This window comes from Treponema sp. Marseille-Q4132, from assembly GCF_014334835.1.
Taxonomy (GTDB): Bacteria; Spirochaetota; Spirochaetia; order Treponematales; family Treponemataceae; genus Treponema_D; species Treponema_D paredis.
Genome location: NZ_CP060591.1, coordinates 692,056 through 749,726 on the forward strand (window position 1 = coordinate 692,056; position 57,671 = coordinate 749,726).

Annotated in this window: 49 protein-coding genes and 2 tRNA genes (2 of these 51 only partly in view); 9 read left to right on the forward strand and 42 right to left on the reverse strand. The window is 49.5% G+C overall.

Annotated elements, in window-relative coordinates; all coding sequences use genetic code 11:
• Nucleotides 1-458, reverse strand: the 5' portion of a protein-coding gene (locus tag H9I35_RS03235) for an amino acid ABC transporter substrate-binding protein (RefSeq protein ID WP_187420193.1). The gene continues 367 nt to the left of window position 1, outside the view; the window shows 458 of its 825 coding nt (coding positions 1-458); it begins with the start codon at nucleotides 456-458; its stop codon lies beyond the left edge, outside the window.
• 103 nt (nucleotides 459-561) lie between these two features.
• Nucleotides 562-1,980 carry an argininosuccinate lyase gene (gene argH / locus H9I35_RS03240; protein WP_187420194.1) on the reverse strand — a complete coding sequence of 473 codons (1,419 nt, stop codon included), beginning with the start codon at nucleotides 1,978-1,980 and terminating at the stop codon, nucleotides 562-564.
• Nucleotides 1,981-2,079: 99 nt separating this feature from the next.
• On the opposite strand from argH, the gene H9I35_RS03245 reads away from it, so the two are divergent.
• From H9I35_RS03245 to H9I35_RS03255, 3 genes are all read left to right on the forward strand, one after another.
• Nucleotides 2,080-2,994, forward strand: a complete 915-nt coding sequence (locus H9I35_RS03245) for a P83/100 family protein (protein ID WP_187420195.1) — start codon at nucleotides 2,080-2,082, stop codon at nucleotides 2,992-2,994.
• 627 nt (nucleotides 2,995-3,621) lie between these two features.
• On the forward strand, nucleotides 3,622-4,467 hold the full coding sequence (locus tag H9I35_RS03250; protein ID WP_187420196.1) for a pyridoxamine kinase: 846 nt from the start codon (nucleotides 3,622-3,624) through the stop codon (nucleotides 4,465-4,467).
• A gap of 3 nt (nucleotides 4,468-4,470) precedes the next feature.
• Nucleotides 4,471-5,241 (forward strand): histidine phosphatase family protein, encoded by a 771-nt coding sequence (locus H9I35_RS03255; RefSeq protein WP_187420197.1) that lies wholly within the window; start codon nucleotides 4,471-4,473, stop codon nucleotides 5,239-5,241.
• 47 nt (nucleotides 5,242-5,288) lie between these two features.
• On the opposite strand, the gene H9I35_RS03260 is transcribed toward H9I35_RS03255, so the two are convergent.
• The 21 genes from H9I35_RS03260 to lysS all read right to left on the reverse strand — a co-directional run bounded on the left by H9I35_RS03260 (nucleotide 5,289) and on the right by lysS (nucleotide 30,082).
• A complete protein-coding gene (locus tag H9I35_RS03260) occupies nucleotides 5,289-5,891 on the reverse strand; it encodes an IMPACT family protein (RefSeq protein WP_187420198.1) in 603 nt (200 codons plus the stop codon).
• Between the two features lie 15 nt (nucleotides 5,892-5,906).
• On the reverse strand, nucleotides 5,907-7,829 hold the full coding sequence (locus H9I35_RS03265; protein ID WP_187420199.1) for a DNA topoisomerase IV subunit A: 1,923 nt from the start codon (nucleotides 7,827-7,829) through the stop codon (nucleotides 5,907-5,909).
• Nucleotides 7,830-7,884: 55 nt separating this feature from the next.
• The gene (locus H9I35_RS03270) at nucleotides 7,885-8,670 is read right to left on the reverse strand and encodes an IclR family transcriptional regulator (protein WP_187420200.1); all 786 of its coding nucleotides are present in this window, start codon (nucleotides 8,668-8,670) and stop codon (nucleotides 7,885-7,887) included.
• A 57-nt stretch (nucleotides 8,671-8,727) separates the two neighbouring features.
• Nucleotides 8,728-10,062 carry an enolase C-terminal domain-like protein gene (locus tag H9I35_RS03275; RefSeq protein WP_187420201.1) on the reverse strand — a complete coding sequence of 445 codons (1,335 nt, stop codon included), beginning with the start codon at nucleotides 10,060-10,062 and terminating at the stop codon, nucleotides 8,728-8,730.
• A gap of 39 nt (nucleotides 10,063-10,101) precedes the next feature.
• On the reverse strand, nucleotides 10,102-11,598 hold the full coding sequence (locus H9I35_RS03280) for a tripartite tricarboxylate transporter permease (protein ID WP_187420202.1): 1,497 nt from the start codon (nucleotides 11,596-11,598) through the stop codon (nucleotides 10,102-10,104).
• Nucleotides 11,599-11,608: 10 nt separating this feature from the next.
• Nucleotides 11,609-12,124 (reverse strand): tripartite tricarboxylate transporter TctB family protein, encoded by a 516-nt coding sequence (locus H9I35_RS03285; RefSeq protein ID WP_187420203.1) that lies wholly within the window; start codon nucleotides 12,122-12,124, stop codon nucleotides 11,609-11,611.
• A 62-nt stretch (nucleotides 12,125-12,186) separates the two neighbouring features.
• Nucleotides 12,187-13,170, reverse strand: a complete 984-nt coding sequence (locus H9I35_RS03290; RefSeq protein ID WP_187420204.1) for a tripartite tricarboxylate transporter substrate binding protein — start codon at nucleotides 13,168-13,170, stop codon at nucleotides 12,187-12,189.
• 66 nt (nucleotides 13,171-13,236) lie between these two features.
• Nucleotides 13,237-14,127, reverse strand: coding sequence for a dihydrodipicolinate synthase family protein (locus tag H9I35_RS03295; protein ID WP_187420205.1), 891 nt, complete (start codon nucleotides 14,125-14,127; stop codon nucleotides 13,237-13,239).
• A gap of 21 nt (nucleotides 14,128-14,148) precedes the next feature.
• On the reverse strand, nucleotides 14,149-15,456 hold the full coding sequence (locus H9I35_RS03300) for an enolase C-terminal domain-like protein (RefSeq protein WP_252722705.1): 1,308 nt from the start codon (nucleotides 15,454-15,456) through the stop codon (nucleotides 14,149-14,151).
• A 36-nt stretch (nucleotides 15,457-15,492) separates the two neighbouring features.
• Nucleotides 15,493-16,377 (reverse strand): 2-hydroxy-3-oxopropionate reductase, encoded by an 885-nt coding sequence (gene garR, locus H9I35_RS03305; RefSeq protein ID WP_187420207.1) that lies wholly within the window; start codon nucleotides 16,375-16,377, stop codon nucleotides 15,493-15,495.
• Nucleotides 16,378-16,762: 385 nt separating this feature from the next.
• Nucleotides 16,763-17,863 carry an aspartate-semialdehyde dehydrogenase gene (gene asd / locus H9I35_RS03310; protein ID WP_187420208.1) on the reverse strand — a complete coding sequence of 367 codons (1,101 nt, stop codon included), beginning with the start codon at nucleotides 17,861-17,863 and terminating at the stop codon, nucleotides 16,763-16,765.
• An 11-nt stretch (nucleotides 17,864-17,874) separates the two neighbouring features.
• On the reverse strand, nucleotides 17,875-18,786 hold the full coding sequence (gene dapA / locus H9I35_RS03315) for a 4-hydroxy-tetrahydrodipicolinate synthase (RefSeq protein WP_187420209.1): 912 nt from the start codon (nucleotides 18,784-18,786) through the stop codon (nucleotides 17,875-17,877).
• A 65-nt stretch (nucleotides 18,787-18,851) separates the two neighbouring features.
• Nucleotides 18,852-19,811 carry a D-2-hydroxyacid dehydrogenase gene (locus H9I35_RS03320; protein ID WP_187420210.1) on the reverse strand — a complete coding sequence of 320 codons (960 nt, stop codon included), beginning with the start codon at nucleotides 19,809-19,811 and terminating at the stop codon, nucleotides 18,852-18,854.
• 12 nt (nucleotides 19,812-19,823) lie between these two features.
• Nucleotides 19,824-20,750, reverse strand: coding sequence for an RluA family pseudouridine synthase (locus H9I35_RS03325; protein WP_187420211.1), 927 nt, complete (start codon nucleotides 20,748-20,750; stop codon nucleotides 19,824-19,826).
• A gap of 32 nt (nucleotides 20,751-20,782) precedes the next feature.
• Complete coding sequence (asnA, locus tag H9I35_RS03330) at nucleotides 20,783-21,814, reverse strand: aspartate--ammonia ligase (RefSeq protein WP_187420212.1); 1,032 nt, start codon at nucleotides 21,812-21,814, stop codon at nucleotides 20,783-20,785.
• Nucleotides 21,815-21,847: 33 nt separating this feature from the next.
• Entirely contained in the window at nucleotides 21,848-22,381 is a 534-nt protein-coding gene (locus tag H9I35_RS03335; RefSeq protein WP_016521544.1) for an adenine phosphoribosyltransferase, read from the reverse strand.
• 33 nt (nucleotides 22,382-22,414) lie between these two features.
• A complete protein-coding gene (locus H9I35_RS03340; RefSeq protein WP_187420213.1) occupies nucleotides 22,415-23,332 on the reverse strand; it encodes a prephenate dehydrogenase in 918 nt (305 codons plus the stop codon).
• Between the two features lie 39 nt (nucleotides 23,333-23,371).
• Complete coding sequence (gene aroF / locus H9I35_RS03345) at nucleotides 23,372-24,394, reverse strand: 3-deoxy-7-phosphoheptulonate synthase (protein ID WP_187420214.1); 1,023 nt, start codon at nucleotides 24,392-24,394, stop codon at nucleotides 23,372-23,374.
• A 387-nt stretch (nucleotides 24,395-24,781) separates the two neighbouring features.
• A complete protein-coding gene (locus H9I35_RS03350) occupies nucleotides 24,782-26,599 on the reverse strand; it encodes an ABC transporter ATP-binding protein (protein WP_252722706.1) in 1,818 nt (605 codons plus the stop codon).
• A gap of 85 nt (nucleotides 26,600-26,684) precedes the next feature.
• Nucleotides 26,685-28,418, reverse strand: coding sequence for an ABC transporter ATP-binding protein (locus H9I35_RS03355; RefSeq protein WP_187420215.1), 1,734 nt, complete (start codon nucleotides 28,416-28,418; stop codon nucleotides 26,685-26,687).
• Between the two features lie 68 nt (nucleotides 28,419-28,486).
• A complete protein-coding gene (gene lysS, locus H9I35_RS03360; RefSeq protein WP_187420216.1) occupies nucleotides 28,487-30,082 on the reverse strand; it encodes a lysine--tRNA ligase in 1,596 nt (531 codons plus the stop codon).
• A 217-nt stretch (nucleotides 30,083-30,299) separates the two neighbouring features.
• On the opposite strand from lysS, the gene H9I35_RS03365 reads away from it, so the two are divergent.
• A complete protein-coding gene (locus H9I35_RS03365; RefSeq protein ID WP_187420217.1) occupies nucleotides 30,300-31,415 on the forward strand; it encodes a D-alanine--D-alanine ligase family protein in 1,116 nt (371 codons plus the stop codon).
• A 167-nt stretch (nucleotides 31,416-31,582) separates the two neighbouring features.
• Here H9I35_RS03365 and H9I35_RS03370 read toward each other — a convergent pair whose 3' ends face one another.
• From H9I35_RS03370 to H9I35_RS03420, 11 genes are all read right to left on the reverse strand, one after another.
• Nucleotides 31,583-32,644, reverse strand: coding sequence for a Gfo/Idh/MocA family protein (locus H9I35_RS03370; RefSeq protein WP_252722707.1), 1,062 nt, complete (start codon nucleotides 32,642-32,644; stop codon nucleotides 31,583-31,585).
• Complete coding sequence (gene ispH / locus H9I35_RS03375; RefSeq protein ID WP_187420219.1) at nucleotides 32,634-33,494, reverse strand: 4-hydroxy-3-methylbut-2-enyl diphosphate reductase; 861 nt, start codon at nucleotides 33,492-33,494, stop codon at nucleotides 32,634-32,636. The genes H9I35_RS03370 and ispH overlap by 11 nt, the downstream gene beginning before the upstream one ends.
• A 198-nt stretch (nucleotides 33,495-33,692) precedes the next feature.
• On the reverse strand, nucleotides 33,693-34,937 hold the full coding sequence (gene secF, locus H9I35_RS03380; protein WP_187420220.1) for a protein translocase subunit SecF: 1,245 nt from the start codon (nucleotides 34,935-34,937) through the stop codon (nucleotides 33,693-33,695).
• Nucleotides 34,937-36,679 (reverse strand): protein translocase subunit SecD, encoded by a 1,743-nt coding sequence (secD, locus tag H9I35_RS03385; RefSeq protein ID WP_187420221.1) that lies wholly within the window; start codon nucleotides 36,677-36,679, stop codon nucleotides 34,937-34,939. Before secD ends, secF begins: the two co-directional genes overlap by 1 nt.
• 15 nt (nucleotides 36,680-36,694) lie before the next feature.
• Nucleotides 36,695-37,102, reverse strand: coding sequence for a preprotein translocase subunit YajC (gene yajC / locus H9I35_RS03390; protein WP_187420222.1), 408 nt, complete (start codon nucleotides 37,100-37,102; stop codon nucleotides 36,695-36,697).
• 186 nt (nucleotides 37,103-37,288) lie between these two features.
• Nucleotides 37,289-38,221 (reverse strand): hypothetical protein, encoded by a 933-nt coding sequence (locus tag H9I35_RS03395; RefSeq protein WP_187420223.1) that lies wholly within the window; start codon nucleotides 38,219-38,221, stop codon nucleotides 37,289-37,291.
• Nucleotides 38,222-38,248: 27 nt separating this feature from the next.
• On the reverse strand, nucleotides 38,249-39,454 hold the full coding sequence (locus H9I35_RS03400) for an ATP-binding protein (protein ID WP_187420224.1): 1,206 nt from the start codon (nucleotides 39,452-39,454) through the stop codon (nucleotides 38,249-38,251).
• Between the two features lie 156 nt (nucleotides 39,455-39,610).
• The gene (locus H9I35_RS03405) at nucleotides 39,611-40,537 is read right to left on the reverse strand and encodes an NADase-type glycan-binding domain-containing protein (protein WP_187420225.1); all 927 of its coding nucleotides are present in this window, start codon (nucleotides 40,535-40,537) and stop codon (nucleotides 39,611-39,613) included.
• Between the two features lie 2 nt (nucleotides 40,538-40,539).
• Nucleotides 40,540-41,427 (reverse strand): NADase-type glycan-binding domain-containing protein, encoded by an 888-nt coding sequence (locus tag H9I35_RS03410; protein WP_187420226.1) that lies wholly within the window; start codon nucleotides 41,425-41,427, stop codon nucleotides 40,540-40,542.
• 70 nt (nucleotides 41,428-41,497) lie between these two features.
• Nucleotides 41,498-42,364, reverse strand: a complete 867-nt coding sequence (locus H9I35_RS03415; RefSeq protein WP_187420227.1) for a TatD family hydrolase — start codon at nucleotides 42,362-42,364, stop codon at nucleotides 41,498-41,500.
• A gap of 10 nt (nucleotides 42,365-42,374) precedes the next feature.
• Nucleotides 42,375-42,461 (reverse strand) — tRNA-Leu (locus tag H9I35_RS03420).
• Between the two features lie 130 nt (nucleotides 42,462-42,591).
• On the opposite strand from H9I35_RS03420, the gene H9I35_RS03425 reads away from it, so the two are divergent.
• Nucleotides 42,592-42,665 (forward strand) — tRNA-Val (locus H9I35_RS03425).
• A gap of 200 nt (nucleotides 42,666-42,865) precedes the next feature.
• Here the strand turns inward: H9I35_RS03425 and H9I35_RS03430 are convergent.
• The 5 genes from H9I35_RS03430 to H9I35_RS03450 all read right to left on the reverse strand — a co-directional run bounded on the left by H9I35_RS03430 (nucleotide 42,866) and on the right by H9I35_RS03450 (nucleotide 47,265).
• Nucleotides 42,866-43,117 carry a GlsB/YeaQ/YmgE family stress response membrane protein gene (locus H9I35_RS03430; protein WP_016521562.1) on the reverse strand — a complete coding sequence of 84 codons (252 nt, stop codon included), beginning with the start codon at nucleotides 43,115-43,117 and terminating at the stop codon, nucleotides 42,866-42,868.
• 140 nt (nucleotides 43,118-43,257) lie between these two features.
• Nucleotides 43,258-44,451, reverse strand: a complete 1,194-nt coding sequence (locus H9I35_RS03435; protein WP_187420228.1) for a M20 metallopeptidase family protein — start codon at nucleotides 44,449-44,451, stop codon at nucleotides 43,258-43,260.
• 13 nt (nucleotides 44,452-44,464) lie between these two features.
• Nucleotides 44,465-45,388 carry a MetQ/NlpA family ABC transporter substrate-binding protein gene (locus H9I35_RS03440; RefSeq protein ID WP_187420229.1) on the reverse strand — a complete coding sequence of 308 codons (924 nt, stop codon included), beginning with the start codon at nucleotides 45,386-45,388 and terminating at the stop codon, nucleotides 44,465-44,467.
• Between the two features lie 108 nt (nucleotides 45,389-45,496).
• Nucleotides 45,497-46,201: a methionine ABC transporter permease gene (locus H9I35_RS03445; protein ID WP_187420230.1), complete on the reverse strand. Its 705-nt coding sequence runs from the start codon at nucleotides 46,199-46,201 to the stop codon at nucleotides 45,497-45,499.
• The gene (locus tag H9I35_RS03450; protein ID WP_187420231.1) at nucleotides 46,198-47,265 is read right to left on the reverse strand and encodes a methionine ABC transporter ATP-binding protein; all 1,068 of its coding nucleotides are present in this window, start codon (nucleotides 47,263-47,265) and stop codon (nucleotides 46,198-46,200) included. The genes H9I35_RS03445 and H9I35_RS03450 overlap by 4 nt, the downstream gene beginning before the upstream one ends.
• Nucleotides 47,266-47,437: 172 nt before the next feature.
• Here H9I35_RS03450 and H9I35_RS03455 point away from each other — a divergent pair, with 172 nt between their 5' ends.
• Nucleotides 47,438-48,262 carry an MBL fold metallo-hydrolase gene (locus H9I35_RS03455; protein ID WP_187420232.1) on the forward strand — a complete coding sequence of 275 codons (825 nt, stop codon included), beginning with the start codon at nucleotides 47,438-47,440 and terminating at the stop codon, nucleotides 48,260-48,262.
• 77 nt (nucleotides 48,263-48,339) lie between these two features.
• Nucleotides 48,340-49,680, forward strand: coding sequence for a GntP family permease (locus H9I35_RS03460; RefSeq protein ID WP_187420233.1), 1,341 nt, complete (start codon nucleotides 48,340-48,342; stop codon nucleotides 49,678-49,680).
• A gap of 246 nt (nucleotides 49,681-49,926) precedes the next feature.
• On the opposite strand, the gene ilvB is transcribed toward H9I35_RS03460, so the two are convergent.
• Complete coding sequence (gene ilvB, locus H9I35_RS03465) at nucleotides 49,927-51,669, reverse strand: biosynthetic-type acetolactate synthase large subunit (RefSeq protein ID WP_187420234.1); 1,743 nt, start codon at nucleotides 51,667-51,669, stop codon at nucleotides 49,927-49,929.
• Between the two features lie 9 nt (nucleotides 51,670-51,678).
• Entirely contained in the window at nucleotides 51,679-53,805 is a 2,127-nt protein-coding gene (locus tag H9I35_RS03470) for a methyl-accepting chemotaxis protein (protein WP_187420235.1), read from the reverse strand.
• Nucleotides 53,806-53,917: 112 nt separating this feature from the next.
• On the opposite strand from H9I35_RS03470, the gene H9I35_RS03475 reads away from it, so the two are divergent.
• Nucleotides 53,918-55,231: a cyclic nucleotide-binding domain-containing protein gene (locus H9I35_RS03475; protein WP_252722708.1), complete on the forward strand. Its 1,314-nt coding sequence runs from the start codon at nucleotides 53,918-53,920 to the stop codon at nucleotides 55,229-55,231.
• 80 nt (nucleotides 55,232-55,311) lie between these two features.
• Entirely contained in the window at nucleotides 55,312-56,766 is a 1,455-nt protein-coding gene (locus H9I35_RS03480) for an NFACT RNA binding domain-containing protein (RefSeq protein ID WP_187420237.1), read from the forward strand.
• A 95-nt stretch (nucleotides 56,767-56,861) separates the two neighbouring features.
• Here the strand turns inward: H9I35_RS03480 and H9I35_RS03485 are convergent, their stop codons facing one another.
• Nucleotides 56,862-57,671, reverse strand: the 3' portion of a protein-coding gene (locus H9I35_RS03485) for a DEAD/DEAH box helicase (RefSeq protein WP_252722709.1). 1,182 nt of this gene lie beyond the right edge of the window; 810 of the gene's 1,992 nt are visible here — the last part of the coding sequence; the start codon falls outside the window, past its right edge; it ends in the stop codon at nucleotides 56,862-56,864.

Here is a 57,671-nt window from a genome sequence, read left to right on the forward strand (position 1 = left end):
ATCTTCTTCCCCGCCATATCTTTTAACGACGTAACGCCGCTGTCGTTTCTGACAACGAGCACTTGCGCGTTTTTCAAATACGGTTTCGTAAACGCAAGCGCTTCTTCTCTTTCTTTCGTCATCGTAAAGCCGTTCCAAATGCAGTCGATTTTACCGGTATTCAGCTCCATCTCTTTCGCACCCCAATCGATGGGCTGCGCTTTAAAATCGACGCCGAGCCGCTTCGCCACTTCTTTTGCCAAATCGATATCGTAGCCGACGATTTCTCCGTCAGCATTGCGAAAGCCGAGCGGAGGAAACGAATCGTCGAGTCCGAGTACAAATACGCCGCGCGAAACGAGGTCGTCAAGCGACGTATCGCGAGCGGAAGCCGCATTCTGTTTTTTGCAGCTTAGGCTTCCCAAAGCGATAACGAGCGTAAAAAACAAAACCGAAAATACTTTTGCCGTTTTTTTCATTTATTGTCTCCTGCAAATAAATTAATAATATACATCTCATCGCGCCGGGTAAAAGAGGCGAGCGATTTTATATCAGCACACTTCGCCGTCTTGTCTGTCCGCGTCAAAACCGTCTTTCTTTTGCGAAAGTCTTCAGCGCCCGTATCTGCTCCGCAACGCGCTCGGCGGCAGGTCCGCCCTCGGTTTTTCGAGAGGCGACGCAGGACTTTGAATCGATGAGCGAATAAATATCGTCTTCGATGAGATCCGAACAGGCTTTAAAATCTTCAAGCGAAAGTTCTTCGAGCCTGCATTTTTTTTCGATGGCGATGCGCACCGCCTTTGCCGCAATGCCGTGCGCCGTGCGGAACGGAATGCCTTTGCGCACGAGGTAGTCGGCGACATCGGTCGCATTGAGATAGCCCTCTTCGCAGGAGCTCTCCATACGCTGCGTATTCCACGACGCGGAAGCGATCATATCCGCAAAAACCGACACGCACATGCACACCGTATCGAACGCATCGAAAAGGCTTTCTTTATCTTCCTGCATATCGCGGTTATACGCAAGCGGCAGGGCTTTCATCATCGTCAAAAGAGCTACGAGATCGCCGTATACCCTGCCCGTCCGTCCGCGGATGAGTTCGGCAAAGTCGGGATTTTTTTTCTGCGGCATGATCGAACTGCCGGTCGACCATTTTTCGCTCAATTCGATAAACGAAAATTCAGACGTAGACCACAGCACGACCTCTTCGGCCGCGCGCGAAAGATGCATCTGCAAAAGTGCAAAGCACGATGCGAATTCGATGCAGTAGTCGCGGTCGGAAACGGTGTCGAGCGAATTGGGCGTCACGCCGTCAAAGCCCATCAGTTCCGCTTCGAGTTTTCTGTCGAGCGGAAGCGTCGTTCCGGCGAGCGCTCCGGCGCCTATGGGAGAAAGCGAAATACGCTTAAGCGCATCGGAAAGCCGTTCCCAATCGCGCGTAAAACTCCACGCCCACGCGCACAGATGATGAGCGAGCGTCACCGGCTGAGCATGCTGCATGTGCGTAAAACCCGGCATAATCGATTGCGTGTGGCGCTCGGCGAGGCAGGCAAGCGTTTCAATGAGATGTACGACACTTTTTTGCAGTTCGGGGATCGTCCGTCTGAGATAGAGCCTTTCGTCGAGTGCGATTTGATCGTTTCGGCTTCTGCCCGTATGCACTTTTTTGCCCGCTTCTCCGATCCTGTCGGTGAGCGCGGCTTCTATAAATGAGTGAATGTCTTCGGCGGAAGCGTCCACGGAAAGTTTACCCGATGTCATGTCGGTATCGATCGAGTCGAGCGCGGCAATAATCGCATCGGCTTCCCGGCGCGAAATGATGCCCGTACGCGCGAGCATTTCCGCGTGCGCTTTACTCCCGAAAATATCGTCCGAGGCCATGCGCCGATCCGCGTAAATTGAAGTTTCAAACGCGACTGCAGCGGCGTCCGGCCCTTCGGAAAAACGGCCGTGCCACAGAGCGGCGTGATTGTCTCCGGTGATCGTACCGTGTGTATCCATAATTTCAAGAGTATACAATACATTGTTTTTTTTTACAATGATTTGTATACTTACCGGAGGGTAAGCGTACCAAAGAATATTCTTTTACGGGAGTGCGTTATGTTAAAAAAATTATCCGTCATCGTTTCGGTGCTGATTTCGGCCGGCTCTCTTTTTGCCGTACAAATCGATACGGCGCTCCTCGATACGGCAACGCGTCCGGACTATATTGAAGATACGTCCCCCGTGCCGAAAAATGAATTCAATAGCGCAAAGCAGATACGCGATATGGGCCGCAGGCTCGGCGGTAGTATTAAACGGCAGGACGCGCAGCATAAAAGCGGTGAACATTACGCATCGGGCGCCCCTTCGAAAAAATACCGCGCGCACCGCGTACCTTCGTCGGACTCGCTTCCGGGAGCCGACATCATCTATATCGCGCCGAACGCAAAAGTCGGTACGATCAAAGCGCTTGCCTTTATCCTTTCCGGCTACATTGAAGCGGCCTACGATTTACCTCTAAACGAAGCGGATACCTTAGCGCAAAAAGTATGCTGGTGGAATACGAATCATTACGACGATCGGAATTATTTTACGAAGCATTTCAACGCGCGCATACTCGAATCGTTTTCCGATGAAACGGCAGTCATCGGTCTTGCCGATTCGTACAAAAACTGGGCGGGACACGCGCGCATCGTCATCCCCTTTGAAAAAATAAAGGATACACAGACGGCGGCAAAAGACGGCACAAAACAAAGCGCAAAAATCGATTCGAAAAACAAAGACGCACAAAAAAACAGCGATGTCGAAAAAAATACGGCGCAAAATAAAAAAGAGGACGCAGGCAAAGGCGCGGCGCAAAACGATGCCGATAAAAACGCCGCAGGTACGATGCGGAACACGCTCCGAAAAGAAGCGCTGCAATTTAAAACCGTTCCGGCGAACTATAAAATCCTCTTCGGAGCGCTGTGCCTTGCCGCGCTTTTAATCATCGTGCTGCTCGTGCGGGTCATCATCGATATGGCAAGAAATTAATATCGCTCGTGTATCGTAAACGAATACTGTACATTTCGTGCGCGTTACATGCGCGGCACGGATGCCGTGTCGCAATTTTGCAAAACAGTTGCGCATTTTTGTAAAACAAAAATGCGGTAGTGAGCGGGCTGTCTCAAAAGCCGGTTACTTTTTCGACAGCCTACGAGTTTAAAATTAAGTCTTTATATTGCAGTAACTTAATTTTAAACATCGCATAGTAAATCAAAGAAACTTTCCAAAAACTGAAGTTTTTGGAAAACCGCGAACGAATACTGCTCGGATTTGCTCTTTTAAGTCGGGCGGTGAAAAACGCCTGACTCGTTTTTCTTTTATCCGTGCGGAGGCTTTCATATCCTTTCAGATGCAATAAAAGATATGAAAGCCGACTGCAATTCCTTATGAGGACACACGGTGTAACGCTTGAGTTGCTCCGTGTGATAGGAGACGCGCATAATTCCTGCGCGGGGAACTTCGCGCTTCGCGCTCGTTGCAAGTCGCGCACTGCTCGGATTTGCTCGCTCCGTTGACAGCAAAATGCAATATCACTACCATCATATAGAACAAAATCACAAGCGACGGCGAATGGAATACTTTCGCCGCGCAATCGTTTTTCAAAAGGAAAATACTATGAAAAGAATCATCACCGTACAGGATATTTCATGCGTCGGAAAGTGCTCGCTCACCGTAGCGCTTCCCGTCGTTTCCGCGATGGGAGTCGAAGCCGCCATCCTTCCGACAGCAGTGCTTTCGACGCATACCGCATTTAAAGGTTTTACTTTCCGCGATCTCACGGAAGACATCACGCCGATATGCGATCACTGGAAAAAAGAAAAAATTTCATTCGACGCGATTTACACCGGCTACCTCGGCTCTTTCGAACAGCTCGATTTGATGAAAAAGATGTTCGCCGACTTCGGCGGAAAAGACGTGCTCGTCTTCGTCGATCCGTGCATGGCCGACAACGGAAAACTCTATCCGGGCTTTACGCAGGAGTTCGCATTCGCGATGGCAAAGCTCGCAGGTCTCGCCGACGTCATCGCGCCGAATATGACCGAAGCGTCGTTTATGCTCGGCATTCCGTACAAAGCGGCGGGCTCATACGATGAAGCGTACATCAAAGACATACTCAAAAAACTCGCAGCCCTCGGCTCAAAACGCATCGTTTTGAAAGGCGTCGAGTTCGCTTCCGAACCCGGCAAGATCGGCATCATGTCCTACGATTCGGAGAGCGGCGCTTATACGAGTTACTTTCACGAAAAATGCGCGACAAGTTTTCACGGCACCGGCGATATCTTCGCAAGCGTCTGCGTCGGCGCTCTCATGCGCGGTCTTTCGCTCGAACAATCCTATGCGCTTGCGGCGGACTTCGTCGTCGAATCGATTAAAGCGACCGTTTCGCACAAAGACTACAACTGGTACGGCGTCGATTTTGAAAGCGCCATTCCTTACCTCGTAAAGCGGCTCGGAGCATAACGATTGCGTTTATTATTTATCCGGCACGGCGACCCGAATTACGATTTGGACATATTGACCGAAAAGGGAAAGCGCGAAGCAGCCCTGCTTGCAAACCGCGTTTCAAAATGGCAGGTTACCGATTTTTTCGCCTCGCCCTTGGGACGCGCACAGGAAACAGCCCGAATCGCGATGCAGGACACCGGACGCAAAGCCGAAACCTGCGATTGGCTGCAGGAATTTCATTATAAAGTGCGGGATCCCGAAACGGGTAAAAACAAAATCGCATGGGACTGGCTCCCCTCTTTTTATACCGACCCCGCAAACAAAGCGCTCCTCGACGCCGACAAGTGGATGCATACTCCCGTTATGGAATCGGGCAATATCGCACAGCGCTTCGAAGAAGTGTGCGGCGGCTTTGACGGCATCCTCGCGCGCTACGGCTTCGTGCGTGAAGGCGGCATCTACCGAACGGACGGCACGCATTGCCAAAAAGGCGTATTCAACGATTCAATTGCGCCCGTTAAACGATCCTACGACGACCGAACGCTCGTCTTTTTTTGTCACTTGGGCGTCATGTTCGCGATCATCGGCCATCTCGTAAAAATATCGCCCGTGCAGTTGTGGCAGGGTTTTTACGTCGCGCCGACGTCGGTGACCGCACTCGCATCCGAAGAGCGCGTTCCCGGCACCGCATTTTTCCGCGTACAGACTTTCGGCGACACGAATCACCTGCACGACGGAAACGAAGCGCCTTCGGCCGCAGGATACTTTACCGACGTATTTTACGATTAATAAAATTTTACAATTGCAGAGCGCTCATACGCTGCGCGAACGTTTATTCACCGGCGCAGCAAAACCGCGCCGCCGCTCGCATCGCGCAGCGCGTCGGAAAATTTTTGCAATTCGCCGCTTTCGATTTCTCCGCTTACGCTTACCGCCGATTCGAAGCGTTCTGCAATATCAAAAAGACGGAACTCTTTCATAATGTGCCGAAGCTTTTCATAGGCGGCATACGAAGCGGTAAACGAAAAGCACGTTTTTTCGATAAGCTCCGAAAAGGCACCAAGCCTCTCGGCTTCTTCGATAACGGCCTTTGCCGCATCCGTGTACGCTTTAACAAGACCGCCCGTACCGAGGAGTGTTCCGCCGAAATAACGCGTAACGGTCAAAAGCGCATTCGTACAGTTTTTCCCGCACAACACATCGAGTACCGGACGGGCGGCCGTTCCCGAAGGCTCGCCGTCGTCGCTCATGCCGCGTATCTGTGCCGAAGGGCCCACGACGAAAGCGTGGACGACGTGAGAGGCGTCGGAGTATTTCGCTTTTTGAGATTTTAATAATTCGCGCGCATCGCTCTGCGACGTACAGGGCAAAAGTTCGGCAATAAAGCGCGAATGCTTTACGAGCGTTTCAGAAACCGCATAGCCTGTAAGCGCATCCAAAAAACTTTTCTCCGCTCAGGCTTCTTTCGGAGGCTCGACGTCGACAGATTCGACTTCTTTCGAAGCTGCGCGCGTCCCTTGAGCTTTCAAGCCCTTTTCAGGGAAAGCGGACGCTTTGAAACTTTCATCGAGTTTTTTGATCCGCGCTTTTTTCGCATAATGCAGGGTAAACGTAAAATTTTTCCGCGTATCGACGTGGAGCACTTCTTTGCCGTCGGGTGCAAAAAAATAATCGCGGTTCATGATATAGCCTTCGACGCGGCATCGTTTAACAAAAACGTATTTCGTTTCGGGGTCGCGGTAAATGATCGTAAAGAGCACTTTCGAAAGACTTTCTTTGTCCGCAAGCCCGCACCAAAACATACCCGGCCCGACGAAAACTTTTTGAGGAGAATCGGTTACGCTGAATATGCCGCTCCGCCGGACAAAGAGCACCCTGTCGTACGGAGTAATTTTAAGCGCTTCGATGCCGCCTGAAACGCCCGTTCCGAGATAACCCGACGTGCCGTCGTATTTGAGCGGGATGTCGCGTTTGACGATTTCTTTGACGTCTACTTTTTCGATATCGGCTATCGTCGTGAGACGCTGCGTCCTTTCCGCGTCAAGCTTTGCAAGCAAACCGTCGAGCCAGCTTATCGCATAAGCTGCGAGATGCTTTAAAAGCTTATCGATTTCTTTGATACGGTTTTTCGCAGCTTCCACTTCCTGACGGTTTTTGTTGATGTCGTAAAGCGAAATGCGGCGGATAGGAATCTTCAGCAAGTGATCGACATCTTCATCGGTTATGGGGCGCAGGAGCTCTTTTTTAAACGGTACGAAACCTTTTTTTACCGCGTCGACGACTGCCTCCTGCGTTTTCATCTGTTCGATATTTTTATAGATGCGCTCTTCGATAAAGATGCGCTCGAGCGTCCGCAAATGCAGCTTTTCGAATTGTTCGGCACGCTCGACGGTGAGTTCGTCTTTCAGCACGCCGACGAGCTGCTTTGCATGAAATTTAATAACGTCGGTTACGGTAATCTGTACCGGCATATTGTCGCGTATAACGAGCAGATTGCAGTATATCGTCTGTTCGCATTCTGTGTACGCATAGAGCGCATCGACGATATCGGAAGCATACACGCCGCGCGGAAGCTTTATTTCGATATTGACGGTTTCGGCCGTGTAATCGTTGATCGACGCGATGCGCACTTTATTGTTTTTAGCGGCTTTTTCGATCGAATCCATAAGCGACTCGGTCGTCGAACCGAAGGGCAGTTCGGTGATCGTAATCTTTTTTTCATCGCTTAAATCCATCTTCGCTCTCGTAACGATTTTGCCCAAGCCGTCCTGATAGTCCGACACGTCGATGAGACCGCCCGTTTGAAAGTCGGGATAGAGCGTAAACTTTTCGCCGCGCAGACATTTTTTTTCGGCTTCGATGACTTCGCGGATATTGTGAGGAAGGATTTTCGTACTCATGCCGACGGCGATTCCCTCCGCGCCCAAAATCAGCACGAGAGGCAGCTTTGCGCGGAACATAACGGGCTCTTTATTGCGCCCGTCGTAGCTCGGAACGTAATCGGTAATCTTCGGATTGTAGAGGATATCGCGCGCAATGGGACGCAGACGGCATTCGATATAACGCGCCGCGGACGCCGAGTCTCCGGTGTAGAGGTTTCCGAAGTTTCCCTGCCGGTCAACGAGTAAATCTTTATTGGCAAGAACGACGAGCGCCGAATAAATGGATGCGTCTCCGTGCGGGTGATATTTCATGCACTGCCCGACGACGTTTGCGACTTTGTGGAATTTGCCGTCGTCCGCTTCGAGGAGCGTGTGGAGGATCCTCCGCTGTACCGGCTTCAATCCATCGACGAGTTCGGGGATAGCACGGTCTCGAATAACGTAGCTCGCGTATTGAATAAAATTGCTGTCGAAAAGATTTTTTACGTATGCCATACCGTTTCAGTATACAGCAAATGAGGATTTCTGTCTTGCAGCGCGATACGGCGAATTATACCATATATCCCAAACACGAAGAAATCTGACGGGCGGTTTCACAAATCATATAGACATTCGCATCCATCTGCTCTTTTGCAATATAATTTTCGAATGCGCTCATGCTCACCGCTGCAACGATTTTTCCGCTTGAATCGCGGATCGGAGCGGCATTGCAGTTATCGTTTAAGATAAGCTCTTCGCGGTCGATCGCATATCCCTGTTCCCGTACTTTCCTCAGTTCACGCTGCAAGAGCGCATAGTCGGTAATCGTGCGAACGGTGAATTCTTTCAACCCGCCGTTTTTGTCGATAATCCTTTCAAGCTCTTCGGGATACAATTCGGAAACGAGTACTTTGCCCAAAGCGGAAGCATGGAACGGAACTTTTTTCCCCGGTGTAAAATACGTTTTGAGTACAACCTGCCCGTCGATCCTGTCGGTCTGCACTACTTCGCCGTCATAAAGAACTCCGAGATTGATATTCGCTTCGGGAAAACGATGAGCGAGCATTTCCATATACGGAAGCGCGAACTTCCGTATATCGATCGAAGAAAGCGCGCGGTTAAACAACTTTAACACTTTAAGTGAAACCGTATACGTCCCCGTCGCTTCGTTTTTTATCAAATATCCCGCAGCTGTCATCGTCGAAAGCAGACGGTAGGCCATATTGACATTTACCTGCAACGCTTTCATGACATCCTGCACCGTAAACGAATCTTCCCGTTCGGCCGCCATGTCGAAGATCGCGAGGCTTCGAGAAACTATTTTTACATTATATTTTTCTTCTTTATCGCCGGTCATATTACGTGGAGTATACCGATATTGCAGATAAAATGAAATATCGGTATATAATTTTCATTACCGTACCATACACGGTTTTTTAGAATCGAATTTCCATCCGGAAATAAGATGCTGCATACCGATATCATCTCTGCGATCCCCGTACGGAAGTTTTTTATAAAGCGCATTTGCTTTAAGAATCGCGTCCATATCGATTTCAAGACCGAAGCCCGGTGTGTCCGGAATGTGAATCCTGCCTTCGGTGATTTTATACGGAGAACGGGTAAGGTGCTGTCCGTCCTGCCAAATCCAATGGGTATCCATCGCCGTCACCGAAGGACAAGCGGCGGCTGTTTGCGCGAAAATCGCAAGCGATATATCGAAATGATTATTCGAGTGACAGCCCCATGTCAAGCCCCAGTTATCAAGCACTTGGCCGATGCGCACCGAATCGCTCATCGTCCAAAAATGCGGATCGGCGAGCACTATGTCGATCGATTTTTCTACAACAGCATGATAAAACTGTCTCCAATCGGTTGCGATCATATTCGTCGCTGTAGGAATCCCCGTCCGCATTTTAAATTCCGCCATCGTTTCGCGCCCCGAATAGCCGCCTTCGGTACCGCACGGATCTTCAGCGTATGAGAGACAGCTGTCCTTGCACAGACGAACGGCATCGGCAAGTTTCCACGCGCCGTTCGGATCTATGTTGATGCGCGCATCCGGAAATTCTTTCCCAAGCGCAGCAACCGCTTCCATCTCTTTTTCTCCGGAAAACACGCCGCCCTTGAGTTTAAAATCCTTAAATCCGTAATATTCTTTTGCGGCATGAGCCTGAGCTACGATACCTGCCGTATCCATGGCGGGCTTTCGACGCGTGCGAAACCAAATATTGTCCGATGCATCTTCTGTGATATAACGCTCGTCGTATTTTTTTCCGTCCGCCTGATAAAACAAATAGCCGAGAACCGTAACGTCATCCCGTTGCTTGCCGTCGCCCAAAAGTTCGCATACGGGAAGACCGAGAAACTGTCCCCATAAATCAAGGAAGGCGGCTTCAATTGCGGATTCCGCATGAACGACGTCTTTCAATTTCGTTAAATCCAGATTTTGTATGCCGTCGCTGTTTTTTGTTCTTTCATTGTGACCGGTTTTCAGTTTCGCGACAATCGTTTTATATTTGCACACCGGCTGTCCGACGACAAAAGGAATAGCCTCTTCCAGCGATTTCGTAATCGCTTCTCCGCCGTGAACTTCTCCGATGCCCGTATGACCGGCATTATCTTTTAAGATAACGATATTGCGCGTAAAAAACGGTGCATGTGCTCCGCTCAGTGAAAGCAGCATACTATCATAACCTGCAACGGGATAAACCTGCACCTGTGTTACAATCGGCGTATCGGCATTCGTCATATATCCTCCGAATATTAATAATAAACAAATCGACCGCGTTCAGCTTTTTGCGGAATTTCCGGCACTTCGCATCGAATGTATTCCTTTAATAATCGAGCGGACGATTGAAAAAAATGCAAGTGCGATAAATATGATTGCGATAGGATGCTTAAATATTTCAAAAGCATCTCCGTTCGAATACTGCAACCCGCGTCTGAGATTTGTTTCAAAATCTTTTGCAAGGATAAAGCCCAGTATGAACGGCGGCAACGGCACACCGACGACTTTCATCACATATCCGATAACGCCGAACAGCAAAAGGCTGAATATATCAAATACCCGATAATTGAGCGCGTACGATCCGATACAGCACAAGACAATAATAACCGGCAATAAAATATATGACGGGATTTCTAATATTTTTACGAAACCGCGCAGGCATGTAAACATAATAACAGCCATAAAAACCGACGATAAAATCATAGCCGCATAAATCGTATAGACGGTCTGCGCGCTCGTTTGGAAAAGAAGCGGACCCGGGGTAAGGCCGTGCAGCATAAATCCTCCGAGCAGAATCGCCGTAACGCCGTCACCCGGGATACCGAGCGTAAGCAGAGGAATCATGGCTCCTCCGATGCTCGCATTGTTTGAAGTTTCGCTTGCTATAACACCGTCTACAATCCCCGTACCGAATTTTTCGGGATGCTTCGATGAATTTTTCGCAACCGAATATGCGATGAGATTGCTTGTCGAACCGCCGATTCCGGGAAGAATACCGATCCCGAGCCCGACAGCTGCCGAGCGGATGAAATTTCCGATTTGATCTTTTATTTCGCTCCACGTAAAACCGAGACCTTTCAGACGATAGTCGGTCATCAAAACGTCTTTGTGCTCCGTAACCGCCGTTTCAAGAACTTCGCTTACCGCATACAAGCCGACCAGAACCGGGAGTAAGGCGAATCCCGAAGTAAGATCGAGCGAGTTGAATGTAAAGCGTTTTGCCGAATCGATCGGTGCAAGCCCGACGGTTGCAAACATCATACCGAACAATGCGCTTAGCAAACCTTTTACCATCGACTTGCCGGCAAGGCTGGAAATAAGCGTCAGCGCGAAAAGTGTCACGCCGAAATATTCCCAGGGACCGAAACGTATCGTGAGCGCCGCAAGGGGTTTTGAAATGACAACCATTGCCGCGATGCTGAAGACCGTTCCGACAAATGAACTGAATATGCCTACACCGAGTGCTTTGCCCGCTTCACCTTTCAACGCAAGAGGCCTTCCGTCGAACGTCGTCGCAATCGAAGCGGGGGTACCCGGCATATTCAGCAAAATAGCCGAAACCAGCCCTCCAGATGTACCGCCGATATAAATCGCAGTAAGCATCGATAGACCCGTTTCTTTTGTTAAAACATACGTAATCGGAAGCATCATAGAAATACCTGCAACCGTTGTAAGACCGGGAATGGCGCCAAAGATAATTCCGAATACGACTCCGAAAATTATCAAGCCGACGGTAAGCGGTTGGGTAAACAGATTTATAAAACTTGAAAACAGCATAGTATCCCCGTCAATATCCGAAAATGCCCCTCGGCAAAATCAAACCGAGCAGATTATTAAAAACCGTGTACACGAGAAAAGAAACGGCAAGCGAAAAGAGAACCGTAAAGATTCCGGTTTTCGCATTTTTACGCGGAAGCAATAAAAAAATCATTGCCGAAAGATAGAGAACGGTTGAAATGATAAAACCGAGTTTATCAAATAAAAAAATATAAACGGTAAGGAGTGCGATCGCGAAAACAAATTTACCGAATACATTCCGGTTTATACGTACCGACGTACCGGACGCTTCAGCGAAATTTTTGTCCGCATTCCGTTTTTTTAATTTGAAAGCGGATTGTATAACGGTAGACAAACCCAACACAGCCATTATGACGGCCAGAATTTGGGGCACGATTTTCGAAGATAGTCCCGCATCTCCGAACGGATTATATGACTCTATCGAAAACGTCCCGGCAAAATACGCTATCGCCAGCAGGAAAAAAAATAATCCGATACCTAAGTCTTTTTTTATTTTTTGTTCCATAAGCATATCTCCTTTATACGGACAATGCGGCAAACGATACCGTCCGCCGCATTTGAAGCTTGTTATTTTTTTATACCCGCTCTGATTTGATCGCGGATCGCCATAAGCGCATCATATTGCGATTTATAAAGAGCTGTCGTCGCCGCAGGATCTTTGTACATCGGTGTTTGATATAATTTTTCCAAATCCGCTTTGTACTGCGTATTCGTCTTAATAATTTTTTCACACGCAGCGGCAAATTTGGCGACGATCACCTTATCCGTGCCCTTAGGCATAAAAAACGTATTATCGTAGCTGTAGCCGCAGTCTACACCGAGCTCTTTCAATGTCGGCACATCTTTAAGGATATCCGAACGTTCCGTACTTACATTGGCTATTATTCTCAGCGTACCGTTTTTTACATAATCGATAACTTGGCTGTAATTCAATTCGGTCACATCGACATGATTGCCGAGAATAAGCTGGAGCCTCTCTCCCGATCCGCCGGAGCTGACGATGTTAAACTTGGCACCTGCAGCTTGAACCGCGATCCCTATCCATTGCGTAGAAGCACCGGTATTTGCGGTAAAGCGATATTTTCCGGGATCTTTTTTCGTCGCATTCACGACATCCTGATATGTGCGCCAATCGGGATGCTGCTTCGCATTGATGAGGAGCACTTCATCCGATGCACGGGAAAATACGCAGACCGGTTCAAAATCCTGATAACCGAAATTGACCATGCCGGAAACCTGTGCCATGTGCATGGATATTTGATGAACGAGCACGGTGTATCCGTCATTAGCCGCATCCTTTGCCTGTGCCGCACCGATCGTCCCTCCTGATCCTGCAACATTCGTCACAACGACGGGTTGCCGGAGTTCCTGAGTCAAATACTTTGCAAGCGTGCGCGCATTGACATCCGAATTACCGCCGGCGGCAAACGGGACAATGAGATTGATCGATTTTTTCGGCCAATCTATTCCGGCCGCATCTTTTTCTCCGTTTGCAAAAACGGAGAAAGTTGCCGCTGCCAAAACCGAAAATCCGACAATTAATTTTTTCATAACAACTCCTTATTAAAAAACAATTCATATAAAACGATGAGTATTCTCGTCGTTTTCACTCAACTCTTACCTAATAAGCCCCATATCCTTTAGAAGCGCGCGAAGCGTTTCCCGCTGCTCGCCGCTCAAAGGCCGTATCGGTGCCAAACACGTTCCCGCATCGAATCCTTCAAGTTCCAATCCCTCTTTAATAACTTCCGGAAAGGTTCCCATATTGCATGCAATGCGAAGCGGATTAAGTGCAAACTGAGCATCAAGGGCACCCTTAAAATCGCCGGATTTAAATTTATCGTAAATATCCGCGACCAGACGAGGCGCGACGTTTGCGCAGGAGGCGATGGAACCGGCAGCCCCGGAACAAAGACCCGCATAGATAAGTGTATCGCGTCCGATTAAAACGCTGAACTTGTCATTGTCCTTTGTAAGCCGCAGGTATTCCGCCGAATTCGTAAAATCTCCGGTACTGTCTTTAATGCCGATGATATTATCGATTTCGGCAAGACGGGAGACGGTACGAGGCTCTATCGTTACATTCGTTTTCGGTTTATTGTTGTACATGATCACCGGAAGATCCGTATTTTCCGCAATCGTTTTGTAGTATTCGTACAATTCATCTTGCGTTTGAGAAACGAACATGGGAGTAAGCACGGAAACGGCATCGAAACCGACATCTTGGGCAATATGTACTCGCTCTATCACTCCTCTCGTTGTAATATGGCTTGCACCCGCATAGATCGGAACGCGGCCTCTCACTTCGTCTTTTGTCGCTTCAAATATGTACCGTATTTCATCTTTGTCGAATGCATAGAATTCGCCGGTTGTGCCGAGAGGGAAAATACCGTGTACGCCGCTTTCAATCAAATGATTAACAATTTTCCTGAAAGCTTTTTCATTAAACTTTCCGTCATCGGTAAACGGCGTTACAACCGGCGGAATGATTCCGTAAGGTTTAAACATCGCACAACTCCTCGCTGTATGTTACCTGACCAAACAGGGTTTTTTAGGATCGAATTTCCAATTCGGAATAAGATACTGCATGCCTGCGCTGTCGTCCCGGCCGCCAAGACATTGCTCGGTATAGAGTTCATGCGCTTTTCGTATCCGCTCCATATCGGGCTCGATCCCCAAACCGGGCTTTGCAGACAGTTCGATATATCCGTCTTTTATGGAAAGCGGTTTTTTCGTAAGGCGCTCGATACCTTCCTGCCAAATCCAGTGCGTATCGATCGCGTTCAGATTTCCGGGCACCGCAGCCGCCGTATGTGCGATCATCGCAAGCGAAATATCGAAATGATTATTCGAATGCGACCCCCACGTCATACCGAACTCGCTGCACAGTTGTCCGACCCGTACCGCACCGCGCATCGTCCAAAAATGGCAATCCGCAAGCGGTATGTCTACCGACTGAAGCTCTATCGAATGACAAAGTTCTCTCCAGTCCGTCGCAATCATATTCGTTGCAGTCGGCATGCCTGTTGCACGGCGGAATTCGGAAAGGATTTCTCGTCCCGAATACCCCTGTTCCGCACCGCACGGATCTTCGCAATACGTCAAAATACCGTGCATATCTTTGCATAATTCTATAGCTTCGGAAAGCGACCAAGCTCCGTTCGGGTCGAGCGTCATACGCGCATCGGGAAACGCTTTTTTCATCGATTTGATAATTTCGATTTCTTCACGGCCGGAAAGAACACCGCCTTTCAGCTTAAAATCTTTAAAACCGTATTTATTTTGTGCAGCTTTTGCAAGAGCTATGAGCGTATCGGCGTCCATGGCTTTGTTACGGCGGAGTTTGTACCATTCGCACGGAGAATCGTCTTCAAAAGTATACGGCAGATCCGTTTTTTTTGCGTCTCCGACAAAAAAGAGATAGCCGAGCGTCAAAACCTTTGTACGCTGTATGCCGTCGCCGAGCAAATGGGCGGAAGGAACTTCGAGAAACTGCCCGAGCAAATCGAGAAGCGGCGCTTCGATCGCCGTAACGACGTGAACGCCCGTACGCAAGTCGAAGGTCTGCAAACCGCGTACGTCTTCTCCTCCTTTACTTTTCAGATAATCCGAAACTTTTTTCAGCGTATTTTTATAATCGCCGAGTCCACTTCCTTCAACAAGCGATTTGCATTCTTCAAGTGCTACAGTAATTTTTTTACCGCCGGGGACTTCTCCGCATCCGACTCTCCCCGTACTGTCGGTTAAAATGACGATATTGCGCGTGAAATAAGGGGCGTGAGCCCCGCTCAAATTCAGTAGCATGCTGTCTTTGCCGGCTACCGGATATACATCCATCCGCTTTATTACAGGAATTGCACTCATCCGACTATCCTACTTTCCGATTTTCACATTCGTCATTTTTTCGTAGTATTTTGCAAGCGCACTGTGATCGTCTTTTTCAAAACCGTCGGCTTTCAGCGCCTGCATCATTTCCATAACTTCGGCGGTAAGCGGAACGGGAGAAGTCACCGCGTGCGCCGCGTTGAGCGCGTTCGTCAAATCTTTGATATGGAGTTCGATTCTGAAGCCGGGCTTGTAATCGTGCGCGAGCATCATCGGTGCTTTTGCATTCATAACGGTAGACCCTGCAAGGCCGCCCTTTATCGCTTGGAACACGAGTTCGGGGTCGACACCGGCTTTGCGTGAAAACATCAGCGCTTCCGCGAGAGAGGCGATATTGCAGGCGACGACGATTTGATTTGCGAGCTTTGCGACGTTTCCCGCACCGAGTTCTCCGACGTATACGACCGAGCCCGCCATCGCTTTGAGCACGTCATAATAGGTATCGAACAGTTCTTTTTTTCCGCCGACCATAACCGACAGCGTACCGTCTATCGCCTTCGGTTCGCCTCCCGAAACGGGCGCGTCGAGCATATCGACACCGAGCTTTGCAAGGTCTGCTCCGATTTTGCGGCTTTCAACCGGATCGATAGAGCTCATATCGATGAGGATCGAGCCTTTTTTGACCGTTTCCGCGATGCCGCCCTTGTCGAAAACGGCCGCACGCACGTGCGGAGAATTCGGCACCATCGTGATAATGACGTTGCATTCTTTCGCAACGGCAGCTCCGTTTTCCGCAGCCTTTGCCCCGCAGCCTACAACTTCGGCGACCGCGTCTTTATGGAAATCGCATACGACGAGTTCGTGTCCCGCTTTGATGAGGTTTTTGCTCATTGGCCTTCCCATAATACCAAGTCCGATAAATCCTATTTTCATATATACCCCCGAAATATAAAAATCCCTTTTCCTACAATCTCATATTACGGATATTTTTATATTAACCTTCCAAAATCATAAGGTATACCGGTATTTTTGTCAAGTAAATTTATATTTTTTTAATATATTTATATATATTTTATAAATTAAATTGATTTTTATGTATAATATCGATATAACATGAAAAAAAATAGATCAAATTCAGGATTTAGTATGAAACTGTGGGTAGTAAAATGAGAAAATAAAAATTACCGCACGTTTTTAAAAACACACGGTAAAACTATGAGATAAAAATCAACAGCATCCACTATCACGGAAGCCGCACGAAAAGCGAAATTTTCGGCGTCCCGCATCTTTTTGCAGTACGCGTCATTAAAAAGCGCCCTTACAGCGCGTCGAAAAAGCCCTTGGCTTTCAAGAGTTCCGCATTCAAAATGCCGCCGAGCGCGGCACCTCGTTTCGTATTGTGGCTCAGCGAAACGAATTTTACGTCGAACACGTTACACGAACGGAGACGACCGATAACACAGGCCATGCCTCCTTCGGTTTCGCGGTCACGCCTCGGCTGCGGGCGGTTTTCTTCGGAGCGAAGCACGATCGGATGAACGGGCGCGGACGGCAGCCGCAATTCCTGCGGAACCGAGCGATAGCTCTCCCATACGCGCGCGATCTCTTCGAGCGAAGGTTTTTTCTCCTGCGGTAAATCGAAGTCAAGGTTTACGCAGGCGGTGTGTCCGTCGACGACGGGAACGCGCGTACACGTCGACGATACGGCAGGACCTGCCGCATTGACGATTTCGCCGTCTTTGATCGAACCGAGTATCTTCAAGCATTCGCGCTCGGTTTTTTCTTCTTCGCCCCCGATAAACGGCACGATGTTATCGATCATATCGAAGGACGGCACGCCGGGGTACCCCGCCCCGCTGGTCGCCTGCAGCGTCGTCACGATCATACGCTTAATCGGATAGCCCGCCCGGATGAGGGCGTGGATCGGCATCATATAAGTTTGCAGCGAACAGTTCGGCTTTACGACGATAAAGCCCTTGTCCCAGCCGTAGTGCCGTTTTTGAAACGCGATTACGTCGAGGTGCGCCCAGTTGATTTCCGGCACGAGCATGGGCACATCGCTCGTCCAACGGTTTGCACTCGCGTTTGAAACTACGGGAATGCCCTCCGCCGCATAGCGCGCTTCGAGCGCTTTGATTTCGTCTTTGCTCATTTCAAGCGCACTGAATACGAACGCGCATTTGCCGAGCGCGCGCGGCGCGTCGTTCGCATCCTCGACGATAAGCTTTGCAACGCCCGAAGGAATGTCAGCACCGATGAGCCAGCGGTTTGCGACCGCTTCTTCGTACGATTTACCCGCGGAGCGCGGGCTTGCCGCAACATAGCTCACTTCAAACCACGGATGATTTTCAAGCAGCGCGATATAGCGCTGACCGACCATGCCCGTCGCACCGAGCACGCCTACCGGTATCTTTTCCATAACAATTTCCTCTATTTACGCAATCCGCACGCCGAAAGCGCTTCTTCGATAATTTTTTTCGCCTCATCGCTCACGTCGACGAGCGGCAAACGCACGCTCCCCGAAGGCAAACCTTTGACACGCATCGCATATTTTATCGACGTGGGATTTCCGTCGACAAAGGCCGCTTTGAAAAACGGCAGCAGGCGATAATGGATTTTCCTCGCCGCATCATAATCACCCGAAAGAGCCGCCTTTACCATTTCCGTAACCGGAGCAGGGGCCGCATTCGAAACGACCGATACGACGCCGTCGCCGCCGCATGCTATGAGCGGAAGCGTCATCGCATCGTCCCCGCTCAGCACTGCAAAATCGGGATGCTTCGATTTAATCGTCGAGATAACGTCCGTCATCTGCGAAATGCTGCCGCTCGCTTCTTTGACGCCCGCGATATTCGGCAAATCCGCGATGCGCGAAAGCGTCGGCGTATCGATATTTTTTCCGGTGCGTCCGGCAATATTGTACACGAGGATAGGAATGCCTACGCGAGAAACCGCTTCAAAGTGCCGAAATATGCCTTCGGACGAAGGTTTATTATAATAAGGAGTTACGACGAGTGCGGCATCCGCGCCCGCTTTTTTTGCGCGCTCCGTATAACGGACGGCATCGCGCGTATTGTTGCTGCCCGCGCCGAGGACGACGGGTACTTTGACACCCCTCTCTTTTTCGAATGCACGCACTTCTTCCATTACGACATCGATGATACGCTGCTCTTCGTCTTCATCGAGCGTCGGCGTTTCACCCGTCGTACCGAGCGGCACGAGTCCGTCGATACCCTCTTCCATTTGAAAATGGAGCAGTTTTCGGTATCCGTCATAATCGATCGAACCGTCTTCTTTCATCGGCGTAATCATCGCCGTAAATGCACCGCGTAACCGTATCATAATCGCCTCGCATTTTCGAATGATGAACGCATTATCGCACGTTTATGTTTTTTGAGCAATGCATTTTATTTTCGACAGCCGGTCGTAAAATCGACTTCATTGACAAGCGCTTGTCCGTTTGCAAAGCGCTTCAAATTATCAAGCGCGATCGCAAAGATGCGCCGAAAAGTTTCCGGTAAATGATAGCCGCCTGCAACATGCGGCGTTAAAATCAAATTCGGCGCTTTCCAAAGCTTCGAATCGACCGGAAGCGGTTCGGGAACGGTCACGTCGATTGCCGCACCGGCGATCAATTTTTCCGTAAGCGCTGCATAGAGATCGTCAGAGTTTACGGCGCTGCCTCGTCCCGCATTCAAAAAAAATGCCGACCTTTTCATACGGGAAAATCGCGCTTCGTTCCACATTCCCTCGGTCGACGCATTCGACGGCAAAACGGACGCTACGACATCGGCACGCTCCAGCATTTCGTCAAGTTTGTCGATCGCAGCGACTTCATCGAAAAAATCAAGCGATGACGTGGCCTTTCGTTTTATGCCGATCGTGTAAGCGCCGACGCCTTTGACGAGACGGGCAAAATACGTTCCGATATCGCCCGTTCCGGCTATCAAAACGCAGGCGCCTTCAGGCGTCGTCACATCTCCCATATCGGTCCATGCGGATTTGTTTTGCGCATCGCGATACAGGTGCAGCTTTTTCATAAACATGAGCATGACGGCGAACATGTGCTCCGCGACGGCTTGTCCGTATGCGCCGGTCGCATTAGTAAGTTTCGCGTCTCCGGGAAAAACGCCGGGAGCGATGTACGGATCGGCGCCTGCGGAATTGAGCTGCATCCATTTGAGATTCGAAGCATCTTTTAATAAAATCGGATCGGCGTTTCCGAAGATGATTTCGGCACTTTGTATGATTTCCTTTGTCGCTTCATTTGCCGCACAGTACACGAGTTCATATCGATCGTGCGACGCAGCTTCAAGCGCGTGCTTTTGTTCGGCTGTCAAATCCCACAGACATACAAGTTTTTTCATATCGACCCCAAATTAAAAACCTTCCGGCAGCTTTGCACATACCGTAAGCATATCGCCGCTTACCGGATGCGGAAACGAAAGCGAATACGCGTGCAGAAAAACCCGTTCCGCTCTTTCTCCGCCGTAGCGTTCGTCGCCGAAAATCGGCATACCGCAAGAAGCGAGGTGGATGCGGATTTGATGCGTGCGTCCGGTAATCGGCCGCGCTTCGATCTTTAATAATTTTTTTCCGTCTTTCGTGCATTCGCCGAGCACCGTAAAATCCGTACGCGCAAAGCGCCCTCGCCCGTCCCTTACTTCGCCCCACATACCGCTTCCGCCGAGCTTGCCGATCCGGCTTTCGACGCTGAAGCTCGTTTCAGGCGGCGCAAAAGGTTTTGCGGCAAGAGCGCAGTATATTTTTTGCACGCCGCCGCTTTCGAACAATTCGTGTATGCGCACATTTACCGAACGCTGTTTTGTAAAAAGCAAAACCCCGCTCGTCGTTCTGTCGAGGCGATGCATGATACCCGCGTACGGCTTGTTTTTAAGCGAAGGATTTTTTTTCCACAGCCAAGCGATGATGGCATCGTGCATATTGTCCCGCTTTCCCGCAATCGTCGGTTCGGTAAGAAAAAAAGCGGGCTTATCAACGATTATTAAAAAATCATCTTCGTATAAAATCGATTTTTCGGAAAGCTCGAAAGATATGTCGCCGTTTTGCTTTTCGTAAAAAAATTTTCCCCGATCGATTTTTACGGCGATATGGCTTCCTTTTTTTATAGCGTACGCGGGGATGCGGCGCTGCACGCCGTCAGAAAATACCGCGCCTGCAATAATGAGACGGCGTATTTTGGAATTGCTTACGGATGCTTCACCGCCGAAATATTGCGGGAGCTTTTTTCGCAAAAGCTCGTCGAGACGGGAAACTTCATCGGCGATAAAGAAAATCGTTTCCACCGCAGAGCCGCTTTTTATGCGGATTTTCCGCGCTATAAAAGAGCGATGCCTAAATCGGCACAATCTTTAATTATCTTCTTCGGCCAAATGCTCACCTGCGTTTCACCGATGTGCGCTTTTTTGAGTAAAAACATACACAAGCGAGACTGCCCGATGCCGCCGCCGAGCGTCTGCAGCAGTTCGCCTTTTAATAATTTTTTATGGAACTCGAATTTTTCGCGGTCGGTACAGCCCCGCTCTTTGAGCTGCGCTTTCAGCGATTCGGGAGAAACGCGAATGCCCATGGACGAAAGTTCGAGCGGCGCTTTCAGCACACCGTTCCATACGATGATATCGCCGTTCAAGCCGCGGTGTCCGTCGCCCGTTTCGGTAATCCAATCGTCGTAATCGGGTGCGCGTCCGTCATGAACGGAACCGCTCGGCATTTTTCCGCCGATGCCGGTTATAAACACCGCGCCGTATTTTTTTGCAGCCTTCGCTTCCCGCTCGTGCGGAGTAAGATCGGGATATTCGCGTTCCAAATCATCGGCATATAAAAGCGTAATATTTTCCGGGAGAGACGGCGCGATCGAAGCGTAGTGATCGTAAATATAAAACTCGGCGCGCTTCAGACAACGGTAAATTTTTTTTACGATTTCGTGCAGGTAAAACACCGTGCGATTTTCAGGTTCGATCGCCATTTCCCAATCCCACTGATCGACATACAGGGAATGGATCGCATCGAGCGTTTCGTCGGGACGGATCGCATTCATATCCGTGTAAATGCCGAAACCCGATCGCATACCGAGTTCCGTCACTTTCAAGCGCTTCCACTTGGCGAGCGACTGTACGATTTCCATGCGCTTGTTTTCCATGTCTTTTACCGGAAACGATACCGGCCGTTCGACGCCGTTCAGATCGTCGTTTACGCCGAGTCCGCTCTGTACGAAAAGCGGCGCCGTAACGCGCGTCAAATTCAATTCGGTCGAAAGCGCCGTTTGGAAAAAATTTTTTATCAGGACGATTGCGTGTTCCGTCTCTTTCGGATTCAGTATCTGCTTGTAATGCGCCGGCAATGCATTCATAAAACACCCGTAATTAATAATTATTAAATTATATCATGCACCGTGATAATCTATAAGCGTCGTAACGCGTATCGGATCGAGCACTTCTTTGTAGTGCAAATCGGCAAGTCCTATGACGCCGAAAAAGTCCGAAACGATCCCTCCGCCCTGTTCGATAAGACTGCGGGAAGCTTGGAGCGTTCCGCCCGTCGCGATCAGATCGTCGACGATGAGATAACGCTTTCCTTTTCGGATATCCGACTTATGCGCTTCGATTTCCGCTTGTCCGTATTCGAGCGAATACGCGCACGTATATTTATCGCCCGGGAGCTTTCCTTTTTTGCGCACGAGCACGAGCGGGATACCCATGCGAAGCGCAAACGGAGCCGCAAACAAAAAGCCGCGCGATTCGACGCCGGCAACCGCATCGATATTTTTATCGCGGTATATGTTTACCATGCTGTCGATACAAAACGAAAACGCCTGCGGATTGACGAAGATGCCGGTAATATCGTAAAAAAGAATCCCCGGCTTCGGAAAGTCGGGAACACGACGGATCGCGCCGTCGAGCACTTCAAGATCGGTCATAATTATCGATTTTAATGAACGGTCTGCACCTCGTCAATACGAAGGTTTATTCGTTTTTACGACGAAAGTTCCCATATTCATGCGCCGCGTGCGCACGTCTGCGAGGTAGGCTTCAAGTAAAACCGCATCGTTTTCCGCAACGGCTTTTTTCATCAGCGCAAGCTGCTTTTCAAATGAATCGATATGTGAGAGAAGTTCGTCTTTATTTGCGAGAAAAAGTTCCGTCCACAGCGGCGCGTTGATCATCGCGATGCGCGTCAAATCTTCAAAACTGCCGCCGCCGAATTCGGTTACGCTTTCGTCTTCGGCGCTTTTGACGAGAGCGGACGCGATGACGTGACAAAGCTGGCTCGTAAATGCGATTTTTCGATCGTGAGTTTTACAGTCCGTTTCGACGATGCGCGCAAAGCCCATCGCAGCGATGAGGCTTTTTATGAGCGCGACGTTTTCGGCTTTATTCGAAGGCTGCAGCATCAAAATATAATTCCGCCCTTTAAAATACGCACCGTTCGAATTGACGTAGCCTTCTTTTTCGCCGCCCGCCATCGGGTGTCCGAAAATAAAATCGACATCATCCCTCGAAAATTTTGCAAGGCCGTCGGCTAAAAACGTTTTGACGCCGCTTATGTCGGTGACGATAGATGCGCTTTTAAAATCGTTTCGATGCGCTTTAATAAATTCGAGCGTTGCGTGCGGATAGAGGCAGATATACACGATATCGCACTCGGAAAGCATCGCACCCGCTTCACCGGGAGCAAAGCCCTTATCGATAACGCCGTCGCGGACGGCAGCGTCGAGCGTTGCGCCAAGCGCATCGCACGCAAAAATTTTTCCGGCAGCGCTCGGCATATCGAGCACGTTCGAGCGTATCGCTTTTGCGACTGAACCGCCCATAATACCGAGTCCGACTATGCCGTAAACGGCGTCCTGAAGATTGCTCATTGCATTCATAATTTCCTCCACAAGCTGTGCGCATTATGCACGGTGCCGTTACACGCTTCGTCCTTCGATTTCCGCTCCCCGGGCAAGCGTTTTCATCAAAGAAGCGAATTCGTCCGGACGCAGGCTCTGCTCTCCGTCGCACAGCGCACGGCTCGGATCGTTATGCACTTCGATGATAAGACCGTCCGCACCCCCGGCGACCGCCGCCTTTGCAAGCGTCGGCACCATCCAGCTCATGCCGCACGCATGGCTCGGATCGATGATGATGGGAAGATGGCTCACTTTGTGCAAGTAGGGAACGACGCTCACGTCGAGACAGTTTCGCGTATAGGAATCGAATGTGCGCACACCGCGCTCGCAAAGTATGACGTTTTCGTTGCCGCTTGCCATAATGTATTCGGCGGACATGAGCAGTTCTTTGACCGTCGCCGCCATGCCGCGTTTTAATAAAATCGGTTTTCCCGCCTTGCCCATTTCTTTTAATAAATCGAAGTTTTGCATATTGCGCGCGCCGATTTGAATGATGTCGACGTCGGCAAAATACTGCAGCTGACGTACGTCCATCAATTCAGTGACGATCGGAAGTCCCGTTTCGATTTTTGCCGATTTTAGAAATTCAAGTCCTTGAGCGCCGAGTCCTTGAAACGCATAGGGAGAGGTGCGCGGTTTGAACGCTCCGCCTCTCAGCAGTTTTGCACCCGCCTTTTTGACTTCTTTTGCAATCGCGACGACCTGCTCTTCGCTTTCGACCGAACAGGGACCTGCAATCACCGGAACCGTATCGCCCCCGAAACTTACCGCACCTCCTCCCGTGCCGACGGCAATCACCGTATTGTCCGGATGAAAAGCACGGTTTGCCATTTTGTACGGAGCCGTAACGCGCTTTACGTCTTCTACGATCGGATCGGCGATGACGCTTTCGGTATCGAGCTTTGTCGTATCGCCGAGTAAACCGAGTATAGTCGCTTCTTCACCGCGTGAAACGTGTACGCCGTAACCCTTTTCTTTCCACTGCCGGATAAAACTCTCCATCGCGGCATCAGTCGCACCTTTTTTCAAAATAACGATCATCGCATACTCCTATAAATAATTTAAAAACAAAAAAGGGAACTCCGGAGAGTTCCCTCTGTTTACTTGCTTTCAGTAAAACACGCACTCGGTTTTTACGCCGGCAGGACTTCTCCGCATGAAGTGAAAAAACGATAATAATAATAAGAGTATACCCCGCGCAAGAGGCCGCTTGCACAAAATGAGCGCATATCGTTTTTTACGGAAAAACCGTGTTTCATGTTTTTACTCTAGCGAATAATAATTGCGTTTGTCAAGGGCATTGCAGACTTCGCATATATCGTTTTTCGAAGTCCGTGTAATACAATCGATTTACTTCAGCGCTTCGTCAACCGATTCCCCGACCGATTTGCCGCTTGTCACAGCCCTGCCGGCACCCGCACGCTTGCCCTACTCCAAAATCGCGCTGCCCGTATACAGGCGATAATAGCGGCCGCCCGACGCGATGAGTTCCTCGTGCGTACCGCGCTCGATAATCGTACCCTGTTCCAGCACGACGATTTCATCCGCATTTCGGACGGTGCTGAGGCGGTGCGCGATGACGAACACAGTTCTGCCTTTCATAAGGCTGTCCATACCTTTTTGAATGAGCAGTTCGGTTCGCGTGTCGATCGAACTCGTCGCTTCATCGAGGATGAGCACAGGCGGATCGGCGACGGCAGCGCGTGCGATCGCAATGAGCTGCCTCTGCCCTTGGCTCAAATTTCCGCCGTCGCCCGAAATAACGGTATCGTATCCCTTTTCAAGCCTCCGGATAAAAGCGTCCGCATTTGCAAGACGCGCCGCGGCGGTAATCTGCGCATCGCTTGCTTCCAAATTGCCGTAGGCGATATTGTCGCGTATCGTTCCGGAAAAAAGGTGAGTGTCCTGCAGTACGATGCCGAGCGAACGGCGCAGATCGTCTTTTTTAATTTTATTAATCGGAATGCCGTCGTACGTGATACTGCCCGAACCTTCGGCGACGTCGTAAAAGCGTGTCAAAAGATTTATCACCGTCGTCTTCCCGCTTCCGGTGGAACCGACGAGCGCGATTTTCCGTCCGGGTAAGGCGCGCATACGGATGTCGTGCAAAACCGTTTTTCCTTCGCCGTAGCCGAAACTCACGTGATCGAAAGCGACGTCGCCTCGCAATCGTATCAATTTCGTGTCGGAGGGATCTTTCCATGCCCATTCGCCGGTATAAGCGAAAGACTGCACCAGCTTCATTTTTCCGAGTTTATCGCGCGCTTCGCACGCATTGACGAGGCACAGCCTTCCTTCGTCTGCTTCGCTTTCTTCGTCGATAACCGCGAACACCCGCTCCGCACCGGCGAGCGCGTTCAATATGCCGTTAAACTGCTGACTCATCATCGTTATCGGCCGGCTGAAATTCCGCGTGTACTGCAAAAAAGCGGCGATAGAACCCAAGTCGAGCTTCCCGCCGATGACGAAGAGCGCACCTGCGACCGCGACGAGCGCGTACTGAACGTGAGAAAGATTTTCCATAAGGGGCATGAGCATACCCGCGTAAGTATTCGCGCGAGAACCCGAAGCGCAAAGCTCGCCGTTGAGCGAAGCAAAAGAGGTGATCGCTTCGCGTTCGTGGTTGAACACTTTGACGACGCGCAGCCCTTCGATAAGCTCTTCGACATAGCCGTTTACCCGTCCGATATTTTTTTGCTGATCGCGGAATGCGCCCGCGCTCTTTTTTCCGACAAAAGCGGCGAGCAGCATGATGAACGCAATCGAAACGACGGCGATAAGCGTGAGCGCGGGACTCAGCACGATCATCATTGCGAATATGCCTGAGACGGTAATGACCGACGAAAAAAGCTGCACCAAACTCTGACTGAACACATCGCGCAGCGTATCGATATCGTTCGTAAAGCGCGACATGATTTCGCCGTGCGCCCGGGTATCGTAATATTTTATCGGAAGCGTTTCAAGTTTTTCGAACAGATCGCGTCGGATGCGGAAAAGCACGTCCGACGAAATATGCAGCATGATACGAGAACTGCCCCATGAAGCGAAAGAGCCTGCGGCCAAAATCGCAAAAACGAGGGCAAGCATTTTAATAAATTTTATTAAACCGGGATTTTGTTTTCCGATAAGAGGAATGATATAATCGTTGAGAGCGGGTTTTATCGCATACGAACTTACGACGCTCGAGCCTGCATTTACGGCGATAAGAACAAATACCGCGATCCACAGCGCTTTGTATTGCGCCATATAAGACGCGAGCCGCCTTATCGTCGAGCACGTATGTTTCGGCTTCGCATAGCCTTTTTTTCCCGAGTCGTCCTGCCGGCATATCCTAGTCCCCTACCGTCCGCTGCGACTCGTACACTTCTTTGTAGATCGCATTCGATTTTAACAATTCTTCATGCGTGCCGAAACCGCTTATTTTTCCTTCGTCGAGCACGAAGATGACGTCGGCGTCCCGCACCGATGAAATGCGCTGTGCGATGATAATTTTCGTTATCTCAGGATGTGAAGTTTTCAAAGCGGAGCGTATGCGCGCTTCGGTCGCCGTATCGACCGCGCTCGTGCTGTCGTCGAAAATCAATATTTTCGGATTTTTCAACAACGCACGCGCAATACACAGCCTCTGCTTTTGCCCGCCGGAAATATTGACGCCGCCCTGCCCGAGCACCGTATCGTAACCTAACGGAAAAGATTCGATAAAGCCTGCAGCATCGGCCGCTTTGCACGCCGCAACGATCGCTTCGTCGCTCGCCTCTTTATCGCCCCACTTGAGATTTTCTTTTATCGTACCGCTGAATAAAACGTTTTTTTGCAGCACCGTCGAAACGCCGTCGCGGAGAGAAGTCAAATCGTAGCGCCTCACATCTTCTCCGCCGACCCTTACCGCACCGGCACTTACATCGTACAGGCGGGGAATAAGCGAAACGAGCGTCGTCTTCGAAGATCCGGTACCGCCGATGATACCTGCAACTTGACCGCTTGCAATGTGCAAGCTGACGTTTTCAAGTGCGAAACTGCCTGCGCTCTCGGAATAGCGGAACGATACGTTTTCAAAATCGATCGAGCCGTCTTTAATAATTTTCAGTCCGGCTTCGGGAGAAGCGACGGAGCTTTTTTTATCGAGCACTTCGTTTATGCGCGCGATCGACGCACGGCAAAGCACGAGCGAAACGAAAATCATGCCGAGCATTAAAAGCGACATGAGGATTTGCGTGATGTACGAAAGAAAACTTACGAGCTCTCCCGTTTTCATATCGCCTGCAATTATCATATTGCCGCCGAACCACAGAGAAGCGATGATCGTGCCGTACACGGTCATCTGCATGACGGGCCAAATCCACAAAACAACTTTTTCCGCCGAAACCTGCGCACGTCTTACGGCGTCCGCCGAAAAAGCGAATTTTTCGCATTCGAATTTTCCGCGTACAAAAGCTTTTACGACTCGGATCGCGATGAGATTTTCCTGAATGATCGTATTGAGCGCGTCGTATTTTGCAAGCATTTTTCCGAACCGGGGATACGCTTTCGAAGAAACGAGGGCGATGGCGATTATTAAAACCGGAATCGAAACGAGAAAAATCGATGCGAGGCGGCGATTTATAACGTATGCCATAACCGTACCCGATACGAGCATAAAGGGCGCGCGCACGCTCGGACGGATGAGTGTTTGATACACGTTTTGCGCATTCGTCACGTCAACGGTAAGGCGTGTGACAAGTGAAGCCGTTCCGAACTCATCGATATCGGCGAAAGAAAAATCCTGCACGTTTGCAAAGAGCTTTCGTCTGAGGTTGTACGAAAATCCCTGAGAAGCGGAAGCTGCAAAAAAGGCTCCGGCCGCACCGCACAAAAGAGAAACGAGTGCACAGCCTGTCATAATGCCGCCGGTACGCACGACATAAGCGATATCGCCCTGCGCCATGCCCACGTCGATGATGCGCGACATGATGTACGGGATCACCGTCTCCATGACAACCTCTCCGATCATCGTAAACGGAGACAAACACGTATATGCAATATATTTTTTTTCAAGCCCTCTGGTAAGATTCTTCAGCGTCGGCATGGCCGGAAGTATAGCACGGCAAAAAATATTTTACCATACGTTTTTTCGGCATACGTTCGTTCGCCAAATTAATAATTCGATAAAATCTTTTCGAGCTTTTCTTTTCCGATGATTTTCATAAAGCTTGCAAGCCGCGGCCCCTGCTCTTTGCCGATGAGTACACGGTACATGATACCGAAAAGCTCTTTCGGCTTAATGCCGCATCCGACGGCCGCGTCGTAAATCTTTTGCGAAAGCTCCTGCTCTCCGCTCGATTCGACAAAGGGCAGCACATCGCTTTTCATTTTTCCGACAACCTCTTTTTCCGCATCGCTTAACGCGACCGCCCCTCTTTCGATACGGAGTGCAAATTTAAAATCTTCCGGAGCGCATTCGGTAACCCAATACCACGCACACTCGCACCGCCGCTTCAAACAATCTTTTTGTTCGTCGCGTACGCCGTTCAAAGATGCGATAACCGCGTCGATATCGCCCGAATAGGTCTGTAAAAGCGTCGTGAGCATTCTGAAGCCGATTTGATACGGCATGACGTTCGGCATCGCCGGCTCCACTTGTGAAAGCAGGTAAACGCGCTTTTCGAGATTTGCGACGTCGTCGTTTTTCGCCTGTTCGAGACCCCACGCGATACGCTCGGTGCGGTCGTAGGCTTCGTACACCGTGATGACGTCGAGGTCGAAGCTGATCGCAAATTCGTGATCGACTTTGTTGACGGCAAAAATATAGCGCAGCACTTCCGGCTGGTAGACGGCGAGCGCGTCGGGAAGCGCGATGACTTTACCCTTCGACGACGACATCTTTCCGGGGATTCCCTTTAAACCGACAAAATCGTATTTCATCGTAACGGGCGCATCCCAGCCGTAGACTTTTTTCGAAACGAGCTTTGCCGTATCGTAAGAACCGCCGGGACTCACGTGGTCTTTTCCGCCCGGCTCGAACACAACTTTTTCTTCGTTCCATCTCATCGGCCAGTCGACTCTCCAGCCAAGCTTAAAGCCCTTCGACGTGCGGAGGTCTTCGGCCGCTTCGTGTCCGCATTCGCATTTGTACGATATGCCGTATTCGCCGTCGTAGCCTGTTATCTCCGTCGTATCGCGATTGCATTTCGAACAAAATACCGAAACAGGCCAATACGCGTCGTCCGCTTTCATCTTGTGTGCATCGTCGCGATATTCGTTCAGACACGATTTAATAAGCTCGCGATTTTGCATTGCCTTTTTCATGCCTTCGGCGTAGCGGTTTTCGCGGTAGCGCTGAGCCTGATATAAAAATTCGGGATGAATGCCGACTCTCGGAAGCTCCCGCTCGATATCGACTTCGTGATGGCGCGCATAGTTTTCATCGCGCCCTGTCGTATCGGGAACCATCGTAATCGGAAAGCGAAGATATTTTTTCAGTTCGTCCTGATTCGGCATATTCGCGGGCACTTTGCGGAACACATCGTAATCGTCCCACGAATAGATAAATCGCACGTTTTTGCCGCGGTCGCGCAGCGCGCGCACGACCAAATCGACCGTGATGATTTCGCGGAAGTTTCCGATATGCACGGTACCCGACGGCGTTATGCCCGAAGCGCAGGTATATAAATCGCGCTCGCCCCGCTCCGAAATGATATTGTCCGCGACGCGGTCCGCCCAATGACACAAAAGTTTTTTATCGACACCCATATTGTTTCCCGATTGCAATTTGTTAAATTAACAGCGCAAAAAATGCGCGGATTTGCTATCCTATCACGAGTGAAAGGAAAAGACAACACGTTTACTTTACCCGAGTCTCGTACGTCTTGCGCGATGTGCGCGTTTGCACGGCGGCGCATGTGCTTTTATATTTCGCATTTTGCGCCAAGCCATTCCCGCGCCGCACCGAAAGTGCTATACTCATTTTATGACAATAGCACTTATCTACGGCGGAAAAAGCGGCGAACACGAAGTATCGCTCATGTCGGGCGCGGCGGTCGCGCGGCACATCGACAAAAAACATACAATCATTCTCATCGGCATTACAAAAGACGGACGATGGTTTTTACAGGACGATGCCGAACTCGGCCGCGTGAGAGCGGACGCAAAGGCGGCGCTTAAGGTAACGGAAAAAGAGGGCGCTGAAATAAGGATCGCACCCGGAATGAAAAATGCGGCCTTTTCGGCAGGCAACAGGATACTCGATATCGACGTCGCGTTCCCAGTCCTTCACGGTACGAACGGCGAAGACGGCACGATTCAAGGACTCTTCGAAACGGCGGACATCCCCTATGTCGGCTGCTCCGTCGCATCGAGCGCACTCACGATGGACAAAGAAAAGACAAAGGTCGTCCTTCAGACGGCGGGCATTCGGATCGTCCCCTACGTTACGCTTCGAAGAGCGGATGTGCTCGATTCGCGCGCCTACGATGCGCTCGTAGAAAAAGCCGTCAGTACACTCGGCTTTCCGCTTTTTGTAAAGCCATCCGCGGCGGGCTCTTCGAACGGCGCGGCAAAAGCGGAAAACGCAAAGGCGCTTTCGGTCGCACTTGCGGACGCTTTTTTGTGGGACGATAAAGTGCTCATCGAAAAAGCGATAAACGCCCGCGAACTCGAATGCGCCGTCACCGGCAATACGACGGCGGCAGAAGGCGGGCGCGAAAGCGTTACCGTATACGGACCCGGTGAAATCGTTTTGACGCACGAGTTTTACGATTACAATGCAAAATACAAAGACAGCGACGGCGTTCGCATACCGGCGGACATAAGCGAAAACGTGCGCGAAAAAATCAGAAGCATTGCGCTGAACGCGTACAAAATCGTCGACGCGTCGGGTTTGAGCCGCATCGATTTTTTTCTCGACAAAGACTCCGGCGAAATCTATCTCAACGAAATCAATTCGATGCCGGGCTTTACGGCTATCAGCATGTTTCCGAAAGCCTGCGAAAGCGAAGGCTTGAGTTTTACCTGCCTCACCGAATTGCTGATCGAAGAAGCGATCCTCCGCCGAAAAGAGCGAAGCGTTTTAAAAACATCGCGCTGAGTGCCGTATTTTTGCCGCGCAAAACTTGACACACGAACGGACTTCGGACGAAACTTTTTTGCCATCCCGCCCTTCGCGGCTCGCTCACACTCGGCGTCCTCGCTTTGCTGCGGTCGCTGCTTCGCACCGCTTCGCGCGGGCGTAGGTTGCATTTTTATGCAATAAGCTTATGCGCCGAGTTCCGCACGGATCCGTTCGAGGATGTCGAGGGTTTGCAATCCGTCTTCGAGCGTCGATTCGAGCGGAGCGATTCCGTCGAGAAAATCGACGCAGCTTTTCACCATATTCGAAAAGCAGCGTGTCTTTTTCGGCGCGGAAACTTTTTTATCTTCGGCAAGCGAATAAAATCCCGTGTACAGCTTCGCTTTTTCCCTCCGGTAAAATTTCGCATAGCCGTTCCCGATCGCGACGGCCCCTTCGGTTCCGAGTATGTCGACGCCGAACGAAAAAAAACGCGATCTCCCGCTCATCGTAATCGTGATGTCGGGACAGACATCGGACGCGAAATGCGCGGAAAGATTTTGCACGACAGAGGGATCGCTTTTATCGCGATATATGCCCGTAATCGACATATTGTACAGCACGCTCCGTCTCGTTTCCGTTTTCGCGCTGTGCGAAGCGTCCGACAGCAAATACTGCACTATATCGACGAGGTGCGTGCCGTCGTGAAAGAGACTGTATTCGCCGGACGCTTCGTATTTTTTACCGTAGACGCGAAGGCCGGAGCAGAGTTCCGCGCGCACGCGCTGAACTGCACCGATTTTTTTTATGTAGGATTTTGCTGCCGCGTAGTCGTCGGCAAAGCGCCGCTCGTGGTTTACGAGCACGGGTACGCCGTATTTTTTCGCTTCGTCGGCAATCGTAAGTCCGTCTTTCATGGAGAGCGCGACGGGCTTTTCCAAAATTATTAATTTCGGCTTACTCCGTATCGCTTCGAGCGCCACTTCCAAATGCGCGCTTTCGTTGACCGCAACGACGACGATATCGGGATTGCAGGCGGCAAAGAGATAGCTCGCCGTATGATAAGAAGCCGCACCCCGGCAGTACCGTTTCCACGCCGCAAGTTTTTCGGCATCGGTATCGCAGCCTGCAATGATGCGTATGCGGGGATTTCCGCGGAGAGATGCCGTGTGGCTTGCCGGCTGCTCGCGTTTTTTATCGAAACCGAGCGTAAAACTGATCCTCCCCGTACCGATTATCGCTGCAGTATATTTTTTTTTACTGCGCATCTTTGCACCCCGTAAGAGCGGCTTCAACTGCATCGATTATGTAATCGGGCGTACTCGCTCCGGCCGTAATACCGACCCTTTTCATTTTAAAATAATCGCTCGGGATCTCATCCGCCGTTTCGATCAAATCGGCACGGCATGATTGTGCTCTTGCGGCAAGCAAAAGCCGCTTCGTATTCGCGCTGTTTTTGCCGCCGACGACGAGTACGCCGTCCACGTTCGGACAGAGCTTTAAAAGCGCATCCTGCCTCGCTTTCGTCGCGGGACAAATCGTATGTATGACGGTGAGCGAGGGACACTTTCGTTTTAACAATTCCGCAATTTTTTCGAATTCCGTTTTACTGAAAGTCGTTTGAGAAAGGAGCACAGCTTTTTCATTTTCCGAAAGCGAAAGCGTTTCGGCTTCTTCGACGCTTTGCACGAGTATGAAACGCTCTTTCGCGTACCCCGCAATTCCCGCGACTTCTCCGTGTTTTTCATCGCCTGCAAACAGCACCGTACAGCCTTTTTGCGCGGAAGAGGCGGCAAGCTTTTGACTTGCAGTAACGCGGGTGCAAGTTGCATCGACGATCGTGCAGTTCCGCTTTTTAAGCGTTTCGATCGTTTCAGGCGGCACGCCGTGCGCGCGGATGATGACGACGCTGCCGCATTCGGCTTTTTCGGCATCGTTTTCGCCGAGTACCGAAAGCCCCTGCTTTTCAAGCGCTTCGAGGGCAAAACGGTTGTGGATGAGCGGACCGAGCGTATATAGTTTTTTTCCGGGATTGTCCGAAATCGCCTTTTGCGCCGCATCGAGAGCATGGCGCACACCGAAACAACAGCCGAGGACATCGGAACGGATGACAGTCATAGAGGCAGTATAGCTTGAACGGCGAATTTAGTACACTGCACGCACAATAAAAAATGACGCGATAAGGAAATTTCGACTGCAGGTTTTTAGCGTCGCACGAAATACACAGTATAAAAAACCGCCTCACGCACCAAAACGCAAAAAAAATACCGCGCACTCCTGCGCGGTATTTTTCAAAACTATATCAATAAAATGTGCTTACACGCTTACTCCGACGTCGAACACGCCTTTTTGGAGTTTCAGCGAATGGTGAATGCCGTATTCCGGTTTCCAATTTTTTCGCGTCGCGGCGATAAATCCGCTCGAAATGAATATGGATGAATAACAGCCGCTGACAAGTCCTACGAGAAGCGCGAGAGCGAAGTTTTTGATATCGCCCTGCGTAAATACGTAGAGGGACGCCGCCGCAAACATCGTCGTCACCGTCGTGATGATCGAACGGCTCAGTGTGTCGGTGAGCGCCTGATCGATGATGTCGTTAAATTTTTTCGTGTCTTTCATGATCGGCAAAAGCGCGCGTTCGCGGTCAAGGATAACGATCGTCGCGTTGATCGAATAACCGACAATCGTCAAAATCGCCGCTACCGTCATCGTCGAAAATTCCATCTGCGACCACACGATAAACGTTATCATGATAAGCGAATCGTGGATAAGCGCAAGTACGGAGCCGAGCGCGAAATCCCAGTGAAAGCGGATCGTCGCATACAGCCATATAAGCACGATAGCAAAGGCAAGCACGATGATCGACTGCACTGCGATCGCGCGTGAGAAATTCGAACCGATAAAATCGGTACGGACGACGACTACGTTGTCATCGCCGAATTTATTTTTCAAGTTCGTCAAAACCGTATTTTGCAGATCGGCGCTCGATTTTCCGTCGCCCTTATCGGCCATGCGGATCTGAAAACTCGCCGCATCGCCCGCACCGAGCTGCTGAATCGAAATGCCTTCGACCGACGAAAGCGCTTCGCGCACTTGCGAAACGGCGACATCTATTTTTCCGGCGGAATACAAGCGGTACGGAGTCGACGAAAGTTTATTCGATGCGTTCGTATCGACGAACAAATCCGCCGTCGAAGAAGATGCGTTCGAATTGACTTGCGCGCGGATTCCGTCGATCGCATTGAGACTCGACGCGAGATCTGAAACCGTTTTGTTCGCGGCGAACGAAAGCGTTTCTGTTTTATTTTCCGAACCCGTTCCGCTTATGACGACATCGATCCCTTCGCCGCTCATGTCGAGGCTGACGTTCGCACTGCCGGAATAACTCACGTCCAAAACGGCGGGTGCGATGCGCACTTCTTCGAGCAAACCGGGACGATAGTCGAGACCGAAATTGATGCCGCGTATAAAAAATCCCGCGATGCCCGAAACGATGATCGCCGCACTGATGACCGCGCACGGAAGGAAGCCTTTGCTGAAATGTATCGTTTTTCGCGTCATTATTTTACCCTCCAGCTGATGCTCACGGTATCTTTACGGAACACGTCGGTATTGAAATCAAACATAAGGTGCGACACGAACAGGGCGGTAAACACGGAAGAGACGACACCGATCGCCAAGCTGACCGCAAAGCCCTGAATTGCACCGCTGCCGAGCTGCGACAAAAACATCGCCGCGATAAAGGTCGTAATGTTCGAGTCCATGATAGCCCAAAACGCATTGCGGAAGCCTGCAGCGATCGCTGCCGTACGCCCTTTGCCGTCTGAAAGCTCTTCTTTGATGCGCTCGAAAATAATGACGTTCGCATCGACCGCCATACCGATCGTCAAAATCATACCGGCGATGCTGGAAAGCGTAATCGTCATATTGAACGCCGAGAGCACCGAAAACATGATGTAGAGGTTGAGTATCTGCGCGACGCACGCGTTGACGCCCGCACCTTTATAGTAGACGAGCATAAAAAACATGATCGCACCGAGACCGACCAACACCGCAATGATGCCCATCCGCTTCGCCCTCTGTCCGAGAGAGGCGCCGATGACTTGCTGGCTTTCGACCGAAAGCGGCACGGAAAGCCACGCCGTCTGCAGCACTTTTTGCAGCGTCTGCGCTTCTTCGAGATTGAAACCCGTTATCGCAACGCGGCCGCCGGTGATCGCGGTATTGATCGTCGCCGCCGAGCGGATCCTGTTGTCGTTTACGATGGCGAGCCGCTCGCCGACGTGAGCCGACGTAAACTCGCCGAAAATCACGGCGCCTTCGCCGTCGAGTACGAAATCGACTTCGGGGCGGTTCGTTAAATTGTCCGAACCGACTTCCGCCGATTTGATATGCCGGCCGTCGAGCGCGATTTCTTTTTTTACGGCAAGCCAGCCGATCCGATCTTCGAGACCGTAATCGTCGTTTTGATAGAGACCGAGCACTTCGCAGTCGGCGGGGATAACGGAAGCGTCGAGCAGCGTACCGTCGGAAGCGAAAACGTTTCCGGGATTTTGCAGATAATAATTATTAAACGCTTGAGTTGCCGCATCGTCGACGAGACGGAAATTCAAAATGCCCTTTCCCATGATGATCGTATTGATGGCATCCGCTTCCGCAGCTCCCGGGATTTCGATATAGATGCGGTCTTCGCCCTGCTGACGGATCACCGGAGACGTGAGACCGAAGCGGTCGATCCTGCTCGAAAGCGAGTCAATCGCCTGCTGCATCGCGTTCGCTTTGAGCGTCGCGCTCGATTCGGCAGTATCGGCACCTTCCTGATTTTTTACGGCGGCGTCGAGATCCGCTTTAACGATGATGTTCATACCGCCGGACAGATCGAGTCCGAGTTTTACCGAATTCTGATATTGCTTTTTCGCTTTTAAAATAGCGTCGCGGTAGCGGGCCTGCACCGCTTCACGGAATTCCTGTTCGCTTGAAAATGCGTTGAGCACCGCGCTTTTCGTCAAAGGCGACGGCACTTTCGCACCCATATTTTTATAGTTTCGCGCGACGATCTTTTTTATCCAGCCGTAGGATTCTTCGAGCTGAGCGTTCGGATCTTTCCGCGCCGCATCCGTAAACGCCTTTACGTCGTCGGACGCTTTTACGGTCGCGTAATCTTTGATGCTCTGCAGCGAACCGAGTGCGAGCGCTTTCATCTCTTTCGGCGTGCCGTAGTACCAGCTGATCGACGGCCACAAAAAAGCGAAACAAACGGCAAGCACCGCAAGCAGGATTACAAAACGAGTACGTTTATTCATGCTGACAGCTCCGTTTTATTTCTTTTCCTCTGAAGATTTTTCCGAAGATTTTTCCGCATCGGCGTCGGAAGATTTTTTCGCGTCTTTTGCCGGAGCTTCGGGATTTTCGATTGCGGCGATAGCGCTTCGCGTAAATTTGATCTTTGTCGCATCGTCCACTTTCACGATGACGTTTTTTTCGTCAACCGAAGAAACGACGCCGTGAATGCCGCCTATCGTAACGACTTTATCGCCTTTTTTCAGCGCGTCGAGCATTTTCTGCGTTTCTTTTTGTTTTTTGCTCTGCGGGCGGATAAGGAAAAAATAGAAAATAACGACGAGCAGCACCATCATCACGATCGATGACATAAAACCGCCGGTTGTCGACGCACCGCCGGCCGCTCCGCCTTCAGCTGCGCCCATTAAAAAAGGAATAAACGACATTGTATAGCCCCTTCATTTTATTAAAATTTGACAAAAATGCCAGTTTTATGAGCATATCACGAGAGAAGTCGGCGCGTCAAGAGCGATGCCGGAGATGCGAAAAACGGCGATACATCCGTTCGCGCGGTAATTTTGCCGTTGTAAAAAACCGGAAAGATTTAAATTGCACATCTGAAATAGCGCCGTTCAGTTTAAATCTTCCTTTGCCTCTACAAAAATCAGTCCGTCGGGCGGCGTGTCTTCTTCCGCTTCCCAGATTTCTTCCAACATTTCATATTTTTGCGTTTTTTCGTCATAAGCCCAAAACTGAGCGTGATAATGCGTCGGCCACTCTTTTGGCTTGTCATAACTGATAATTCTCAGTCCTATTTTTCCCTTATATTTTACAAAGTCGTAGGGGAATGGCTTAGGGGTGAACCATTCTTCTTTTGTATAATTTTCATCTGACCAGAATTCCTCCCAGCCAAAAAAAGCTGAATACAAAACTTTTTTCCATTCTTGATTGACATATTTGTAAATGATAAAATTCGTCGCCGTATCACTTGCATGTATACTCTCTAATGAAAAAATCTCGTCGTTTCCATCAGTATCAATATCTTTAATATAGCTGAGTGTGTTTTCAATTCTATTTGCTTCACATTGAAAATAAAAATTTGAATCGTAATAATTACCGAAATAATTCGGTTTGTGTAAAAATCCCGGAAAACGATAATCCATCATATCAAAAATATAATTGGACTTGTCGGTATTGAATTCGATTTTTTGTATCCAAACGGAACTTTGTTCCAATAATTTGTTATCAGATAATTCATACAAATAACTATAAATTACTTTGGGATCATAAACATAATACCAGGCAATATAATAAAAATCTTTATCAAAGGATGATAAAATCACCTTTTTTGTAGAAACAACTTTCGTAGCGCTCATTTCCTGAATTTTTTGATCCGTCAGCTCATAGGGAAACCGCATCATCTTGTAGGGATCGTTTTTTATCTTTTTTAATTCATATTCTTTTTGGGTACTTAAAATTTGTTCAAATTTCCTTTCCAAATCGCCGCAGAAACAATTTGAGCAAATAAAAATTAAAAAAAATAATGAAGTCAATATTTTTTTCATAACCTTCCTTTCCGCTTCCCCTTTCCTCTACACCGTCTCCGATAAAAAATCGACGATGTTTTTGTGAATAACGCCGTCCCTGCCGAAATCGACGCGATCCATGGACAGCACGTATTTCGGAAAATTGTCTTCAATCGATTTATACACCCCGAATTCCCGCTCGCGCGTTTTTTCGTCGGTCAACAGATAGGCGACCTGATAATAAAAAATCCGATCGTTTTTTTGCGCGATAAAATCGATTTCCCTGTCTTTCAGCTTTCCGATTTTTACCTCATAACCCCTCGACGCAAGTTCGATAAACACGATATTTTCCAGCGTCCGCTCTATATCCTTTGTGTTGGAAAATCCCTGCGCCTGCCGGAACCCGTGATCCGTTACATAATATTTTTCGTCCACTTTGAGGATTTTTTTGCCCGCCATATCATAGCGCGGAACTTTTTTAATGATAAAAGCATTTTGGCAATATTCCAAATAATTTAAAATCGTATCAATCGAAATATTGCGTTTTTCGTTTTTAAAATAATTTTTAATGCCGTTTGCCGAAAAGGTGTGCCCGATATTTTCAAGCACATACGATAAAATGCGGTTGAAGCCGTCGACGTCCCGAACATTGTTGTACTGCAAAACGTCTTTGACCAATACGGTATTATACACATCGTTTAAATATTTAAAACAGGGAGAAGCGTCCAAATCAAAATAGCGCAAAAAAGGCATTCCGCCGATCTGCAGGAATTTATCAAACAGCGCTTCTTCGGATATTTTTTTATTTTTAAAAACCTGCACAAATTCGACGAAGGTAAACGGATAAATTTCAAACGCCGTATACCGCCCCGAAAGCAGTGTTGCAAGATCGCCCGAAATAAGCGTCGAATTCGATCCCGTTATGTAAATATCGCAGTTTGTATCCACGCTGAGACTGTTGACGACTTTTTCCCAACCCGCGACCATTTGTATTTCGTCGAAGAAAAAATACAGTTTCTTTTTTGTTCTTTGAATTATAGGCTGCAAATAAGCGCGCAAAGCCTTTGCGGTAGTTATATCGAAAAGTTCGGCCGACTCGAAATTGAGGTATATTTTATTTTTGTCGGGTATGTTTTTTAAAACTTCGTCTTTTATTATCGTTAAAAGCGTGGACTTTCCGACCCGTCTCATACCGGTCAGCACTTTAATAACCGGCTTGTCTACGAATTGCGCAATCTGCTTTATGTATTTCGGTCTGATAATACGGTTCACAAGCGAGCTCCTTGTCGATTTCGACTGTAATCGATAGATTTGCCAAAACGACAACGATTTCGATTATAGTCGAAACGATCGATAAAATCAACACGATTTCGATTATAGTCGAAATATCAGAGGGGTTGCTATACTACAAGATATCCCTTCCCCTGTTCAATTCCTTACAGGCAATATAAAAATATCGTTGATACAAGTGTCCTGATAATTGTCGCCCGCATATACGTCTTTTATAATAATTTTAATCGTATCGTTTGCTGTAAGCAACCTGTCTTTAAGCAAGTCCTGGTATCCACTCGTGTCGTCAAGGTGTATATCTTTATAAAAGGCATCGTTTATATAGACGGAAAGCGTTTTCGGTCGGGAGTTGGCGCTGTATAAATCGGGACGGGAATAATCGACATAGCCGATTGAAATGAATATTTTTTGTTTGCCGAATACTTCGGCATATGAATTGTTTTTTTTCAATGAAAACTCAAGCCGTTCTCCGATACCCTGTCCTTGTACGCCCTCGCACCATGGAGCGCCCCATACCGTACGTTTTTCGGGAAAATTACAGCCCATATCGTTTATCGAATAGCTTTTTGTTTTTTCTTTTAAAGATGAACTTTGTTTTACTTCGGTATCGTGCACATGATATTCCCATGTATCGTATGCATTTTTTGCGCCGTACAAACACGTACCGTCTTTATTAAGCAAAACAAAAAAATATTCATTCTTAAAAAATACGGCTTCCCACTCCGTGCCGTCGCTTTTTTTTACTTCGAATTTTTTACCGTCAAGTGAAATATACTGTCGGTCGGATTCCGTATATCGTATATATGGTACACCGTTCTTTTCGATGGTTGAAAATGTGATTGTCTGATCATAGCTGTTATAACGGCTTCCGAGTGAGCGCTCTTGTATATGCAACGTATTTTCATTGAGATAATACGTTGCATCCTTATCGCCTGAGGAAAACGTATATACATCGAATCCGCCAAATGAATTATCGCTCACCGACCGGTTTTCTCCTGCATAGGCGGCTGTCATAAGAGCTAAAGGCAGAAAGAATCGTGTCAGCAATTTTATTGTTTTCGGCATATTCATCTCTCCGGCGGAATGCGCAAATACAATATTCCGCTCATTGCGGTATCCTCATACTTTGTTCCCTTGTAAACGCTTTTGATTTCAAACGAAACTTCGCCTTCCAACAGGCATGCAAATTGTATTATCTGCGGCTCAGGGCTGTCTTTTAGCGTTATCGTTTCTTGAAACGTTCCGTTTCGGACAATCAACTCCTTTATTCGTGAATTTTTAAGATATAAGTCTGGTCTGCCGGAATCTATAAACCCGTTTAAAAATAAAAACGTATCGGAACCGAACGGTACATTAACGGTTTGCACTTCTCCGATACCGTCGCCGCTTATACCTTCGACCCAAGGATTTATTTCCAAATAATACCGTTTGTTTTCCCGATTATAGGCAAATTTTACACCGTTGATTGTCTCCGTCAAAAACGAACTGAACGATTGATACTGCGGCTGAAACAGAAACGGCGACGTGTATCCGCGCACAGTATCTCTGAGAATATATTTTGAACTTTTTTCCAATCCCCACAAACATAAAGTCGAATTGCAGTCCTTTAACAAGCAAACTTCTCCGGAAAATAATATTAAAAATCGCCGTGTATCCGTATGTAAATATAAAAAGCCGTCCTTTCGGATAAGCGCATACGGAGCTGTGTATACTATTGCCTGTGCCCATTTTTCTTCGTCGGTGTTGAAAGCCGGTTCGGCAATTTCAATCGTGCCGTCTTTAAACGAAAAATAAAATCTCGGATTTTTTAAATCGATAAAGTAACCGCTGTAAATATAGGTTTTGTTTTCAAAGCCGTATTGTTTCGCCCGAACATCTTTTAATGCAGGAGTTTGAGAAACTCCGCTCGCTCCGAAAAATAGTGTAAAAAATAGAATCATTCGTATTTTTTTCATTTCTTGCGGAATAGTACCACTTCTATGAGTTTTATTACAGCAGATACAGCACGTGATCGCCGCACCTCCCCTATCCTTCGAGGGCAAAGAGGCGGCGGCAGTTTTCATCGACGATTTCACCGAGCGCTTCGGGGCTTAGGTTTCGCGCTTTTGCGACATAACGGTAAACGTGTTCGACAAAGAGCGGCGTATTCGTTTTGCCGCGGTACGGAACGGGGGCGAGGTACGGGGAATCGGTTTCGCAGAGGATCCTGTCCGAGGGAACGTAGCTCAAAAGCTTTTGCATTTCGTCCGCTTTGCCGCGCTTTGCGTACGTAACCGAACCGCTGAAACTGATGTAGCAGCCGCAGTCGAGAAAGGCGCGCGCTTCTTCGATGCCGTACGAAAAACAGTGGATGATCCCTCTGTCGTATTTCGAATTTTTTATGCACCGATACGTATCTTCAAAACCGTCGCGGCTGTGTACGACAATCGGAAGATTCAGTTTTTTTGCAAGCTCGATCTGCATTTCAAAAAGCTCGCACTCCCCTTCCCTCATCGCCCGATCGGAATCGCTTTCACATTTTCCGTCGGCGGCCGCAGGATTCCAATGCCGGTCGATGCCGCACTCTCCGATGGCCGCAATCTTTTCGGAAAACGAAGCGATATCTTTTTTGAGCGTTTCTATCATCTCTTTCCGATGTACAATCGCATCGGGAGACGGCCACAAGCCCGCAGTGTAATGCAGCATACGCCCGGCATTTTCTTGCAGTTCTCCGCTTACGAGTGAAAGGGCTTTTTCCAGTGAGGCTTTTCGCGCAGACAAATCGCCGCATTCGGTACCGATATCGAGGGCAAAAAGACAATTGCGCTTTGCCATTTCGGAAAGGATTTCCGAGCCGTCGCCGCCCCTGCGTTCGCACATCTTGAAAAAATGAAAATGAGTATCAGAAAACATAAAGATTTTTTGCCAGGAACCGGAATCGAACCGGCACGGCATTTTAACTGCCGAGGGATTTTAAGTCCCTTGTGTCTACCAATTCCACCATCCTGGCGACACATGCGCTCCACTATAACTTGTATGCGGATTTTTGTAAATAACCCGATTGTATTCGATAAAATAAAATCCGCATCTTGACGAAACGTTCGATATCCGATAGAGTAATCACTACACCGCTTTCAGGTGCGCGATTAGCTCAGTTGGTTAGAGTACAAGCATGACACGCTTGGGGTCACTAGTTCGATTCTAGTATCGCGCATCGGAAAGCGGTATTTTTATTTTCCCGACTATATCGCGTCCGCGTTAGTGCGCGAGCCTCGCAACGAGCGCGTAAGCGCGAAGTTTCGAGCGGCGCACACGTATACGGGCGAGTTTTCTGCAAGAAAACTCGAAGTTAAAAGCGGCGCGCCATTTCAGCGGCGCTTTTAAACCTCACTTTTCCGACAGTCCCTTTCGCGTTTAGAATTTTTTACCCATGATCGCGCGGACGGCTGCGATAAAGATGCACGAACCCGCAACGCCGATGATTATCGAAGAAGCGAATCCCCCGCCGCCGATGTTAAGCGCATTCGCAACGGCGGAACCGACAATCGAACCGATGATGCCGATCAGACAGTTCATCCAAAATCCGTGTTTGCTTTTCATAAAAATTCCGGCAAGCCATCCGATAAGCGCACCGATTACAATCGTAAAAATAATTATCATCACCATAAGAACACCTCGCATTTATTATAGCATATAAAATATTCTTTTACCATTTCACAATAAACGGCAACATATCGATCCTCCGCACTTTTCTTCGGTTTTCAGATATGCTTTTAATTACTGTAGTATAGAAGACAGAGCGCACCCTACACCGTACCGTTCAAAAACCGTATCGCATAAAGCGTATATAAAGACACCGCAACGTTCAACGCTTCTTCATCGATATCGAACATCGAGTCGTGATGAGCGGCGACCGTTTCCTTTTTCGCGGGATTTCCGGTTCCGACATAGGCGTAGACTCCGGGCACTTTAATAATATATTCGGCAAAGTCGTCACCGCCGAGAGAGGGCTTTCGCTGCGTAATCACTTTATCGCTTCCGAAAATATCGAATGCGAGACGCTGCACTTCGAGAGCCGCTTCGCGGTCGTTGATAAGCGGAGACGTAAAATCTTTCCATTCGATTTTTACCGTGCCGCCGAATGAAGAGGCGATATTCGATGCGAGCGTTTCAAGCTGCCCCTTTACCGCTTTCCTCGTTTCCGGCGAGAGCACACGGATCGTCCCTTCGAGTTCCGCTTTTTGCGCTACTATATTGTAAGCATCCCCCGCCGTAAGCTTTCCGACACCGATGAGTACGTTGTCCATCGGAGAAGTACGCCTTGTAACGAGCGCCTGCAGAGCGACGACGATGTGACTTGCAATATAGACGGCATCGACTCCGAGTTCGGGCGTCGACACGTGCGCGGGGTAGCCTTGCACGCTTATTTTAAACCAATCGACGCTCGCGTTGTTCGGTCCTTCCATTGCGACGACGGAACCGACGGGAACGTTTGAGGCTGTATGGATGCCGAACGTGCGGTCGGCTCCGTCGAGGAAGCCGCCGTCGACGAAGATGCGCGCGCCGTATCCGATCTCTTCGCCCGCCTGAAAGGTCAAGCGCACCGTACCACCGAAGGCATCGGTATGAGACGCGAGAATACGCGCGGCACCGATGAGAGAAGCCGTATGCGCATCATGTCCGCACGCATGCATTTTGCCCGGAACGGTCGACATATATTCGCAAGCGTGCGTTTCCTGAATCGGAAGCGCGTCGATGTCGGCTCGGAGCACGATCGTTTTTTTACCGGGCTTCGTTCCCCTGATTTCGGCATACACACCCGTTTCGCCGACTCTCTTATGGGCGATGCCGGCAGCGTCGAGTTCGTCTTCGATTTTTTTTGCGGTGTTGAATTCTTCCCGTGCGATTTCAGGATGCATGTGGAAGTACCGCCGCAAACCGACGACATACCGATGATCGTTTTGTATTTCAGCCGTCAAGCGCTTTTCGACTTCATCCATACGCGTATTCTTTTTACCAGCGGACTGCAGCGTCGACTTTTTTTACCGTCGCTGAGGCCGTATTCGCATCGATCGTACCGTATGTAAATGCCGGAAAATACGATTCTTTGTACTTCGAAAAAATATATTCGGCAACCGTCTGCGATTGATAGGCTTTCACAATCTTCGCATAGAGCGCGTTGTCTTTATCTTTCGTGCGGGCGACGATAACGTTGACGTAGGGATTGTCGCCCGAAGAAGACTGCTTTTCGATTATCAATCCGTCGCGCGAGGGAACGAATCCCGACGGAATCGCATAGGTGCCGTTTATCGTCGCACCCGCATAATCGTTCAGCGTCTGCGGCAGCGTATTTGCCGTCTGCGGCACGACTTCGATATTGTACACGAGCTTCGTAATATCCTTCATTTCAGGCGTATATCCCGCCGAGGGGTTCACTTCGATAAAGCCCGCCGCTTCAAGCAGTTTGATACCGCGGCTCAAATTCGTTCCGTCGCTCGGAATGGCGAGGCGGAGCGCGTTTTTCCGAACCGCCTTCGTTCCGTTCGTGCCGGCGGCTTTTTTGATATCGTCGACGCTTTGGTATTTTTTCGAATACAGCGTCAGCGGCGCGATGAGCGTATCGCCGATAGCCGTAATTTTGTAGCCGTTTTTCGACGCATCGTTATTGAGATAGGCTTTGTGCTGAAATGCGTTGAGATGGATGTCGCCGGAATTGAGCGCTTCGTTCGGAAGATTGTACGCGCTGAATTCGACGAGCTGGATTTTGATACCCGACTTTTCGCTGTCGAGCACATACTGCACGGCTTTCCACTGATCGTTTGACGATCCGCATACGCCGACTTTTACCGTCGCCGCACCCTTCTTTTGCGCAAAAGCCCCGCCTGCAATCAAAGCGCCAGCAAAAACGGCGCTCACCAATTTCTTAATAATTTTCATATGATTCTCCTATATAATCAAAATTCAAGGCTGTCGAAAAAGTAACAGACTTTAAGCCGGCCTTGTTTCTCTTAATTTTTTTCGTCTCCGCCGATTCCTACGGAACGATCAATATTGTTTTTTAACGAGCTCGCGGTTCGTCGTCCTTTTTGCGAAAAACGAACCTATAAACTGCAAAAGGCAGATAAACAGCAGCAGTACGATGATACACGCATAGATGATATCCTGATGATTCAAACCCTGCCCGTAGTTGATTGCGAAATCGCCGAGCCCGCCCGCGCCGACGGCGCCCGCCATCGTCGTAAGACCGACGAGGGAAATCGCCGTGATCGTCGTTACGCGGATGAGTTCCGGCACCGATTCGTGAAGATACACGCGGAAGATCAAACCGAACGTACCGCTTCCCATACTGCGCGCCGCTTCCGCCTTTCCGGGATCGACGTTTTCAAGGGCGGTTTCGACTTGACGCGAAAAAAACGGCACCGTTCCGAAAATGAGCGGAATGATCGCACCCTTCACTCCGATGGCCGTTCCGACGAACGCTCTCGTAAACGGAATCAAAAACACGAGGAGCACGACAAAAGGAATCGATCGGAATAAATTAATAAAAATACTGACGATCGTGTAAAGGGTTTTGTTTTCTTTTATACCGTCTTTTTTGAACACGATAAGAAGTACGCCGAAAATCATGCCGAACACGAACGAGATTGCGCCCGATATGATAAACATTTGAAACGTCGCGGCACAGTTGGCAAGAAATTTATACCAATAGGAATACAGATTCGGTAACCATCGTTCTATAAATTCCATCATTTGCCTCCGTCGTGAATGATATTTTCAAAAACTTTTACGTTTTTACTTCGGAAATACGAAAGAGCGGCGGCGACGTTTTGCACATCTCCCTTTATCACAGCGATAATCGCACCGAGCGGCTCCCCATGAATGATATCGACGTTTGCGAGTACGATATTCAAATTGACGCCGAACTTTCTCGACACTTCCGAAATGAGCGCATCGCCGACGGCATCTTTTTCGAACTGCAATTTAACAAGTGCGCCGCCGCCTTGCGTGCCGATAAGAGCACCGCCCGATGCGAGCATGTCGATTTTTGAAAGCGAAGATTGAGAAGCGATAAATTTCTTTGTAATCGCCTGAACGGGAGATGCAAAAATGGTATACACATCCCCTTCTTCGACCACTCGTCCGTTTTCCATCACCGCAACTTTATGACATATCGATTTGATAACCGACATTTCGTGCGTAATGAGAATGATCGTAAGATTTAATTTTTTATTGAGCTCTTTTAAAAGCGAAAGAATCGATTCGGTCGCTTCGGGATCGAGCGCACTCGTCGCTTCGTCCGAAAGCAGCACGCGCGGATTGTTTGCAAGAGCGCGCGCAATAGCTACGCGCTGCTTTTGTCCGCCCGAAAGTTGAGACGGATAAGCCGCCGCCTTGTCGGTAAGACCGACCAGTTCAAGCAGTTCGAAAACGCGGGAGCGGATTTCCTCTTTTGCAAGCCCCGAATACGCAAGCGGATATGCCACGTTTCCGAACACGGTCGAACGGTCGAGCAGATTGAAATGCTGAAAAATCATGCCGATTTTTTTGCGCACTTTTTTCATTTCGTGATTGGAAAGCCGTTTGAACTTTCCGCCTTCGCTCCATGTAACATCCGTGCCGTTCACCGAAATCGAACCGCTGTCGGGAACTTCGAGTAAATTGATACATCTGACAAGCGAAGATTTTCCCGCTCCGGAATAGCCGATGACGCCGAAAATATCGCCGTCGCGAATCTGAAGCGACACGTCTTTGATCGCTTCGACATGCGCATCTTTGAGACGATACGTTTTGTTGACGTTCTGTAAGACAATCATAATAACACTAATAACCTACTGAAATACTAGTATATATAATTTCACAAATACAGTCAACAGACTTCAGGAGAAAACAAAAATCGCATACTTTCCGCACCGACAGATCGATTAGAAAACTTGACTTTTGGAAATGACGATGTACAATAATAGTATATTCAAAAACGGAGAAGCAATGAACACCCTCACGGTACTGCTCGAAAACACGCAAGCCGAACTGAAATCGGTTTCAGTCGAACACGGTCTCTCTCTTTTGCTCCGCATCGACGATAAATCTTTTTTATTCGATACGGGCGCGACGGGCATCTTTACCGGCAATGCCCGCCTCATGAACGTCCGGCTCGACGACGTGGAGTGCGTCGTCATAAGTCACTCTCACTACGATCACGCAGGCGGTTTCGCCGCTTTTGCCGAAAAATACCGCATACGCGAACTCGTTACCGGTCCCGATTTTTTTCTTCCGAAATATAATTTTCTAAACGGTGCGTTTACGTATCTCGGCGCAAGTTTCGATAAAGCGCTGCTCGACAGACGCGGCATCGCTCACAGAAAATGCGACGGCTGCCTGCAATTGAGCGATTCGCTCTACGCTTTTTCGGGATTTGCCCGCACTTATGCATTCGAAACGATTCCCGAACGCTTCGTAAAAGGAGTCGTCGGCAATACCGTCCCTGATTTTTTCAACGACGAAGTCTGCCTCGTATACGACGACGGTGCATCCCTCACGGTCATCGTCGGCTGCTCGCATCCGGGCATACTCAACATGACGGCATCGGTAGCCGCGCACTTCGGTAAACCCGTATCCGCCGTCTACGGAGGCTCTCATTTGGTCGAAGCCGACGACGAACGCATCCGAAAAACGATCGAAGAGTTGCAAAAGCAGGGCGTACGAAAAACGGGATTTTGTCATTGCAGCGGAAACCGCGTCCACGAAATACTCGCGGAGACAAATGCCGTAACCGACTGTCGTCTTGCGACCGGCAGCGTCATCGTACTTTAATCACAGGTATTATCAAAATTATTAAACCGTATCGCATTTAATAATTTTGAAATTATTAAAAAAGCAGGAGGCTTTAAATGTCAGGTGCGTACATGTTGGCGGTTATTATCGTTGGGGTAATAGCCATGATTCTTGCGATCAGCAAATTGAAAATTCATCCGTTTATCGTGATGACGGTCATTGCGATCGCCGTCGGTTTGCTGTGCGGAATGAACACGGAAGACGTTATCAACAAAGTAAAAGCCGGTTTCGGCAACATCTTAGCGAGCATCGGTATCGTCATCCTCGCAGGTACGATCATAGGCACTATTCTCGAAAAGACGGGCGCCGCTCTGACGATGGCGAATACCATTTTGAAACTCGTCGGCAAAGAACGCTCTGTTCTCACGATGGGATTGACCGGTTACGTAACGGGTATTCCCGTATTTTGCGATTCGGGTTTTGTCATCCTCTCACCGATCAGCCGCGCACTTGCGGCACAGTCGAACAAATCGCTTGCAGTCATGGCAACGGCGCTCAGCGCAGGTCTGTATGCGACGCACTGTCTCGTTCCTCCGACGCCGGGTCCCATCGCAATGGCGGGTACGCTCAGCGCAAACCTCGGTTTGGTTATCGGAATCGGTCTTTTGATTTCGCTGCCGGCGACGTTTATGGGAATCCTGTATGCAAACAAAGTGGCAGGTAAAATCGATATTCCGGCTAACCCCGAATATACGGTAGAAGAACTCGTAGAAAAATACGGCAAGCTTCCGGGTGCGCTGCACTCCTTCGCTCCGATCCTCGTACCGATTATCCTCATCGCGTTAAAGAGTATCGGAGATTTCCCGTCGCATCCCTTCGGCACCGGCGCCGTCAAAACGTTCTGCTCGTTTATCGGAAATCCCGTCGTTGCGTTGCTGTTGGGTATCGCTCTTGCGACGACGCTCATTCCGAAATCGGAAAAAAAGAATACGCTTTCATGGGTTACCGACGGAGTGACGAATTCTGCGGGCATCCTCGCCATCACCGGCGCAGGCGGCGCATTCGGAGAAATATTAAAATCGCTTCCGCTCGCGGACGCGCTGAGCTCGACGCTTTTGCAGATGAATGTCGGCGTTTTCCTGCCGTTCATTATCGCGGCGATTTTAAAATCCGCGATGGGCGCGTCTACGGTCGCGATGATTTTGACTTCGGCAATGGTCGCGCCTCTCATGCCGGCTCTCGGCTTTACGTCGGAAATCGGCAAAGTACTCGTGATCATGGCGATAGGCGCGGGTTCGATGACGGTGAGCCATGCAAACGATTCGTACTTCTGGGTCGTTTCGCAATTTTCCGATATGAATACGCAGCAGGCGTATAAGTGCCAAACGGGTGTAACGCTCGTACAGGGCATTACGACGATCGTCGTCGTATTTATCGTTTCTTTATTCGTACATTAATAAATTGAATGCCGAGTTTTGAAAGTATGAGTGAATAAAGCCGTGCGTTCGGCGAGAACTTCGTTCGCTGCGCTCACTACCGAGTTTGCTTTGCAAACTCGCCGTATATACCGCGGTCGAGCTTTTAGGGCAGGCTTCCGCAAGCCTAACGCTCGAAACGGCACGCAGCCGGAACCTCGCCTGCGCACGCTGTTATGTGTGTTCAAAACTCGGCATTCAGCCGATGTGCGAAACGAATGGAGAATTTTATCGCAGAGCGTCGATATTCGCTTTGCCCGGCAAAACGAAGGGCAGCACGTCTTCCGCAGAATCGATTTCGATGCGCACTAAAAACGGCTTTCGCTCCCGTTTCGGGGAAAACGCTTTTTCATACCACTTTTCATCTTCGGCCGCATCCACGGCATCGATACCGAAACCTCGTGCGATTTCAACAAAATCGACGCGATGAGAAAATTCGCTTGCGGCATAGGTTCCGCCGAAAAGGTATTTTTGCTGTTGATATACCATGCCAAGCGTGCCGTTGTCGAAAACGATGACCGTCACCGCAAGGTTTTGCTCGGAAAGCGTTGCAAGCTCCTGAATATTCATGAGGATGGAACCGTCGCCGGAAAAACACACGACGCGGCATTCCGGATTCGAAAGAGAAGCACCGATCGCGGCGGGCAAACCGAATCCCATCGTACCGAGAGAGCCCGATGTAAGAAATGTTCTCGGCTTTTCCACGGGATAATATTGAGCCGTCCACATTTGATGCTGACCGACATCCGTCGTAACGATGAGTTTGTCGCGCCTCATACCCGCTTTTTCCGCGAGGAGCGGAATCGACGCGATGCACTCGCGGGGATTGCCGTAGGGCGATTTTTTCGCAGCACCGCAAAGGGTTGAAAAGGTTTCCGCTTTAAGGCGAATAATTTTTTCAAGCCACACGGCGCGCGCTTCCGCGTTTTGCCAATTCGAGGCGAAAAGCTCCTGCTTTCGGGAAGCAAGCTGCACGAGGATCGGAAAGACGGAGCCGACGTCGGCGACGACGGAAATATCGGCATCGATGATTTTATCGACTTCGGCAGCATCGACGTCTATGTGCACGACGCGCGCTTTCGGACAAAACTTCGACACGACGCCCGTCGCCCTGTCGTCGAAGCGGACGCCTGCGGCTATGACGAGATCGGCTTCGTGCATAGCGACGTTTGCAGCGTAGGAACCGTGCATGCCGACCATACCGGCAAACATTTCAAAAGAGGAAGGCACGCAGCCGATTCCCATAAGACTCGTCACTACCGGCAGACGATAGCTTTTCAAAAATTTTTGCAGTTCTTTTGCAGCCGATTCCGAATTGCAGCCTCCTCCGCAAAAAAGAACGGGACGCCGAGCTTCGGCAAGCGCATCGGTTATGCGATCCATACTCGAAGCGTATTCCGACGGCGGCGTATGAAAGCGGATATCGTGTATCGTAACGGAGGCGATATCGGGCCAAGAATCGAATTCGCATGAAGCGAGCTGTACGTCGCGCGGGACGTCGATGAGTACCGGTCCCGGGCGTCCGTTTATCGCAATCGCAAAGGCTTGCGGAACAGCGCTCAAAAGCTCTTCCGGAGATTTTACCATCATGCTGTGCTTTGCAATCGGAAAGGAAAGTCCGAACGTATCCGCTTCCTGAAACGCATCGGTGCCGATAAGGCTTGTGTTCACCTGCCCCGTGATCGCGACGATCGGAACGGAATCGCTTCGGGCATCGGCGACCGCAGTAAGGAGATTCATCGCGCCCGGACCGCTCGTCGCAAAGCATACCGCCGGCTTTCCGCTGCTCCGCGTCATGCCCTGCGCAATAAAACCCGCAGCCTGTTCATGGCGCACGAGAACGTGACGGATCGAACTTTTCGCAAGCGCGTCGTACAGCGGCAAAATCGATCCGCCGGGAATTCCCGCAACGACGGATATGCCTTCCATTTCGAGCAGCTTGACGATTATTTCGCTTCCCGTCTTTTTCATAAATATCGGTTACAGTTCAAACTGATCGATCTGCGATTCGATCTTTTGTATGGCCTCTTTCACCTGCGTCGAAATACTTTCCAATGCGGCACCCGTTTCATTTATCTGCCGTGCACCCATTGCCATTTCATCCATACCTGCTTTCATACCGGCCGCATTATTTTGCAGTTTGCTGATTTCGGCAAGAATCGATTTATTGCCGGCCGCCATTTCGCGCGATGCATTTTGAACGCTTGTCGTATTTCCGTTTACAATGCGCAGCGACGCGTCTATCTGTTTCGAACCTTCGTTTTGTTCCTGCATTGCCTGCTTGATATACAGCACGAACTGATTCGTAACATTCAATTCGTCGGACACCGATTTGAACACGGAACTCAATTCGGCCGATGCGCCGACGACGCTGCTTATCGCCTGCTGTACGTTGCTGAGCTCTTCGCCGATACGCTTCGACTGTGCGGCCGACGACTTCGACAATTTACGGATTTCATCCGCAACGACCGCAAAACCCTTACCCGCTTTGCCGGCATGAGCCGCTTCGATAGACGCGTTCATAGCCAGCAGGTTCGTCCGCGTTGCGATATCCGCGATTATCGTATTCGCACCCTGCAGCATATTCGATTGAGTTTCTATCTGCCCGATACGCGTATTGACATCGGTTTGTTTGATAAAACCGTCCTGCGCTTTTTCCCGCAACAAAGAAAAAGAGTCCACCATTTTGTCCACGGATTGATTGACAGAAGCAATGCTGACGATCATCTCTTCGATGGCAGCCGAAGCCTCGGTCATACTGCTCGATTGATTTTGAATCATGCGCTCAAGAGAATCGATATTGGATGCGATTTCATTGACCGAACCGACAGTCTGTTCGACGCTCGACTCCTGCTCGTCCATCTGAGCGTGTATATTTTCGATATTCGCGATGATTTCGGTGATGGAACTCGACGTATCGTCCGCACGGCCGGTCATATCTTCCCCGGCCGTAACGAGCGTGGCTTTGCTTTCTTTTACGTCTTTAACAATCGCATACAGTTTTCGGATGAATTTATTAAATCCCGAAACGAGCGTACCGATTTCATCGTTCGAAGGAACATCGAGCTGGACGGAGAGATTGGCGTTTCCTTGCGAAAGAGCCGTAAACGCCTGCGACACTCTTTGAAGCGGGCGCATAAACAAACCGAAAATACGGTTTGCAATAATGGAAACGAGGATGACGAGCAGTATGATGACCGCCGCGATAATCTCAAGCATCCTAAGACCGATCGTTCTTATAAGTTCCGCGCGCGATGAAGAAAAATTGCTTGCAAGCGCCCACATACCCGCGGGCTTTCCGGCAGTATCGAAAACCGGCCAATAAACGACATAATATTGATCCTTTCCGATCCTGTCCATTTCCGCGTACATTTCACCGCGGGAAAACACCGCTTCGATACAATCGTCACCGATAGGCGGAGCGAGCATGTCACCCGCCTCATCAGCGATCGTCGATGAAACCGCTTCCGTGCCGTCATAGAGCATGACATCGCAGCCGAACGTGGCGCGCGCTTTTTGCAAAAAATCCGCCGACGATACGTTGAATCCCGAAACGACCGCTCCGATAATGCGCCGCTCGCTGTCGTATACGGGGCATCCGGCTCTGATGGCAAAACGGACGAGTACCCCTTTTTCGTAGGAATACGTCGCACGACCTCTGACCGCTTCTTTGACCGCTCTTTGATTTATGATATTGTCGCCGTAGCGTTCCGAGTGTCCGCGTGAAATGATGTTGCCGCTCGTGTCGGTTAAAACGATAAAGTCGACACGCATCTGTTTTGTGAGTTCGGAAAGAATTTTATACGCATACTGGTGATTGCGATTGAGCGCCGCCTGAACGACGTCGGGACGGCCGGCAATAGATACCGCAGCCCCCTCCGCACGCAAGCCGAAATCATCGAGCAAAATACGATACCCCGAAACGCTTGCCCTTGTCGCCTGCTCATGCTGAGCGGTCAATATGCTGTAAAAGAAAACTGCAAGCGCAACGCCGGACACGATTGCCGTAAAAAATACCGTAATCCTGTTGACGCTGCTGAGTTTCCGTACAAGAGACGTTTGCTTTTTTGCTGCAGGGAGTTTATCGGAAAAAGCGGTTTGTGCCATAGTGTTTGCTCCTCTTTTACATCTTCACGCATTATGAAGCTTTTGTCAATTATACATTATATATATGAAAAAAGATATATCAAAAAAAACGGATATCTGTTATACTGTTAGTATGAAAAAGATATTGCTCGTCTCATCGAATAAAAAAATTATCGATACGGTGAGGGAAGGCTGCGCAGCATTTTCGGACGATTTCGGCACGGATATCAGAACGGACGCCGACGATATCATCAGCTACATCAATTACGAACTGCCCGAAATCAAAATACTCGACTACACTTCCCCGAACATCGACTGCGGGAAAATTCTTTGCGAAGTGAACTCCGATCCGTGGCTGCACTACGGAGGTATCATCGCGGTTTGTAAAGACAGAAAGCAAATGCAAGAGCTCGAAGAGCTCAAAGATTCCAATATCCTTTCAATTCAAACGATAAACGATTTTTCAGTTCACTTTATTCACTTGCTGCGCATCCTGTGGCAAAACCAGAAATTTCTTTTAAACCGCGGTATGCAGGAAGATTTCGGCGGCGAAGAAAACGGTACGTTTATCTGCGGCAACGATCCGCTCGATATCAGATTCTACACGTCGTTTCTTATTAATTATTTATACAGTACGAACAGAATAAACAGCGACGACCGAAGCGCCCTCCGGATGACCTTGACCGAACTTTTGACAAATGCGCTCGAACACGGGAACTTGCATATCTCATACGAAGAAAAAACAAAATGGATGGAAACGCACGGGGACATATTCAGCCTCATCACGGAACGGGCCGCCGATCCGCAATACGCAAACAAACAGATTACGATCACGTATGCGATCGGCAAACAAAAATCGACCGTATCGATTCAGGACGAAGGAGACGGTTTCGATTGGCGGAAATATATCGGTAAAAAAAATACGGATGACGAAGCTTTGCACGGCAGAGGCATCAGTCTCGCAGCGGAACTCGTTTCGAAAATCGCATACAACGAAAAAGGCAATCAAGTCGTATTCGAAATCAACAACAGAATCGACGAATCGAACACGGTGCCTCAAGTCATGTCGAATTTCGAAACGGTGACATACACGGACAAACAAATCGTCTGCCGCCAAAACGAAGCGACGACGGATCTTTTCTTTATCGTATCGGGCCGCTACGCAGTCTATTCCGGACGGAAGCTCGTCACCGTCATGTCGCCGAACGACGTGTTTATCGGAGAGATGTCGTTTTTGCTCAACGACAAACGCTCGGCAACGATCCTCGCCGTCGGCAACTGCAAACTTATTAAAATTCCCAAAGGCGATTTTCTCCAGATGATACGAAAAAATCCGCACTACGGTTTATTCCTTTCGCGGATGCTCGCGCAGCGGCTTGAAAAACAAACGCACCGGACAATCGAGCTGAACGCACAGATTGCAAAACGGCAGGAAGGCGAAAAATAATTATTAAGTCGGATTCCGGCTTTTAGAAAACCCGAAACCGAACCTGTTATGATGCCGCATTATTATTATAAGGAACTGTCGTGTCGCTCAACTGCAACGAAATAAACGCAATCCTCGCGGAACTCGATCTCGAAGGCGCTTTTATCCAAGACATCATCCAGCCCGGCTATGATACGCTTGCGCTCTGCACATATAAAAACGGAAGAGCGCTCACGCTCTTTATCTGCACTGCGCACTCTTCATGCCGCATACACGAGACGAAACGGAAAATCACGCGGAACGATAAGCCGCTGCGTTTTATGGAATTTTTAAAATCGCGCATAAAAGGCTCCCGCATCGCCTCGTGTGCGCAAATCGGTTTCGATCGGATTATTAAAATGACGCTTACGCACGCCGACGAAAGTTTTATCATGTATATACGTTTGTGGAGCGGAGCTGCAAATATCGTATTGTGTACGGAATCGAACATAATCCTCGATACGATGTATCGCCGTCCTGCAAAAGGCGAAATCGCGGGCGGTACTTTCACGCTTCCCGAAGACGAAAGAGCGTTTGCGCAAAAAGAGCATCCCGTCCGCACCTTCGGAGATATCGAAGAACGCTATGCAAGGGAGCATCCCGATGCCGCACCTCTTTCGTTCAACGAAAAAGTCGATATGTGGTACGGAGAGCATGCCCGCACTCTTTCGCGCGCGGCGCTTTTGGCGCAAGCGGAAAAATGGTATGCCGCGCAAAAATCGAAAAGAGAGGGGGCGCTCGAACGGCTGAAAGCGAAACGGGAATCTTTTAAAAATGCCGGCCAATACAAACATCAGGGCGATTTGATTTTATCATACGGATATTTGCTCGACGGTAAAAGCGATTTTTTAGAATGCGACGATTACGATACCGGAGGAAGGGTGCGGATCAAAATCGATCCGAAAAAAAATGCACAGGAAAATGCGGCTGCATATTACGAGCGGTATAGAAAAGAAACGCGAGGAGCGGAACAGCTCATACACGATATCGAAATCGAAAAAAAAGAGATAGCAGCTCTCGACAAACGCTACGGCGACATCATACGCGAACAAAATCCCGTAAAGATAGAGCAGCTGCTCAGACGGAACACAAAACCGGAGCAGCAAAAGAAAAAAACGCATCCGGGTCTCGACTACACGGTCGACGGCTGGCTCATCATCGCGGGGCGCGACGCGGACGAAAACGACGAGCTTTTACGCCGCCACGTCCGAGGTGAAGATCTGTGGCTGCACGCGCGCGACTTTCCGGGAGGTTACGTTTTTATTAAAAACCGGCCGGGAAAAACCGTACCTCGCGATGTGCTGCTCGACGCGGCAAACCTTGCAGTCTACTATTCGAAGGGGCGCAAAGCGGGAAAAGCCGACGTCTATTATACGAAGGTAAAATATCTCCGCCGCGCGAAAAACGGGCCGAAAGGTCTCGTGCTTCCGACGCAGGAAAAAAATATTTTCATCACTCTCGATCAGGCGCGGCTCGACCGCCTGGACGATATCCGGCGGGAATTGCCGCACGAATAAAAACAAGAGGAAGTGCCGATTAAATGCACTCCTCGTTTTAATCAGCACTTTCCCGGCACGGCTTTATAAAAAGCCGTATTTATAAAAGCTTCGATCTAAAAGCGTTCTGCCCTTCCGGAGGATTTACGCCGATACAAACCTGCGCTTCCGCTCCGCTCCGTCGGCGTATGTACGTTCGGTCTTCCGTGCGACTTGAATTTTTTTTCGCCGAAGCCGCCGCTCCTTTCAAAACGTCCCGATTTCTTTTTCCCGCCGAAAGATTCGCCGTCGCCTCGAAACGATGAACGCGATTTTTTTTCAAAACCGCCGGATTTGGAATCGACGTGGATGTGCGGAACATCCCCGCCTCTTTTGGACAATTCGAGCGCTTTTTTTGCCGAATCGGCGGGAAGACTCAACAGTGTAAAATTCGCGGCCATATCGATGCGGTCGACGAAGCGCCCCGGAATATGGAGGAGATCGCTGAAATAATCCGCAATTTCGCGCGGACCGTATCCGTCGCGCCGTCCCATCTGCACGTAGAGGCGCACTTGATCGCCCGCCTCTCCGAACGAAACGCGGCTTCGAGCCGCTTCACCTTTTTGACGCGCAATCTTTCCGTAACGGGAAACATCGAGCGATGTGCCGTAGAGCACGGACATAACCGCCGCGAGCACGTCTTGGGCGTCGTTGTCTTTGCAGAGCTCTTTCGCCATCTCCGCAAACTGCGCGTCTGCTTTGATGAGAGCAGGCTTTTGAACTTCCGCATCATCATATGTTTCCGTATCGGCCGGCGCGTTCGTATCGGATACCGCATCGGAGATATCCGCCCGCTCATCGGAATTATTAATTATTAATTTATCGGCATCATCCGATTCCGAAACGCGATCGTGCCGCGGAGACAAGCCGATATCGCTTTTAAGTTT

Bases quoted from the DNA above. Each gene is read 5' to 3' on its own strand.
- argH (WP_187420194.1), bottom strand. From the start codon at position 1,980: ATGGATACACACGGTACGATCACCGGAGACAATCACGCCGCTCTGTGG.
- H9I35_RS03245 (WP_187420195.1), top strand. From the start codon at position 2,080: ATGTTAAAAAAATTATCCGTCATCGTTTCGGTGCTGATTTCGGCCGGC.
- H9I35_RS03250 (WP_187420196.1), top strand. From the start codon at position 3,622: ATGAAAAGAATCATCACCGTACAGGATATTTCATGCGTCGGAAAGTGC.
- H9I35_RS03265 (WP_187420199.1), bottom strand. From the start codon at position 7,829: ATGGCATACGTAAAAAATCTTTTCGACAGCAATTTTATTCAATACGCG.
- H9I35_RS03270 (WP_187420200.1), bottom strand. From the start codon at position 8,670: ATGACCGGCGATAAAGAAGAAAAATATAATGTAAAAATAGTTTCTCGA.
- H9I35_RS03275 (WP_187420201.1), bottom strand. From the start codon at position 10,062: ATGACGAATGCCGATACGCCGATTGTAACACAGGTGCAGGTTTATCCC.
- H9I35_RS03280 (WP_187420202.1), bottom strand. From the start codon at position 11,598: ATGCTGTTTTCAAGTTTTATAAATCTGTTTACCCAACCGCTTACCGTC.
- H9I35_RS03285 (WP_187420203.1), bottom strand. From the start codon at position 12,124: ATGGAACAAAAAATAAAAAAAGACTTAGGTATCGGATTATTTTTTTTC.
- H9I35_RS03290 (WP_187420204.1), bottom strand. From the start codon at position 13,170: ATGAAAAAATTAATTGTCGGATTTTCGGTTTTGGCAGCGGCAACTTTC.
- H9I35_RS03295 (WP_187420205.1), bottom strand. From the start codon at position 14,127: ATGTTTAAACCTTACGGAATCATTCCGCCGGTTGTAACGCCGTTTACC.
- H9I35_RS03300 (WP_252722705.1), bottom strand. From the start codon at position 15,456: ATGGATGTATATCCGGTAGCCGGCAAAGACAGCATGCTACTGAATTTG.
- garR (WP_187420207.1), bottom strand. From the start codon at position 16,377: ATGAAAATAGGATTTATCGGACTTGGTATTATGGGAAGGCCAATGAGC.
- asd (WP_187420208.1), bottom strand. From the start codon at position 17,863: ATGGAAAAGATACCGGTAGGCGTGCTCGGTGCGACGGGCATGGTCGGT.
- dapA (WP_187420209.1), bottom strand. From the start codon at position 18,786: ATGATACGGTTACGCGGTGCATTTACGGCGATGATTACGCCGATGAAA.
- H9I35_RS03320 (WP_187420210.1), bottom strand. From the start codon at position 19,811: ATGAAAAAACTTGTATGTCTGTGGGATTTGACAGCCGAACAAAAGCAC.
- asnA (WP_187420212.1), bottom strand. From the start codon at position 21,814: ATGAATGCATTGCCGGCGCATTACAAGCAGATACTGAATCCGAAAGAG.
- H9I35_RS03335 (WP_016521544.1), bottom strand. From the start codon at position 22,381: ATGACCGATCTTGAAGTGCTCGACGGCGCGATCCGTCGTGTTCCCGAC.
- H9I35_RS03340 (WP_187420213.1), bottom strand. From the start codon at position 23,332: ATGAATGCAATGAGCAATCTTCAGGACGCCGTTTACGGCATAGTCGGA.
- aroF (WP_187420214.1), bottom strand. From the start codon at position 24,394: ATGATCGTTATTTTGAAAAAAGGTGCGACTGATGCCGCGATGGAGAGT.
- H9I35_RS03350 (WP_252722706.1), bottom strand. From the start codon at position 26,599: ATGGCGCAATACAAAGCGCTGTGGATCGCGGTATTTGTTCTTATCGCC.
- H9I35_RS03355 (WP_187420215.1), bottom strand. From the start codon at position 28,418: ATGCCGACGCTGAAGAATCTTACCAGAGGGCTTGAAAAAAAATATATT.
- lysS (WP_187420216.1), bottom strand. From the start codon at position 30,082: ATGGGTGTCGATAAAAAACTTTTGTGTCATTGGGCGGACCGCGTCGCG.
- H9I35_RS03365 (WP_187420217.1), top strand. From the start codon at position 30,300: ATGACAATAGCACTTATCTACGGCGGAAAAAGCGGCGAACACGAAGTA.
- H9I35_RS03370 (WP_252722707.1), bottom strand. From the start codon at position 32,644: ATGCGCAGTAAAAAAAAATATACTGCAGCGATAATCGGTACGGGGAGG.
- ispH (WP_187420219.1), bottom strand. From the start codon at position 33,494: ATGACTGTCATCCGTTCCGATGTCCTCGGCTGTTGTTTCGGTGTGCGC.
- secF (WP_187420220.1), bottom strand. From the start codon at position 34,937: ATGACGCGAAAAACGATACATTTCAGCAAAGGCTTCCTTCCGTGCGCG.
- secD (WP_187420221.1), bottom strand. From the start codon at position 36,679: ATGAATAAACGTACTCGTTTTGTAATCCTGCTTGCGGTGCTTGCCGTT.
- yajC (WP_187420222.1), bottom strand. From the start codon at position 37,102: ATGTCGTTTATTCCTTTTTTAATGGGCGCAGCTGAAGGCGGAGCGGCC.
- H9I35_RS03395 (WP_187420223.1), bottom strand. From the start codon at position 38,221: ATGAAAAAAATATTGACTTCATTATTTTTTTTAATTTTTATTTGCTCA.
- H9I35_RS03405 (WP_187420225.1), bottom strand. From the start codon at position 40,537: ATGCCGAAAACAATAAAATTGCTGACACGATTCTTTCTGCCTTTAGCT.
- H9I35_RS03410 (WP_187420226.1), bottom strand. From the start codon at position 41,427: ATGAAAAAAATACGAATGATTCTATTTTTTACACTATTTTTCGGAGCG.
- H9I35_RS03415 (WP_187420227.1), bottom strand. From the start codon at position 42,364: ATGTTTTCTGATACTCATTTTCATTTTTTCAAGATGTGCGAACGCAGG.
- H9I35_RS03430 (WP_016521562.1), bottom strand. From the start codon at position 43,117: ATGGTGATGATAATTATTTTTACGATTGTAATCGGTGCGCTTATCGGA.
- H9I35_RS03435 (WP_187420228.1), bottom strand. From the start codon at position 44,451: ATGGATGAAGTCGAAAAGCGCTTGACGGCTGAAATACAAAACGATCAT.
- H9I35_RS03440 (WP_187420229.1), bottom strand. From the start codon at position 45,388: ATGAAAATTATTAAGAAATTGGTGAGCGCCGTTTTTGCTGGCGCTTTG.
- H9I35_RS03445 (WP_187420230.1), bottom strand. From the start codon at position 46,201: ATGATGGAATTTATAGAACGATGGTTACCGAATCTGTATTCCTATTGG.
- H9I35_RS03450 (WP_187420231.1), bottom strand. From the start codon at position 47,265: ATGATTGTCTTACAGAACGTCAACAAAACGTATCGTCTCAAAGATGCG.
- H9I35_RS03455 (WP_187420232.1), top strand. From the start codon at position 47,438: ATGAACACCCTCACGGTACTGCTCGAAAACACGCAAGCCGAACTGAAA.
- H9I35_RS03460 (WP_187420233.1), top strand. From the start codon at position 48,340: ATGTCAGGTGCGTACATGTTGGCGGTTATTATCGTTGGGGTAATAGCC.
- ilvB (WP_187420234.1), bottom strand. From the start codon at position 51,669: ATGAAAAAGACGGGAAGCGAAATAATCGTCAAGCTGCTCGAAATGGAA.
- H9I35_RS03470 (WP_187420235.1), bottom strand. From the start codon at position 53,805: ATGGCACAAACCGCTTTTTCCGATAAACTCCCTGCAGCAAAAAAGCAA.
- H9I35_RS03475 (WP_252722708.1), top strand. From the start codon at position 53,918: ATGAAAAAGATATTGCTCGTCTCATCGAATAAAAAAATTATCGATACG.